Consider the following 56,374-nt stretch of genomic DNA (forward strand, 5'->3'; position numbering starts at 1 on the left):
AGAGATCCGCTCCTTAACATGATAGGTTTATTCTACAAGCCCTTATTTTTCTTGTCCAATCAAGTGTAGCCGATCCATGCTGAGCAAAGTAGATGATATACGAGGAGTTTTAAAAAGCTACCAAGCAACTCTCGATCTATTCAACGACAAGCTATTGCGAATAGGGTTCATAGATTCATTGGAATATAAAGAATACTGGTATAGGCTCGGCGGGAATCAGGGCTATAGAGTAGATGATAGTTTTCCTAAACTAATTAACAGTAATATCCCTACTCAAATTGCAGCAGCAAGCTATAACATTAGTATACCAGCTATTGAGAGTTGGAGAATTCAGTGATGAATTTGGAGGTGCCATATGGATCTGCAGGATTTTAGAAAAGAATTTCTCGAGGATGTTCGTTCAACTGCTGCAGCCTATGGCGAGGGTTCAAGTGCGGCCTTTGTTGGAATTGTTTCAAACTATCTTGTAAGTGCTGAAGTGCTTCCGGATTTTGAAGCCTCCTTCTATTTAGGCTCAGGATTGCGGAACCGTAAGTTGAGAATTGACGGATACGCATTGGATGAGTTTGATTATACTATGAACCTTATTGTGGCAGACTACCTCGGAAATGATGCTGAGAGAAGACTCACTCGGTCAGAAGCAGAGCAAATATTTCAGTGGCCTCTTCGGTTTGTTGAAGAGACTTTCAATAATAAATTGTATGACAAAATTGAGATAAGTAGTTCGGCAGCAGATTTAGTTGATATATTGAGAACCAATAAGGAACGCATTCGGAAGTATCGTGTTCTGCTATTTACTGATGGATTAATGAGTGGCCGAATTGAAAGCTTCCCGGTCAAAGAATTTGAAGGAGTAAGCGTAGAATTTCAGATCTGGGATGTTGAGCGTCTTTATAAAATGTTTTTGGCTGAATCTGGCCGGGAAAGCGTTGAGATTAATTTTATGCAGTACACTGCTAGCGGCATCCCTTGTCTTGATGCGAGCAATTTTGGAGACAATTCCTATCGTTCTTTTTTGTGCGTAATTCCCGGTTCAGTAGTAGCCGATATATATGATCAATTTGGCTCGCAATTACTTGAGGGCAATGTTCGGTCATTTTTGAGCACAAAAGTAGCAGTAAACAAAAAGATACGGGAGACAATCCTGAATTCTCCCAAAATGTTTTTTGCGTTCAACAATGGAATTGCAGCAACCGCAGTGGATGTAGTAGTAGAAGAAAAACCCGAGGGGAGATTCATTACCTACGTTAGTGATTTTCAAATTATTAATGGAGGGCAAACAACAGCCTCGCTATCTAGTGCACGTTATAAAGATAAAGCTAATATTGATGGGATTAGTGTACAAATGAAACTTACTGAAATCAAAGCTGAACCTGATGAAACGCATAATCTAATGCAAAAGATTTCAAAGTCGTCAAACAGCCAAAATAAGATCAGCGATGCTGACTTCTTTTCAACGCATCCCTTTCATATACGTATGGAACAGATCTCACGCAGGCTGTTTGCTCCAGCAACAGGGGGTTCTCAACATGATACTCGTTGGTTTTATGAACGGGCTAGAGGGCAATATCTTCAAACTCAAATGCGTATGACTAAAGCAGAACGCAATCGTTTCCTTACACAAAATCCTAAGTATCAGCTTATTACTAAAACAGATCTGGCAAAAGCTCGTAATACATGGCGAGGGTTGCCTCACGTTGTCAGCAAAGGGGCTCAGTCCAATTTTAGAGAGTTCGCTGAATGGATTGATAATGAATGGCAGCTTTCAGAGGATTCCTTCAATGAAAGGTTTTTTCAAGAATCAATCTCCTTTTATATTCTATTCAAGCATGTCGAAAAGCTGGTTACTCATCAGTCATGGTATGAACTTGGATATCGTGCCAACATTGTAACCTACTCAATTGCTTTACTGGTACATTTGGTAAAAAAACAATATCCGATGTATGTTTTGGATTTGCAGATTATCTGGAATAAACAAGAAGTACCGAATGTTCTTACAAGCCAATTAAACAAACTAGCCAAAGCAGTACTTGATTCTATTACCGATCCTTCACGAGCTGTTGCTAACGTAACACAATGGTGCAAAAGAGAAGCCTGTTGGAATAGAGTAAAAGGTTTGAATATTACTCTTGATACAGAAATAAAATCGGTTCTTATTGCTTCAGGAGATGATAAAACAGAGGTTCGCAGAGCCCGCAAGGATCAGAAAATTGTTAGCGGCATTGAGGCACAGACAAGAGTGGTAAATTACGGAGCAGAATACTGGAGAAAAGTATACTCATTTATTCTTGAAAAGCAAATACCTTATCACATGGAGGCAGAGGCTTTGAAAATAGCTTGCAATATGCCTGCGAAGTTGCCAAACTCAATACATAGCCAAAAGTTGCTTTCTTTGCTTGAAAGGGTTATTATTGAAGGTTGGAAGGACGCTTGAAAAGAGGTGGTAAGTTGTGTATAGACTATTAGACTTGTTTGCAGGTGCGGGCGGCATGAGTTTGGGTTTTATGCAGACAGGAAGATATAATATTGCTGTCGCAGTCGAAAAAAATGACTATGCAAAAGCAACGTATGAACGCAATCATGAGAATACAGAAGTCCTTAGTGATATCTTGGATATAACTGACTACGACTTATTCAAGCGTTTGTATGGAGAATTTGATGTAGTTGTTGGAGGACCCCCTTGCCAAGGATTCTCAAATGCAAATCGTCAACGAAATCATATCATTAGTCAAAACAATAGCCTGGTTAAGAAGTATGTTGAAGTGATTCTCAATCTGAAACCAAAAGCTTTTGTGATGGAGAATGTTCGGATGCTTAAGTCGGATATTCACCGGTTCTATTGTGCACATAATGATGGAGTTGAATTTGAGCAACTAGGAATAACCACTCGCAACGAAACGATTTGTCTGCTAGAAACAGAATGCCCTGTGGCCGATATTAATGATTATTTGTTTGATCCAGCTATTTTAAATGAATTGATTTTGCCTGACAAGGTGTTTTATGCGTTAAGAATGTTGCATAAAAACTCTAGGAAGGAAGAGACAAGGGAGAAGGCTCTAAGCAAAGGAAAGCAATGTATAAATCATATCTCAGCACTGCCTAAGAGAAGCCAAGCTATTTCAAGACAATATATTAATTTTGAGCAAGCTTCACTTAATACATTTATTAGATATGCTGGAGAGGAAATTGTATTTGAAGAAGCGGAACATGAAATGTTGAATTATCTCAGTGTTCAACGCCTAATGATGCATGCAAAAGAACTGTTGGATAACAATATAGCTATACACGACTTAAGAATAGATCAAAGAGGCGTGCATGTAGAGGCTAGTTCATACTCGGTCATTGATTACATTGGCAAAAGGCTGGGGCAGTTGTATCACATAGATGATGGTGTGCTCAATGCTGCATGGTTTGGGGTACCGCAACTTCGTGAAAGATATATTGCTGTTGGGTTAAGAAAAGACTTGCATCTTCAACCAGAATTACCTTCGAGAGTATATAAAGAAGCAGAGTATCATACTGTGTATGATGCAATACAAGATTTAGAGCATATAGCTCCGGTTTTTAATACAGAGGATGATCCAATCCCACTAACTAATGAATTTCAAGCAACAGAGCTTACAAGACAGCTACGCAATGCGTCACTGTTAAGCAATCACGTAGCTACGGAAACACGAGAGACTGCCAAAAAACGTTTTGAAGCTTTGGGGCAAGGACAGAACTTCCATGATCTAGATCGCAGCTTAATTGAGAATACGTACACTCGACCGGAAAGAACACAGAATTCAATATATTTAAGACTTGAATATGGTAAGCCTTCTGGAACAGTTACAAATGTACGCAAATCAATGTGGATTCACCCAACAATTTCACGAGCAATAAGCATTCGCGAAGCAGCCAGACTTCAATCCTTTCCTGATGATTATGTATTTATAGGAAGCAAGGATTCGCAATATCAGCAAGTTGGAAACGCAGTACCACCGATAATGGCAAGGACTATTGCAACTAAACTTGCAGAAATGCTGGATTCGTGCAATGGATTATCTAACGGGCAGGGGGGACTTGCTAATGGTAGATACATTGACAATAGAAGAACGCAGCAAGATGATGTCCAAGATAAGATCGAAGAACACTGCTCCTGAAATGATTGTCAGGAGGTATTTGTACAGCAAAGGTTTCCGCTACAGATTGCATGATAAGAAACTGCCTGGGAAACCCGATGTTATTCTACCAAAGTATAAGACGGTTGTCTTTATACATGGATGTTTCTGGCATGCCCATGAAGGATGCAAATACTACCGTATCCCTAAATCGAATACGAATTACTGGATTAAGAAAATCGAAGGCAATGCCCTGAGAGATCAAAAGAGAAAACAATCGCTTCAGGAAATGGGCTGGAAAGTTATTTTCGTTTGGGAGTGTGAATTGAAGCAGGACTCAGAGTACAGGTGCCTTGAATTAATTGAACAAATTATCACCTAGTTTCTGACTGGTAACTTTTTGTTCAATGAAGGAGATTTCACTTGAGATTTATGGATTTTTTGGAGATGGAATATTATGCCATTAACTGTCTTCTTCTTCCAAGTGTTTGCATTGTTGATAAGGGTGATGCTTTCGATGCCCCAATCTTCATCGACGTAATGCGCCCAGTAGCGACATCCCCGAACTTCCTGCTCCTGTCGCTACGTTGATTTCAGCTTGCCGACATAGCTGATCTTCTGGCTTTTCAACAAGGTGTAGAAGCCTTCGGCGCCAAAGTCTTTGTCAAACCGGGCGCAGGTCATCTTGCGCTCGCCGAGCAGGATGAAGTTTTCTTCAGGACCGTCCGTGGAGGGGTGCGTATTACCGGGACGAAACTGGGCATTCAGGTTCAAGCGGGTTTGTCCTTCAAAAGCCAGCAACGGGTGGTAGCTCTTCCGGCCTGGTTTATTTGAAAGGGTCCCTTTGATCGCGCCGCCCTGACAGCCGTAGACCATCTCAACCATGGAATCCAGATCGAGGATGAGGCTAGTAGGCAAACACTGACGAATGGTCTCCTGATGGGGAGTCGCAACTCCATCGCTAGCTCGGGATATGACCGCTCTCATCTTTCGAGATCTTTATTCGACAACCTATGATTATCCAACAAGCTATGATGTAGGTAGCGTCCACCCGGGAAACGGCTCAGCAACGTTCTGTTCTAGCTTACGAAAATGAAAAATCCGCTTACAGCCGATGATGAGGTAAAATAGAATGCGGTGCAAAGGGAAGAGTACATTGTTCGCCTTTCTCGCCGGAGAAGATGCACATCGCCTCTGACAGTTTGATGTTTTCGAGAAACGTCAGAAAGATTTGATGCTGCCGGAACTTGTTAGGTTCTGTATGGAAAATTCGTTCTTGCTTTTCGGATATATATGGTAGACTTCACCTAAAAGGTGCTCCCTCTCTTAGGGTGATGCTGTTCCGACGAACACCATTCTATCAAAGATTGGAGCCTTTTCGTGCTTTCAGAAAGTTGGGAGTTTAGGTTTAGTATGCTTTTTAATTTATGAAGGGTGATTATATGGAAAATATAACAATAATAAGAAAAATTAGAGATCACGCATTAAACAGAGTAGAAAGGTATATAACCGGATTATCAATAAGAGAACAGCAATTACTTATTAATGAAGTGATTCGCTATTGTGATCAAACTTACGATTCGGTACTTTATAAAAGTCATGGAGACAGTGATGAAGCTCTTAATTTTATTAATTTTTCCCTTTCGATAGCATTTCGTTATCTATATAAAGATTATAACAAAGTTGAAGGTTGCCCATTAATACCTTCAACACCGCAATCTATACAAAACGTTAGGACATTCTTGGATATTTGTTTTAAAGCGGGACTCATGGAAAATTACGAAGAACTGCTTCGGTTCGGAATATTAAAATATGAGCTTATTAGTGAGAAAAATGCACGCCTATCTTATGTGAATACGCACTATTCAATTGAAAGATATGAAAAAACAAAGTCTGTGAAGTACTCTCATGCAATATTGAATTCTTTGGAGAATGAGTATATTAAAGGATTTAGTCAACTTCCAAGGATCATTAAAAAGATGGAGAAATTAGTGTATACATGGAATTATAATTTTATCGGTTATGATGCTGACCCTGAAGTAGATCTTTTCTTCATTCGCAATGCACAGTTGGATTTTGCGCAAGCAACAGAATGGGACGGATTCGCGCTTTCTTCCAAATTTGGAGGTATTGAGTATCATTTTTTTCTAGATGCGCTCATTGCTATTGAATCAATATGTTTAAAACATTCGCAATTTGTTGAGATAGCAACGAAAAAAGATCCTAGTCTGAAAAAAGTTAATATACTACCGCTTGTTGTAGATTATGATGTTTTCTTGGATTCGCTGACATATATTTTAGGCGTTTCTAAAGAAACAAGTGAAGATATATTTGACAAGTTTATATATGATGACAAAAAAAAGGAATACTACAGTTATATAGGTACTCCAGTTCCATTATTCGTGAGAATATCTTCTACACAGTTGTTGCGTTCATTTACCGGATGCATCTATAGGCCAATTGATTTTATGTTGTCTGAGTTAAAAAGACAATATTCAAAAGATTGGGACCGCAATACTATAGAGAGAGAACAATTATTTAGAAGCAAACTTTATAAGTACTTTGATAACAATCGTTTTATTAAATTTGATAGAAGTATTGATATTTTTGACAATGGGAGAATTATTACGGATATCGATGCATGTATTCTTGATAAAGAGACAGGGGATATTGCTTTTATTCAACTAAAATGGCAGGATTCAATATATGAATCAACACGATCATTTATAAGTAAAAGAAAGAACTATATAGAGAAGTCAAAAAAGTGGGTCAACGATATTGAACAGTGGATTAATACAGCTTCAGAAAAACGAATAGCTGATTTTCTGCAATTAAGCCCACAATTTATAAACAAGGATAAAATTAAACTTTTTGTTATTGGTAGACATAATGGGAATTATTCTGGAAATGAAAAGCCAAATAGTAATACAGCTTGGTGTCAATGGTACAACCTGCTTGAATTAATTGGGACGCTTACAAGTGAAAGTATTACCATAACAAGTTTGTTTGACTTAATTCAAAAAGAAAGTCCCTACAATCAAAAAAATGAAATTAAACCATCTGAAATTACATACGGAAATTACTCAGTTGAGTTGGTTGCGCCTCCATATAATCAAGCTTAGAGTGCCGGCTTTGCTAGATATCATTATTTTAAATTTTTTGCTGTGAAACGTAGAGACCGATTGTCAAGCTAAGTCCAACAACTCTTCTCATGAAGGTTTCGTGAGTGGATCTCCAGTCCAGACATTTACGAGGCCGGTTATTGATAAGACGAATGGACTTACAAGTTCTTTATCCGTTACTGAAGTAAAATCATGTCCCTTTGGGAAGAATTCTCGAAGGAGGTCGGTGCCGTTTTCATTAGAACTCCTTTACTATATAGACTAAACATTAGAAATACCTTTCTTAAAATCGGTTACTCCTAAAACGGGTAATAAAGGGAAACAAACCCAATGAGGATGTGATCCCGATGTAAACCACAATAGATGAAAAACATAAGTTAGAGATGGCTTTGCGTGAAAGCTCTGATAAACGGATGTATGAGCGTTACCTCGCCGTCCTTCAACATTTGGAGGGGCGTACCATCCGAGAGATTGCTAAAATCATCAAACGAACAGAAAAGACGGTTGGCGGTTATATTCATAGTTATCGCGAAGGTGGTATTGAGGCTCTCGCACTTGGTCACTCGCCCGGGAAACCCCATCGACTCCGTGATGAACAAGAGAAACAACTTGCCGATACCATCGCCACGAAACGGCCTGTTGACGTCGGAATCGAAGCCAAATACACCTGGACCCTGAAGCTCGCCATTCTCTTTGTCGAGCGCGAGTTTGGAAAAACCTTCACTGAACGAGGGATATCCAAGCTTCTTCACCGTCTGGGCTTCAGCCGCACGAAGGCAACGTATACCTTGGAATTGGCAGATCCTGAAGAACAGGCTGCCTTCAAGCAAGAAACTTTTCCCGCGTCAAAAAAAGCTTTTGAACGGAGAAATCGACCATATCCTCTTCGAAGATGAGTGTATGATTCGAGCCTACCAATCTTTGCAATACAACTGGTTTCCGGTCGGTCATCAACGCAAAATCCCTACGTACGGGCAGCATCAGGGCGCCCAAACTGTTCGGAACATTAAACTATGAAACGGGACAGGTGGACTACCGGGATGGGGTAACGTACGATGCTCCTGCGTTTATCCGATTTCTTGAGTTTATTTTACAGGAATATCCAACCGGCAAGATCGTGATGATTTTGGATAACGGTAGAATCCACCATGCAGCGCAGATTCAGACATTTTTACAGGAGCACTCCCGGTTACAATTTGTCTTTCTTCCCAAGTACTCTCCGGATTTAAATCCGATAGAAGGGCTCTGGAAATGGCTGAAGAGTGATGTGGTTCATAATGTGTTCTACAAAAAGTTCTATTACATCCGAATCAACGTGGCTGCTTTCATGAAACGCGTAAACGCTGAACCCATGAATGTTATTGATCGGCTTTGTATAGTTCAGTCTATATAAATGATCTGCGAAATCGTGGTGTCCAAGACATTCTCATTATTTGTGTGGACAATCTCAGTGGGTTCTCCGAAGCGATTGCGGCCTGCTATCCAAAGACCAAGATCCAAAAGTGTATCATTCATCAAATCCGTAATTCCACCCGCTACGTGTCATACAAGGATCTCAAGAAAGTCACCGCTGCCCTGAAGCCCATTTACAAAGCCGCAACGGAGGAAGGGGGGACCGCTTCGAGGAAGTCTGGGGCGTCAAGTACCCGCTTATTGTCCGCTCTTAGCGGAACAACTGGGAGGAGCTCTCTACCTTTTTCAAGTACCCACCTGAGATTCGCAAGCTCATCTACGCCACAAACATGATTGAGAGTTACCACCGGCAGCTTCGCGTATCTTTCCTACCGATGAAGCCCTGCTGAAAATGTTCTACCTGGCCACAATGGATGTGACGCGAAAATGGACAGGCCGTGTCCAAAACTGGGGACAGATGCTGCTTCAGCTTTCGGTCTTCTTTCCGGATCGGGTCAGCAACTATTACGTTAGAAACGCTAAATCCCCCCTCGGGGGAGATTCCTTGGAATGAGTTTACACAGAAATCTTGACAGACCCATTTAAGATATTCCCGAATTCTCTTTATTGTAAAACCGAGTGACCTCCGGACAGGTATAATTAGGTGTAGCAAGAACATATTCTAAGTTACTAAGTCTCAATTTGTGTCCGAAATACTTCTGGTTCTCATTTTCCTTATAACTGGGCTAACATACCTGCAATAATGCTCTGTTTTCTTTGATCCTTCAAATAGATATCGAAGCGGACTAACTCGTCTATTTTACAAGACCACAATTGCCTGCTCTTCTTGTATAAGTGTTGCTTCAGTTTGGTTTTGCATGATTTGGGTAGTATTTCACATATTTTTTCGAAGATTTTTTCTTCGTGTTCTTTCCACTCATAAATTCCTCTTTCTTCTCTAATAAAATCAGTCATAACTTCTACGGTGCCATTATACAGTATTTCCTTTCGATATTGTTTGTGTGAGGTTTTCGCTTTAGTTTTTATAACTTCTAGGCAGCACAGCACTGCCTCCAATGTATTAATCTTTTTGCTTTCCCTTATCTCTTTTGATAATATCAACCATACATTTGGCTCTAGTAACCAGGTGGAAAAACACTGTGGCCACTTTTTCTCGGCTAAAATATAGTTAAGTAACAGTGAGACTCGTGTTTGGTCTTCAACTTGCGATAAAGCATACTCAACCTTCCTAAGTTCAGCTCCGATCTCAGTGTATAGTTCATTTTGATCTCCATTTTCTCCCTCAGTATTTTGATAGCGATTAGCATCTGACAATCGTTCTATGTATCTTCTAAGTTTTTTCGTCAATAAATAGAAGGCAATATTTTGGAGGAGTTCGTCCTGTGTTTTCATTAAATCTATAGTCCAATCCACAGGAATTTCGATTTCATGTTTATATGCATTTAGATTTAAAAGTAAGAGATGTGAACGGTCTTCTTTTATTAACCTTCTAAATTTATCTTTGTCCTCTTCATAAATTATTTTTGCAGCCATAAAAAATTCTATGTAGTCCCAAAAACCAAACTCCCCTTCAAATCTTCTTAAAAACTGGTATTTATTTCTGAAGGAGTCGTCTGTCCAAGAGATACGAACTGCAAAGTTTGGTTTAGTTCCTTTAAGCAGCATGACTAGCCCCCCATAAAGTGGGGAGATAAGTTCATATCTCTTTAAGTGCTTTCGTATTTGTTCACTTTCGTCCAAGTTTTGTCTAAAAAGTGCTAGAACAAAGATAGTAGTATAGATGGGTTTTTTCTTAATATGCTCATTCGGTAAGGAATCCATAAATGTTTTGAATTCTTTGAACAAATTTGAGATTGATTTTTTTCCTAAAACCCTTTTCAGATGCACGTTAACTTCCCTATATTCTTGAATCCGATTCCAGTGACCAATGATAATATCAGCAAGTTCAGCTATTGTTTTTATATCGATCATTTTGAATTCTCCTATTTTAGATTGTTACTTTTTCCGCTATATGAGGAGTAGTAGCGAATTTTTTTAGTTCTTCAAAAACATGACGAGCAGTTCCCTTGTACAACTTGTACATACAAAAATAGTTGCTGTCTAAAGAGTTCAATGATGTTCCAATAGTTATTCCAGTTATAAAACCTTCTTTATCTATGATGAATAAAAAGCGATCATGGATACGTTGTTTAGTTTGACAAAACTGAATTCCTAATGATCCCGGACCTTTTCTTGCCTTTATAACAGAATCTCCTTTAGCGATAGTAGAAAATTCTAAAGCAGTAATCGGATTATGTTCGTGTTTTGTAGGGTTATTGTAAAAAATTATATTTTTCTCTTCAGCATGACAAAAAGCAAAAATTCTAATCAAGTCTATTGCATAATTAATCCCGTTGCGATCAGAAAAGTAAGAATCGAAAAACCATATTTCTTTGCAAGGTTTTTCTAGTTCTTTTTTTATAAAATCCATAGCTTTTTGGACTTCATTTGGTTTAATAAACAAAAAAGAGTCATCGGCTTCTTGTTCATTCAATTCTCTGCGAATGTTTGATTCTGAACGTTTAATTTTTGCATCTGCATCTTCTGAAATGATAATTGAACTCGCTGAACTTTCGACTGATCTCATTGTTTTAAAATCTTGTCCTAGATTTCTTAAGGGGATGGTATGGCCTGGCCTTTGAATAGTAGTATTTATAACAAACTCTCTTAAATAACGTACATCTTTTTCAAAGTAGATCAATTCGCTGTCAGCATACACTTCGATATCATGATTATTCCAAGGCAAATCTGACAAAATGATAATTTCCTCTCCTTGGGGAAATTCCGTGATATCAATCAGTTTTGTAGATACAATCAAATTATCTTGTTTAAAATGTACGATAATATTATCAAACTTGCTTTTTATGCCAACAACGATACCATTGTTTCCCTTTCGGTGAAGATTTATCTGTGAGTAGCTGTAAACAAAAGTATTTCCAAAACTCAAAGGGATCTTTAAAAAATCAATTCCTATGTAACGTTTAGTAAAAGAACATATTTTCTGAAAGGTAAGAATGTCTACTTTTAATAAATATTCTTTGTCATCAATAAAAAGACAACGTGGTTTATCAATAGAGACAAATTGTTCTACAAAAGCGCATGCTCCTTCGTTATATGGATTTAAAACTGCTTGTTTTCCCAGTAGTCCTTTTAGTTTCCAACCATTGTATGAAATTTTTTCAACTTCGTCGTCCGGAACAACCTTCTCTTCAAAAGTTAGCTTAAAACGTCCCAACTTTTCCGTGGTTTTTAAATGACGATCGTTTACATCTTCATCAAAACCTTTATGGTAAACAGTTAGAATATTTTCTCCGGCATAGGAGACTGTATTTTTAATCATAAAATTCCTCCTAATAGAAAATTACTTAATAATATAGAGCTTTATTAGCTCACCCTGGTTTTAAGGGTTTCTCTCACGCATGCTCTCTCATTCGTAGGCCTTCTACCTCTTGGATGTCGTAACCAGGTATCTATTGACGTGATTTTTGCTGGGGGGGGACACTCCCCTTGTTTTTGGCAATTGAAAAGTGCCGAGTTTTGCAGCGATGAATTTTGTCAATATGCAACAACAAGTAAGGTTTATGCATAGGTTTGACATGGAGCCTCTATGGGCATGATTCACTGCGAAGGGGCGAAGCCACAGGCTTCGCAGAGGCTGTTGGGCCTATCATGCCCACTTCTGCATATCAAACCAGTTACTTTGGCTGCATTAACTATTTCTGGAAAACTGAGCAATATTATTTTGCAGCAAACAAATATGATGAGAGAACTCAAATATGAGATTCCAACATAATAAAATTCGTTAAATGCCCTTCGCTCTATCTTCATATTGAGGTGAGAGCCCAATGAACCGTCAGTTTCTACTGGTGGTTTATTTTAACTGGCTGAATTGAGAGGCATAATATAATATTGCTTTTTTTAATATACTGGAGTTTGTTCGTATAGTGAAAATGGCGGTCAGAGTAGCGCGTGAAATGATGGGGGTGTAGAATCGACGGTATTCACTCGGAATCTTCACCTAACAATTCACCAACGGAAATTTCCAAGGCCTTGGCGATGATCACGATCTCATAGTCTTGAACAAGTCGGTACTGTCCTTCCAAGCGTGATAGGCTGGTTGGACTGATATCCAGACCAAAGGTTTGCAGTCTTGCTAAAAATTCTTTTTGCTTCATTCCCTTTGCTCTTCGTATGGCGATTACGCGGGAACCAATAATGTTTTTGTCGCCGGGTGGTTCTTTGCGATGCTTCATATCAATATGCACCTCTCATTTTACCCAAATTGTACGAGATAGTATTGTTGTTTTAATGCGGATATCGGAGTAAAATAAAATAAACCGATATTCGCATTAAATCTAACGAGGTAAATTTGTGGCGCAATTGCTATAAGCAGCCCAAAGAAGGGAGCAGGAGGCTAATAATGATTCGTTTACTTGAAGAAATCGAGCAAGAAAGACGCAGGATGAATGAACTCGGACAAGCTTTGCTGGAACAGTCTATCCCTTTGTCTGAGCATGAAGAGCTACTGGCATTAAGTCAGAAGGTAGATCAGTTGTTGATGCAGCTGCATCATGCAAAAGTTGAACAAACAGAAAGACAATATGTGCGAGGAGGAACCCATTTTGAAGCTCCCAATATGGTTTGATAGCATTATTCAACATCGGCTGGATGATGTGTCAGCCCGTACCATACGCCATCCAGAGATTAGTAAATTACATAAGGAAGAGTATGCGGCATTTCAGAAGCTGTTTTCTGATATGGATATTGTGAATAAACCTGAGTTCTCGGAATGGGAGGATAAGCATCATTACAAGCAGGCATTGGAGAATGAATATTTGTATAGGCAGGGCATTAAGGACGGAGTGCAGCTTGTATATGCGGTATTAGAGATGATGCTTCATGATGACAAAGAGAAAGAAGAATAGCGTGTATTTTTCCGCAGCTTTATCGGCAAGAGAGCGATCACAGGGCCTGCATCAAATTTTTTTACAGCATGCGGGTTCCTGTGCTACTTGTTCGGTAAGCTGATGTAAAATTCTTTACAGCCTGCAGGTTCGTAGCTATATTGTTATGTAAGCTGGCATTACCCTTCCGGTGCTTCGATTGCATGAACACCAAGAAATGGAGGAAATGTGCAATGAACGTGCTAACGAACCGCATTTCGATCCGCAATCAAATCTTTTTTTCCATTCTTCTGTTTCTGTTGCTCCCTTCCTTATTCCTGTTTTGTTATATGGACAAGCCGCTGGAACGCGAAATTAAGGACAAGATCGGCCATTCCGCACAAGAGGCTCTGACGCTGGCGGGCAACAATATCGAGTACGCCGTGGAAAATATGTTTGCCAGCGCGAATGCGATTGCTGACGATCCGGGGATCGTTGGCTGGCTTCGGCAGCCGGATGTGATATCCGCCTATGACAAAATGCAACTGAAGTATAATGTGCTGAACAAAATCACCCGCTCGAACGGCTCTGCTTATGCACTGGTCGTCGACCGCAGCGGGCAATTCCTCGCTTCCCGATACACAGAACCCGATATGGGACAACGTTTCATGAGCAGCGACTGGCACCGCAGCCTGCTGCGCACGCCTGAGCAGCTTCTTTGGGTCTTTACCACGGACAATTACACATTCGCAGAACGGCAGCCCATCATCTCCCTCACCATGACCATTTTCGATTACCAGACACATGAGAATCTCGGAACTATCCTGTACAGCATGCCTGAAGCGGATATGTACAAATATATGAAAGGCCTGGACGGCCGCGTGTATCTCACTGATGCGACCGGTACCGTAATCTCCGGCTCGGACAAGTCCAGCTTCGGCACCAAGCTGCCTTCGGACTATGCGTCTGCATTGACCGATGGCGCCAACAGGGGACAGGTCGCTGTCGGCAGCGGAGCAGACAAAGCGATTGTCAATTATTATCGGATTAGCCAGAACGGCTGGGTCATTGTGCAGGCGATTCCTTATGATACCGTGTTTAAGGAAATATTCGCCAACCGCCGTCGCAGCATCTTGGCTGTCATCACTATTTTCATCGTATTCACCTTGTTCACCTTCGGCATCTCGAACGGTATTTCGCGTCCGCTGGAGCTGATGGTCCGCAAGATGACAGACATTGAGAACAAACAGTTCAACAGTCCCATCGCCGTCAGAGGGCCCAAGGAAATAGCGGTGCTTCAGCAGGCCTACAACCAGATGCTGGGGCAAATAAAGGAGCTCCTCGTAAGGGTCAGAGAAGAATATGTGAAGAAGGAGGAGATGCGGTTTACAGCGCTGCAGGCGCAGATCAACCCGCATTTTATCCTGAACACGCTGAATAACATCAAGTGGATGGCGTATATGCGCAACGAACGGGAAATCGGACAGATGCTGTCACGGATGGCAAAGCTCATGGAAGCCAGCATCGGCCGTGGCGGCAGCACGCTGATTCGGCTCGGTGAGGAATTGGACTATATAAAGCTGTATACCGAGCTGATGAAGCTCAAATATAATGAGAAGCTTACGGTTCATTATGAGGTGCCGGAATCGCTACGGCAAGCGGAGGCGATTAAGTTCATGCTGCAACCGATCGTGGAAAACGCCATTCAGCATGGAATCGACCAGCATCGGGAGCGCGGCGTAATTACTATTCGGGTGCGGGCTGCGGAAGGGGTTCTCACGGTTGAGGTGCACGACAACGGCGCAGGTATCGGCTTGGACAAGCTGCAGGAGCTCCAGGGCCGGTTGCGGAATTCGGATGGCGGCAGCGCCTCGGGGCGGATCGGCTTGCAGAACGTGCATGAGCGGATCAGGCTCCAATATGGGGAGAGGTACGGATTGACGGTTGCAAGCGAACCGTCCGGCGGCACGACGGTCTCGTACCTGCTGCCATTAATCTTCATCAAGGAGGAGGGAACAGGCCATGATGCTTAAAGTGGCGCTTGCCGATGATGAAATTATCGTCCGTCTTGGCATCCGCTCGGTTGTTGATTGGGAAGCGAACGGCTTCCGTTACGTGGGCGACGCTTCAGACGGCAAAGAGGCGCTGAGCATGATTGAGCGAACGAGACCCGACATTCTGCTGACAGATATTCTGATGCCCAACATGAACGGCATTGAATTGATCGCGACGGTGAAGCGGCGTTATCCGGGTATGAGGATAATCGTGCTAAGCAGCCATAGCGAATTTGAATATGTGCGCCAGGCGATGAAGCTGGGTGTGGACGATTATGTGTTGAAGGCTTCCGTCGAACCGGAGCAGCTGCTCGCCCATCTGGACGAGGCGCGCAGGAAGCTGACGGCCGAGCGCAGGCATGTTCCCTCACCGGATGGCGGAACCGCTAAATCCGATCCAAATGAGCAATGGAGCGATGCAATTCTCCGGTTATTGAACGGCACAGAGCTGGCGGCCGGGGAGCTTCACCGCCTTAACGCCTGGTTTCGCGGCAGTCGTATCCATGTCATGCTGGTGCGTATGCGGGATAAAGATGCCACCGGGACGGCGGTATCGCCTGCAACAGAGTCCATGCGGCATATTCTGGAGCAGCATCTGCGCAAATGGACCGACGGGCTCGGCGTAAGGATCGGCGAGCGGGAGATTCTTCTGCTCGTCAAAGGGGAAGCGGAGCTGTCTGCCCTTCGTCTGCAGGAAATAGGCACTGATCTGATTGCTGCGGCCCGGACACTTGCAGGCCTCTCGGTCGGAGTTGGTGTCAGTCCGGCCATCGTCGACACAGCCTCGGTAAGCGATGCGTTTCAGAAATGCACGGAAGCGCTTGACCGTTCTTTTCTTGAGGGCTGGGAGAAGGTCTATGTTTATGGCAGCAGGCCCTCACCGCCGGAAACAGTTCTGATCGGCAGGGAGGACGAACGCGAGCTTATGCGTTTGATTGAATGCCTGGACGAGACGGGCATCCTTGCATTCTGCACGTCATTGTTTACGCGAATGAAGGAAGCCAGACTGTCCGTCCGAAGGAATATTCAGACGCTGCTGCACCTGTATCATCTTTTCCAGGCTGCACAGAATCGCCTCGGGGAACGTTTCAGGAGGCGGCTCCAACAGGAGGGGGAGCAGGCGGCATACAGCCGGATTGTCTCCTTTGGCAGTATTGACGATGCGCAGCAGTGGTTCGAAAGCTACATTGCGGAGATGACTGCCTTCGGCCAGTCGGCGGCCCGGGAAAGGATGCGGACGGATATCCAGGCGCTTGTCCGTCTTATTGAAGAAAATTATGCGTCACCGTTATCTCTCAAGCAGGCCGCGCAGCGGCTTAACATCAGCGAAGGATACCTTAGCTATTTGTTTAAGAAGGAAACGGGCACCGGCTTCACTGAATATGTGAATCTCGTACGGGTCGACAGAGCCGCCGAGCTTCTCCGTTCAACCGACCTGCCCAGCTACTCGGTTGCGGAGCGGGTCGGGTACGATAATATCAATTACTTTGGCCGCTTGTTCAAGAAGATCAAAGGGATCAGTCCCAAGCAGTACCGCTCCCTGCATTTCACGAACGATGAGGCTTCCTATCCTGCGGAGTAGGAAGTTTTTTGTTTCCCATTTCTAAGGATTGTGAACATTGAACCGGAAATTGTGACGATCATCATAGTATGTTCCGAAAATAGTGAACAAAGCCCGGATTTCCGTTCATTCTGCCACCCTGCCCCGCTCTTTATAATGAAATTGTAATCAACGTAACAAAATCTGATATGAAAGGGCTGGGGGCATTGAACAAATTAAATGTTGCCGTGATCGGACTGGGTGTGATGGGCCAGACTCATACACGGCTGTATGCGGAGATGGCGGATGTTGAACTCGTTGGTGTATTCGACATTAACGCGGCCCATGCGCAAATGACGGCTGCAAAGTACGGCGTTCCCGCTGCAGAAAGCCTGGAGGCATTGTTCGCGAATCCGTCGCTTGACGCTGTCAGCATCTGTACTTCGGACGATCAGCATTACGAGCTTGCGATGCTGGCTTGCAAGCACGGCAAGCATGTATTGATGGAGAAGCCGCTGGCCACGGACCTGGCGGAAGCGGAGGCTATCGTGCGGGAGGCGGAAAAAGCAGGCATCACTCTGCTTGTCGGACACACGCTCCGCTGGGATCCGCGATACTATCATGCCCGCATGGCGGTCGAGGCCGGGCAGATCGGAGCTCCTCTGCATCTGTACGCAAGGCGCAACAATTCCTATCAGAACGGACTGCGGCTTAAAGGGCGAACCTCGGTGCTGATGTTTCTGGGGGTCCATGACATCGATGCGATTGAATGGGTAACCGGCGACCGCATTACCGAGGTGTACACGGTGGAGGTCCGTAAACGGCTCACTGAATTCGATGTCGGGGATGCGGCCGTGACGACGTTCAAATTTGCATCAGGCGCCGTCGGCAGCTACGAGACAAGCTGGGTCATGCCGGACCGTTATCTGGAGCTTGACGCCAAGCTTGATATCATCGGCACTGCCGGAGCGGTCAACGTGGATATCGTCAATCAGAACATCACGGTGCATTCGGATACCCGTTTCATATTCCCCGATACGATGTACGGGGTTGAGATGTACGGCAGACTGACCGGGATCATGAAGGAAGAGCTGACGTCCTTCGTGCTTGCGGCGAGAGGCCTTGAACCGCTTCCGATCACGGCCAGAGAAGCATATCGCGCCGTCTATATCGCCTCCTGCATGGAGAAGTCGCTGCAAACCGGCCTGCCGGTAGCGGTAAAAGGCTAAATCGAAACTTCATCCACCGAAATATAAGGAGGCACTTCGTATGTTCAAACGGAACAAATGGGCTGCGCTGCTTCTCTTGCTGTGCATCGGATTTGTAAGCGCTTGCGGCAGCCAGGGAGCAACCAATACCAATACGGGGAACAACGCAGGCGGCGGGGCAGTCAACGGGGCATCCAATTCGGCCGCGGGCGGCTCTAACCAGCCTTACAGCGGCAAAGAGATCAATGTGCTGCTCGAAGGACACTCGACAAGCAACGCGATTCAGGAGATGCTCCCGGCATTTGAGGAAGAAACGGGCATTAAGGTCAATCTGGAAATCGTGCCGTATAGTGATCTCACGTCCAAGGCGTTAATGAATTTCTCAAGCCGGTCCGGACGCTACGATATTGTCATGGACGACATCGTGCACGGCATCGGATATGCAGATGCCGGCTTCGTAGAACCGCTTGATGCGTTCACGACCAACGCGGCACTGAACCGGAACTATGACAGTTCAGATTTCGTACCGCAGTATTTAAATGCGATGAAGTATGGAGACAAGCTGTACGGTCTGCCGGTATACGGGGAAAGCACGTTCCTCATGTACCGCAAGGACTTGTTTGAGGAATACGGTATTCAAGTGCCGACTACGCTTGATGAGATGATGGCCGCGGCCAAGACTGTGCACGAGAAGAGCGGCGGTGAGATCGCAGGCATTACGCTGCGCGGCGAGCAGGGCATTCAGAACGTCTACGTATGGTCCACTTTTCTGTGGGGCTTTGGCGGCCAATGGCTGAACGAAGAGGGCAAGTCGGATCTGGCGACCCCGGAGGCGGTGAAGGCACTGCAGTACTACTCGGATATTTTAAACAAATACGGACCGACCGGTGTCGCCAACTTCGGCTGGCAAGAGAACCGCTTGCTGTTCCAGCAAGGCAAGGCTGCCATGACAATCGACGCAACGGTTAACGGGGCGTATAACGAAGATCCGAAAGAATCGTCTGTCGTGGGCAAAGTAGGCTACGCGCCCGTTCCGACACAGACCGACAATCCGAAGGGCGGCGCATCCTCGCTTGCCGTGCATGGCATGTATCTCGCCAAGGACAGTCAGAACAAGGAAGCGGCATGGCTCTTCATGAGCTGGGCGACGGCCAAGGAGCAGCAGATTAAATCGATATCGATCGATCCGAACTCCGGTGTCTCGTCGCTGAGTGCGATGAAGGACGAAGCGTTCATCAGCCAGTACGGCGCATTCAGTGAATCCATGCTGGCTGCCATCGAGAACGGCAACACGCAGTATTTGCCGCAGATTCCACAGGCCAACGAGATCATCAACAATACGGGCGTCGCCATCTCCAAGGCGCTTCTCGGCAACACGACGCCGGAGAACGCCCTGAAGGAAGCGAATGATCTGAACAACCGCGTGCTGACTGCAAAATAACAGCTTTATTCGAAACTTAATCTGCAGGTGGGCCAAGCTCCGCGCGATCAAGCACGCCAGGAGCCTTGGCCTTTCTGTTACCGGGATGTGATCTAATGATAAGGCAGCTTCGCAACGGTCCGTTCTACTGGCTCATGCCCGCACTGCTGCTGCTTGGTGTGATGTCACTTATCGTTACGGGCTACTCGGTCTACCTCAGTGTCCGGGATATTAATTTGGTCAAGTCCATCCATACCTTTGTTGGACTCGATAACTTCAAGCTGCTGCTACAGGATGGCAGAGCTTGGCAGTCTCTTGTTAAAACGCTGCTCTTCTCCACGGCGGCCACTGCGGCCGAGCTTGTACTGGGACTGTCGATGGCACTCTATCTGAACCGTCAGTTCCGTGGCCGCAAGCTGGTGCGTACACTGCTGCTGATTCCCATGATCATGACACCTGTCGTCTCAGGCTTGATCTGGCGGGTATTCTATGACCCGAACGCTGGTATCATCAACTATTATGCGGGCGTTCTGGGACTGGGCAATAACCACAACTGGCTCGGCAGCACAGAGCTTGCCATGGTATCCGTCATCATCGCCGACATCTGGCAGTGGACACCGTTCGTCTTCCTGATCCTTGCGGCAGGGCTTGATGCAATGCCGGGCGAGCCGCTTGAAGCTGCTGCGGTGGATGGAGCGAGCCCGTTCCAAAAGTTTGTTCACGTCGTGCTTCCGCTGCTTAAGCCGTCCCTGTTGATCGCTTTCCTCTTACGGATCATCGACAGCGTGAAGACATTTGATATTATTTATGTCATGACCAGGGGTGGTCCTTCGCTGGCAACGGAGACGACCAATATGTATGCGTATATTCAGGGCTTCAACAACTTCAATATTAGCTATGCGACTGTCATCAACCTGACGATTACGGTCATCATTACCTTTATTTTCACGGCGCTCTACAGGAGGATGAACGGCGCCAGGACGGGAGGGCAGGGATAACAATGCAAACTGCAAGAACCGGACTTTTTTATGCCGGCGTTGGAGTCATTCTGCTCTTCTTCATGACTCCGCTCATATGGCTTGTCTCAACTTCGTTCAAGAACAACCGTGATGCGTTCGCTATCCCGCCGAAATGGGTATTCACACCAACTGCCGACAATTACCGCGATGTGTTCTCGCGCTCCGATTTCTTCGCAGCGTTCGCCAATAGCCTTGTCGTTTCGGTGTTATCGACTGTCATCGTCCTCTGTTTGGCGGCATTCGCCGCCTATGCGCTCGCTTATTTTCCGATCAGGAGGAAGCCGGATATCACTACATTCATCCTGAGCTCGCGGGTGGCGCCGCCGATCCTCATGCTCATGCCGGTCTACTTCATCGTCGTCGGGATCGGACAGATTGATTCCTATGCTGTGCTGATCCTGCTCTATGTGCTTATGAATCTGCCGTTTGCCGTTTTGATGCTGCTCACCTATTTTGAGGATATCCCCTCTGAGATCCGTGAAGCGGCTTTTGTCGACGGCTGCACCGAAATGCGTACGTTCTTCACCGTCATTCTGCCGCTCGCCAGAGGCGGGCTGGCCGCCACGTTCATCCTTTCGATGGTGCTTGCGTGGAACGAGTTTCTGATTGCGCTTGTCATGACGGGCAAGGCGACCCAAACGCTGCCGGTGCTCATAACGTCGTTCATGACATTCCAGGGCACGGAATGGGGGCCGCTGTCCGCAGCCGGTACCTTTATCATGCTTCCGATGCTGATTTTCGGTCTGTTCGTACAGAAGCATCTGGTCAAGGGGATGACGATGGGAGCAGTCAAATAGAATGCCAATGAAGAGAGGAGACTTGCCAGTGCGCACAACATCTATTCTGCCTCGAAAAGGCTTGATCGTATCTGCCCAAGCGCTTGAAGGAGCGCCTTTACACGGTGAGGATGCCATGCGGAAAATGGCGGCTGCGGCGGAGTCTGCAGGTGTTATCACGCGCCCCCAGCTGATCGCCGCAAGATTCACCGCAGCGGTTCACGCCCGGCTTCAGACGGAGATGCTCCAGGATGGTTAGGCCCGAGCGGGAAAAGCAAGCGCCCGAGATCGCCATCGGGCTGGATATCGGCGGCACGAAGATCCATGCCGGGGTTATAGACCGTGACGGGACCATTTTTCACATGATTGGCTATCCGACGAAGACAGCAGATATCCCGCTGATTGAGCATATCAAGTGAATTGCTGGAGAAGCGCTGAACTGGCAGCAGCATGCCATGGCGGAAGCAAAGGTCATCGGGATCGGCATCGGAACGGCCGGACAGGTGGAGTGGCCTTCCGGTATTATCCGTTATGCCTCCGAGCTGCTTCCGAATTATACAGGCACACCCTTAAAGGAGATTATCACCAGCGCATTCGGACTGCCGGTAATTGTGGACAATGACGTAAATGTGATGGCCATCGCCGAGGCGCGGTTGGGGGCGGGCCGGAATGTTCAGCATATGATCGGGCTGACGCTTGGTACTGGCGTCGGCGGGGTGATCGTGGCGAACGGTGCCATTCTCCGCGGGAGGTGGGGCGGTGCCGGAGAGATCGGACATATGCCGGTCGACTTCAAGGGCATCCCCTGCATCTGCGGGGGCATTGGCTGCTTGGAGCAGTATGCTTCCGGTACATCCATTGCCGCCCGGTATCACGAACGAATGGCCGCATTCGGAGAAACGGCCGATACGCCGCCGGACACCCGCGAGGTGATTCGGCGCTGGATGGCGGGTGATCCGGCGGCCATGGAGGTGATGGATGATGCGTTCCGCGCACTTGGCGCCGCAATTGCGGGTTTAATGCATCTGTACAATCCCGAATTAATCGTGATCGGCGGCGGTTTGGCAGATATCGGTGAGCCTTTGCTTTCCCGTATTCGAAAGGAGGCTTATGCCAGAGCGATGCCCTCTTTCGCGGAGGGTGTGTCAATCGTGCGGGCGGCCTGCAGCAACGGCAGCGGCATGATCGGCGCGGCGCTGCAATTATGGGAATATCGTTAAGATTTCCACGGCAACTTCACGCAAATGAGAGTTATACCATTTCAAACACGTAACAAAGGAACAGCAGCCATGTCGCTTGGTTGTTTCGTGGATAGTGGAGCTTTACTTTCTATGGGGGAGCATACGAAAAAACACCTGAACCAGGAGGATCAGGTGTGAAAAAGGTGAGCCGGAGAGGTTCACAGTCACAGAGCTGCGGCAGGATGGTCAGGGTGTCAGTGCAGTTTTCCAGAGGCATATGTGGTTGCAGAGATGTTTTATTTTTCTTGACAATTACAAGAAATTTTTAGCTCTGTATGAGATCCCGTAATGGGGTCGACTTTATATTGCTTGATGTACATCATGCGTAATTCAGCTAGTTGTTTTGACAATTCAAGCCCAGACGTAAATAACATTTCTCGTTCCTGTTCTGTGACGTCTTCACAAATGCAATTAGCATAGGATGTAACAGCAACGTGTACAGCTTGAATGCTTTTAAGCAATTGTTCACGGCAGATCATATGAAGTCCTCCTTCACTAATCGATTTTTTTGTCCTGAAGATCCATTGTTTTTGGGGGAGTTTGATGAATCGTCCTGACCAGCAAGTTCATCGTTTTATCAAGCTGAGCCAATCGCTTTTCTAATCCCTCCATTTGTTTGTTGAATTTAACGAGAATGGTCTGCAGAAGAATGAGGGAAATCGCAATTGGAAATCCAACATTTCCAATTAACTGAACAGCAGCTTGTAGATCCATAAGGAGACCTCCTTTCTCAATAATATAATAACATATAACGTTACGTTACGCTATATAAAAAATAACATATATACCAAAGAAAAGCCCTCACGGTTAACCGTTTATCTTCCGGAGAAACCCAGGGCAGAACTATTGAAAATTGCTCAAGATACCGGATTATCTCAATCACAGTTGGTAGTCATGGCCACTTTAAGTTTAATAGCTAACTACAAGGGGAATGGAAACGCGATTTTTTCTGAACTGTTAGGAATTTCTTCGCAATTTAATGACAAAAGTGCTAAATAAGCAAGGGATAAAAATATTGTAGTGCGTAACGAATCGCTATTTAATATCCGTAGTTGAAAAGGAGGGGAAGTATGAAGTATAGTATCAACTTATTTGGGCTTAATGTGGACTGTGACGAGGATTCAAAACATTACATAATTTTAACTTTATAATACTTTTTTTAAACTTTTTGGATTGTTTCTTATGTATAATTAAGGTAAAATAATTATGAAAGCGGGAGGATTATCATTAAGAAACATGTATTGCTATTAGCTTCGTCTGTATTGTTGTTTAGTTTGATCGTAGGCTGCAACAGTCAGCAAAATTCAGAGCCGCCTACGCCGTCTGAAACCGATACTAACTCCAACACCTCATCTTCTAATGAACAAAATACTTCAGGGGAGATTTCTAGCGCATTTCCTAAATCAGCTCTTACAGCTTCGCTGACCATTGATTCTGTGAATGAGGACCAGTCGATTCGGGCGGAACAGCAAACGGATAAAGGAACTTTATTGATGGTCTCAAATGGCAGAGAAGAACGGGGACACTTGGTTGTATCGAGTACGTTAGGGATAGAAGGTGACCAGACTTTCCAGAGCAATTACTCGGTTATCTATAGACAAGGAGAAAAGGATAAGGTTTTGTTGGAACTACCGGCATTTTTATATGTCCAGCCAACCGATAAAAAACTGCCATTTGAGCATGTGAGCTTTAAGGATGCGGATGTTTACATCCTTACCCCTCAATACAAAACAGGGCATGGAGTAGAAGGGTATGTATTTGCAATTGATAAGCAGAGCGGGGATGCATTTCCTTTAGAAATCGTTAAAAACGAAAAAGTTCATAAAACTCTTCTCTATTCTGAAGGTGAACCGCTGCCAACTGTTGAAGAGGATACATTAATAGTTCATCCACCTGTTGGAGCAGGTACACCAGAAGAGGATGCTAAAGACATACATTACAAATTAGATTTGACGAACAAGCAATTAGTTGCCGAGTAAACAAAGAACTCTTCCAGGATATGGAGGAGTTCTTTGTTTTAATTCATGTATTGTCAAGTTGTTAGTAGAGGTTAGACAATCCATATACATTTGGATCTGTCTTTTGAATATAATGCAACGAGTTTAAGCAAGTATTATTTGAGCTTGTAATGGTCGTATCCATCCCAGAGTACCCTGCAGAAGCCCAAATGCGTTTTGTGCTGGAACTGTTAACTGCATACGTAGAGTTGGAGCAATAAGAGGTTGCAGGGCCTTTATAGCCTGTCCAATAACCTCTACTTAAAGCATTTGCTGCAGCAGCTGCTCCATCAGCGTTACCGCCATTTCCCGAATATGCATAACGAACATGAGGGTACCCTTCGATAATCAATCTTGCATAAGATCTGATACCATCAAGCATGTTCGTGAATTTCAGGCGTTTACCCGGCGTAGAGTTATTAGGGTCATATACTCCACTAGTAGCCCCACACGTAGCGTCCTGGTAAGCGAAATTGAAAGAACTCTGCAAACTTGGTACGTCCCATGAATTATGCTCAAATCCCCATTGTGCAATGACTACTGAAACGGGAAGACCATTCAGGCCGCCACTTTTTCTCCAGCTCTGATAAGATACCCATTTGGCCAGTGGAAGAAGATCATAACGGGTTCCGTTATATGTGATTGATCCGTTGACAAAATTATTGATATTAGAAGGACAAGCCATAGTAATTTCTCCTTTATTTTATAATTTGTTGCATTGCGTATCATTACGCATTATAAACAGCCAAACTGATGCAGGGATATGAGGACTATACATCGAATCCCATCGATGTGTAATTCTCTACATCAGAGGACCGTAAACCAATAATATCATATTGCGTAACGTTACGCAATATAAATAAATGATTTTATCTACATTTCCTTTTAAAGAAGCCTCCCGTCCCACAATTAAGTGGATTGGGAGGCTTCTTCACTTTGGATTAGTATTCATATCCCTCTTCAAGTTGAATGTTGCTTATTTTAAGATCTGATCCATACTGCACAACTGCAGTGAAAGCAAATTCAGCTGGTGACACTGCACCCGGTAAGATTGCATTAATTTTATTGTCTTTAACGGTGTAGCGAACAATTTGTGAAAAACTCACTTTACTATTCCATACACCTGCATCTGCTTCATTATATTCTTTTTTTAGGGTCTGATCTTTATATGTTGCCGCAACTATAACTTTTCCGTCTTCTTTAATAATACTCGTTTGAACGTTTTGTTGAACAGCATCTACAGGGTTTTCGATAGGGAGTTCAGATAAATCTTTCCCGTTTAAAACATGAATATTCTGTATGAGTACACCTGTACCCGTTCCCGAGGTAAGTATAACTACGATTTCATTCTTACCATCTTGATCAATATCAGCAAGATGAATTTCAGGATAGAAGGCAGGATTTGCTTCATTGGACCATTTAAATGTCTTTTTCATACTACTTGTAGAAACGGTCAATTGTTTAAAAACACCGTTTTGTTCAGGAGCTGCTGATGAGATGGAAACTCCATTGTTCTTGGCTAAAATACTATTACTATTGGAAGTATTTACTTCAGAAACTGCTTGATCGGTCTTTGATTGGATGGCCACTTCTTTTTTGCTGCTATCCCACTTAACATATGCACCTGTCGCCTCGCTCACAAATCTAAGATTTACATATAAAGTGTTCTTTTCAATAAAAGGAGCCTCCGAAATTGTAACGTTTTTACCATTGAGAATAGCGCTTGTTTTTCCATTCTGCATCTTTATGCTGACGTTCTCTTTTTCTCCGGTCACATTTTTCGATTTATTATCCCAGGAGATTTTTAGACCAAGCGCTTCAAAGATTGGACGGAAAGGCACCATTGTTGTTCCATTTTTTATAATTGGCAGAGCGCTGAGTTCAAGTTTCTTCCCGTCCAATAAGATTGATCCGTTCAGATAAGCCCCTGCAGCACTTCCTTTTTCCAAGTAAACACTACTTGTTAACAGAACCAACAAAGAAAAAATGCAAACTGACGAAAAAAATTTATGCTTCATGTTAAATTCCTCCTATTCTTAGAGCATCAACACTTTATGATAATTTTTCCTTCATGAACACCTCCTATTCTTGGTTTCATTCCTATATATTAGTTTATTCCATTCTACAAAGGGTATCAAATTAACGAAAAAAAAGTTACATTTTAGAATAAAAAATATATTGCGTAACGAAACGCTATATAATATAATAAAGTTGTGGATGAGTTATACAATCGAAAATGTCAGGTGAGGGATACACCCGGCAGTTTTGTTATCCTGTTGTACTTAACTTGATCCCATAAAATTAAAGGAGGAATTTTCAATGGCTGGAGCATGTTTAACGGATAGAAGTGGCTTGTCGGAATTTAACGGTTTGGATAGCGTGGATGTACTTGCACGTCTTATCTATTCTGAAGCGCAAGGAGAAACATTGGAAGGTAAGCGTGGGGTCTATCATGTAGTTGTTAATCGAAAAGCAAAAAACCTTTCGGAATTTGGCGGTAATACGACTTTGGGTATAGCGACCGCATCTGGGCAGTTTGCAGGTATGAATACAAGCAATGCACGTTGCCCTGATACAAGTTCTTCTGCTTGGAGAGATTCTTTGAGCGTAGCTCAGAATGGTGGAGCCAACCGAATTGGTAAATGTCTTTGGTTCAATACCAATTCTCTGTACCGCAATAGAACACGGCCGGCTTCTGGCGGCGGTGAAGAGTACACCTTTGATGGTGGTGCTTCATATAGGAAAGTGGTCGAAAAGGTGCCTATTGGTGGCCACACCTTTTTCCGTGTAAGTGGCTATTAATGCGCAAATTAATATATCGTAACGATACGTAGTAAAACATAATAAAATGCTTGACCTTACGAAGAACCGGCACACTGCCGGTTCTTTTAAATATTCCGGAAAAAGGACATGTATCAAATCCAAAACTCGTAACAGAAGATTTCCGGATACCAGGCTGCAGGGGAAAGCAGAAAAAACGGTCGAGGTGTATGTTCGGCCCGATCAGCAGTTGGTTGGCGGACAAGGCGTGCGGCGCGGTAGGCTCTCACCCGGAGCTGTTTACCCAGATGGGGCCCCGACCAAGGATGAATGTGAAGAAATCCGAGAGATTACCTGTATGATCTGCTGCGGCATGACTTTTGCTATACAGTTCATTTGATTTTCGGAAGTTTTAGGTGGGATTCACAAATTGTGATAGAGGTAATATAAAAGAGAAAGAAAGACTATTATGAAGGTGATCAGTGATAATGCTAATTTTACTGATATTTTGTAGCTGTATTTGCCATTGCATAATCCCTCCAAAATTGTTTTGGGAAAGAATAGAGATAGTTTGTTACAAGATGGATCCCTACTATCTGATAACAAACATTCTTTCTGTTAATATAATATAACGTTACGATACAAAATATAAAATTATTAAAAAAGCCTGAAGTCTTTTTATTGAACTAATTGCAACTTATTATTTTGGAATTTCCACTCTGTCAGTTCGTTATTTGTTTTTTGCACTTGAAATGTGTTGGTTTCAGGGTTGTAAGTAACCATTTGAGCTTTCATGAGTTCATTCAAGTTACTCGCTACTATTTTATTTTCTTGAAGCTTATAAATCGTTGTTGTAGCAGCTGTGCCGACAGTAGCCACAATTTCTTTAATTCCATCTTCATCCACATCGGCTTCAACTGTATGAGCATCGATACACAGAGTGGATGGAGGAGGTGAATCTAGAAGAACATAATAAGTAACTGGACTGTTAGCACCAGTGGCCCCTATTATTTTGATGTAGGTTTTACCTAGGACATGAACCTCCTCAATTGGAAAATCCCTCATATCTCCGTAACCAATTTCGCCTATACCATAGGCAGTCGATCCTTTAATTAGGGAAGCGAAAATTTGATTGTCGATTGTACGGGATTGATATATTGCGATTTCTGCATTATCTATTTTTTTATTCTCGATCACTTTTTCTTTTTCTGGATTTTTAACTTTTTGTAGAGGTATAGAGTTTATAGTCTGGTTATAAGTTACGTCAATGGAATGTGCCTTTGGTACATCTGTGCTTCGACCTTCTTTTGTTGCAGTTACAGGCAGGCTTTCCGTTGGATTTCCACATCCCGTTACGGTATAAAGTAAAGCAAGAGATAAAGCAATTTTTTTCAATTTATACAACTCCTTAGAATTATTTTGTTATTTATTGTCTCATTTAAAAGGTGATAAAAGGTATATAAAGGATTACAACTTATAAACGTTATGTTTACCATTTTGATTGAAAATTATAAAAATGCGACTAGGGATGATACCATTAGAGGCTCACGCTCGTTGGAACGAAAGTAAGTAGTTGATTATCCAGAAAATTCACCACTAGTGCTTCGGGATGCTTTCAGATCGGTGTAGATATGAACGAGTTAACAAAAAGATTCAGGCGAAGTCGATGTCGTGGAAAAGCTTTTGTTTTAAGTACGATAAGAATCACTGTAAAGAAGGGCATATTTATAAAGGTTATGTATTATGTTCGATTTGAAGATACATTAAAATTAAAATCAAAACAATATAGTATTGCGTGACAATACGAAACAAAGTATATTATAAGTAACGAAATTGAAACCTTATTAAGGGAGCGAAATCAGTGAAGTATAACATTAACTTGTTTGGAAATCACTTTGATTGTGAACTGAAAGTTGATAATGATAAGTTAAGAATCGAACTAAATGAAGAAAATCAAAAAGCTTTAAAATCTTACTTATCCCGAGTGCTCCTTAAGTACACTGAAGTAAGTAAAGAAGACAGAGAGTCACTAGAGATCATGGTTGGCAAAGCGATTCAAGTGGAGAAAAACATAGCGGGAAGAATGTCTGAACCCAAGTTAAAACTCCCATATGAGTTTGCACCGGAAGTTAAGGAAAAACTGATAGAGTGCGCAGATATTCAAGAGACATCTGCGACTCAATTGCTTATACGCCTCATTGATCAAAAATATCAGCAGGTTATGGAAGGTAAATAAAGGGAGGAATTACTATATGGCTTACGGAAATAAAGTGAAATTCCATTATGACGTTCCAGCATATATTAAGAAAGAACTGGCTGAGGCTGCAAAAAAATTAGGGATGACAGCAACAGAGTTATTGACCAGAATAATTGAAGAAGAATACGAACGTGTTAAAGGGAAAAATAAGGACTCTAAGTAAGTCCTTATTTTTTGTTTGTGATCAAAAGTGAGAAAAAGCTATGTAAGTGTAAAGCTTCTAAGTTGGAAAAAGAATAAAATCGATACGTGTCATGTCTTTGTTCAATCTGATCCATAAAGAAAACATACATGTTCCAATAGTTCTCTCTTGAGTTAGTAGTTACAAGAAATATACTAAACAAACAATCATCATTATTAATCTTAAAGGTTATTTGAGATTCTTTTTCTTCAGTTGCTAAAATTTCCTGAATGTGAGATTTGAGCTTGCACTCAGGAATTTGACTAAGAACAGAAAAACTATCAGTAATGGATGTTTGGTTCATGCTTCGCACAACCCCCTTGTTTTTCCGTACCACATTTCAATGCGGTTAAAATTAGTTTCAACCACACCATTGAATCCGTAATATATTATATGTCATTTGTGGTTTAACTATATATCTTAACGTAAAATATAATAGAAAGGTTTCGTATAATTGGAATACTTTACAAGACGACGGGACAGATAATACATTTCGTAAGATTCCCATTTATTTAAAGTCATCACCCCTTATGAAAGAATAAATGAAAATCAAAATACAAAAAAGGAATATATATCCTAAGTCAATTTTATTACAATACGTCCCCTAACGCAATATAATTTTTGTGTTATGATAGAATATCTAAAAAAGTACAATACTAGATTTATTACCTCCAAAGTTTTTAATAGAGCTGATGGTGATCGAGATAAATCCTACTCCCCCCAACGATCGTGATTTGATCAGCTCACTATATGAAGAGATTTGAGCCCCTAGTTTTACAACCACTTTCGAAAATTATTTCAATGCACTTGCTGGTCTCGTCCTTTTGCTATTACAGACCAATATGAATAGTCCCAGGGAACTAAGATTTTTTTCGTGTTCTGTTACTTGATGCTTTTGCTAATATTGGAGACCTTTACTACAATTAATTACAGTTAATCTGTCTAATCGTTGAGGTGAATACCATGGGCAAAATATTGGTTCCCCCGGAAAGACTGGTGGAGATCTCCCAGCAGTTCGCTCAAGCCAGGGAGACAGGGGCGCAAATTTGCAGCCATCTTACCCAGCAGATTCAATTTCTTGAAAGCGGGTGGGCGGGTACAACACAGCAAAGGTTCTATCACAACTTTCAGCAGGCCCGTCAGCAAATGGATCACTTTACAGCTGCAATGGGCTCAGTAAGCACCCAGCTATATACGATTGCCCAACGCTTCACGGAAGCGGATGCCAGCAACGAAATGGATATGAATTCCGTTAAGCTTGCTTCCTCCGCAAGCAGCCTGTCTTCCGGGAGCTCGGACAATCCGTTGGATCAAGCGCAAAATTGGTTAAATGACTCGCTGGGAGTAAGAGATAATTTGGAAAAATGGGGCACGCTCCTCTACAGCTCTGTAGGCGCTTCTTTGGTGTTGTCCAAAACGGTCCGGTTCAGAGTGGATCCCAGAGACCCGACTCGAACCAAAATTCATAATGCGCCATGGGTTAAAGGGAAGGGCAACAATGCGTTCTTGAATAATCTGGCAAAAGGCATCAATCGCCAGATGGCTAAGCCGGGCATCATCATGAAAGGGCTGAAGGGTTTTGATGCGGTAGCCAGCAAATTTGGTCTCAATTACGGTCTGGGACTCAGCCAAGCCAAGAACTTTCCGCAATGGACAAGACAGGTGATTGCCGGTGTGGAAAAGGGCAGGTACGGGATCACTACCAGCAAAATTCCCGGTATGATCGCCAAGAAGATTTTCCCGCTTAATGCAACTTTTAATGTGATCGGTGAAGGTTCCTCGCTTGTTAGCAAATATTGTGAAGGCAAGCTTAACGGGGAAGAAGTGGCCGTGGCGGCATCCAATGTTGTTGTGAAAACAGCGGTGACCTATGGCGGGGCTGTTGCCGGAGGAGCTGTAGGTGCGATGATCGGCGGTCCGGTTGGTGCTGCTGTGGGCTCCTATGTAGGCGGAACGGTAGGGGCTTTTGTAGGTGACGGCGCAGCCAAGGTTGTTGAGAAGGGAGTTCGCTGGATCAGCGGGCTGTTTAAATAAATTTGGGAAGGCGCTTAAAGATGAACACGATATCTTATCGAAAGTCCGTGGCCTGGGGCAAAGCCCTTGGCAGCTTATTGTTTGTTCTGGCTTGTCTTTTTCTGCTGTATGCAGCTTTTTTCATGGATACGACCTGGCTTCGTAAATTTTTTTGCATTACAGCCGCAATTATAGGGATTCCGTTTTTTGGAGGATATTTGGTTGTCTGCTTGTCAAGAGCACTTCAATCGAATACACAGCTGCTTGCCTATGATCAAAATTCCATCTCAGATGGCACGCGCACAGTGGAGTGGTCGGAGATTTCGAAAATAAGCTACAATGGTGCTTCCATTCGGAAGTGGCTGCTTCCTCAGTTTCCTGAGCTGATTTTTCACTTGAAGAACAGGGAGACCTGGACAGTGAATACGTATTATTTGCTGACGGATACCGAAATCCAGTCAGTCATGAAGCTTTTGCGCGGACTGATCAGCCGTGGCGGGAAAGAATCGAAATAGATCTACGTTGGAGGATTTGCTTACATGAGCAATCATACCTATATATTTTCATTGGAAGAACTGGGGTACGCCTTGGCCGTTCATCAAGGGGAAGAAATGGCGGCTGGACTGATGAAGGCTTTTTATGGGGATTTGCCTGAAGAAAGCTGGCAGCTGCTTTTCCAGGCGGCCACTCACAGCTTGATATCCAAAGGTTTTATTGAGTCCATTCGCGAGGCGGACGGAGAAGTCACATTTATTCCCGCGATTGCGGAAATCATCCGGCATTTGTTAAGCAGCAGTTACATGCTGAGAGGGGTAACGGATCGGGGTTCAGCTAAAATTTTGTCCATCCACGTCCAGCAGCAGCGATACTTATATCACCTGTCTGATCGCAATACGGTTCACTTCTTCACCTGGACTGAACCGGAGGATTGGGAAGAGGAGCTTGTTCGTTTTTATGGAGTTGAGAACTCAGGGGCTGCGCCTGTAGCTTCACCCGAAGCCAGGGTCGTGATTACTGAAGAATTATGGAACCAATTGACGGAGCCGGATCATGTCTCTGTGTCTGTACCCTCTCTTTGTGCTGATCTTTCACCAGACGAGCAAAATTTGATAGCTAAATGGCAGCAGGCTTTTCAAGCAAATGCCGGCAGCATGGATAATCTGAGCACGATAAGAATAGCCCATGGGGATCAGACAATGATAGAGAATATTTTGTTTCTTCTTCCTTCCGATGAAGGTGTCTGGGTTATTCGCAACCAGGAAAAGGACAGGAATACTGAGCCGCAGATTTGTATCGAGCTGCAATCTTTCTCAGTGTGCAGAAAGACGCTAGGAGCCTTTGCTGCAAGCCTGGTTGGATGAATCGGTAAAAGCAATACAGGGGGCGATTCTCATTCGCCCCTAATTCACCGTCGTGGCTGCTCCGCAAAGCTGACCAAACCGAGGGCAAACCAAACGAGGGAACGCAGAAGTGTATTGAATACATAGCACTAAATAGGTATTATAAGAACAAAATAGAGCGATGCAAGGAGTGGGCAGGATGCTAATTAAGCCGTCGGCCTGTATTCGGCAAAACTATAATGAAATCGCTGATTTATGTAAAACTTCCGGGGAGCCGGTTTATTTGACCAAAAACGGTAAAGGAGACCTCGTAGTAATGGACATCGAAGCATTCTCCCGCCGCGAGAAGATGCTGAAGCTGCGTGAAGAGTTGCTGGCCGTTCAAGAGGATCGCTTGGCGGGGCGCACTGGTATAACGCTGGACGAACTGGATACGTATTTGAATAGCATTATTGATGAGGTCCAACATGGGAAAGACACCTCATTATAAGGTAATCGTTGCCGACTGAGCCTACTAAATGTTTGCGAGTCATATACATTTTCTTGCCGAGAAGAGTCCTGAAGCCGCGCGCACCACGAAGAATGAATTACTTCAGGCGATAGGTTCATTGGCACGATTGCTGGAACGTTACCCTTTTTTAGATGCGGAGTATATACTTCCAGCCAAGTATCACAAGATGTTTGTGGAGAAGTGGTATCTGGTGTGGTATCAGATTCAAGATGAGCTGGTGTACGTGGATCACTTTGTAGATTGCAGACAAGATGATCGCTGACTGGTACGATAACAATTCCATAGATCGGAAGAAGGCGCTGAATGAATCGGCGTCTATTTTGCTATTCCATCATCAATATATTCTATTTGCATGTCAACGGCTCCTATAAAGCGGGGGCTTTCTCAGCTCGATAGCGATTTTTTCTTGTCCTGTATGGTAAACAACATTGTTGTCTTTGCATTTCAAGAGCTCTTTAGTAGCTTCAGCAGGGTCCTGAATTGCTCGGATAAGAGCAACCTCGTCAACATGTTGAATGTTATTTTCAATATGGGAGTCAAGGATTTCGAGCAGGACGTATTGATCGGGATAAATCGAACGAACCTCTTGCTATGTACAAACTGCCCTAAAGACTGAACAACCAGCTACAGAAAACGAGCAGGAAGCCCCGAAGCTTGAAGAAGGCATTTTCATCAAATGGGAGGACATAAATAATCCCTTGTTTAACGAAGAAATTAAAAATGAGCTGCAACAAGCATTACAGGCATTGCTAGACAAGGATAAAGAATCGTTTAAACAAGCGTTTATAGACGAACAAAGCGCACAAGCAAATTTGGATCGGATAGGGCCGAATTACAGGTTTGAAAAAGTTGATGATTTCGAGAAAGACAAGGGGTCTGGGAGAATATCTATGATTGTTCAGGGAAAATGGTTACATAATGGGCAGGTTGGTAAGGTTCATAATATTTACTATTTCCTGCAGAACAAGCAAGGGGAATGGAAGCTGGGAACAATTGATTAGTGGAATTAAGTGCTTACCGGATAGTTAATTGAATTGTAAAACGAAACGACCCGTTACCGATTGGCAACGGGCTTTTAATTCATTTGCTCTCATTCATCCCGCTAACAGACTCGATCCCGCTTATTACCTTAGTCAGGTTATTAAGTGATTCATCCAGCTTATCCAGCTTCTCGCCAATGGTATCCAGAACGTAGCGAAGCAGAATGAAACATAATGCGACCGGAAACCCTACATTTGCCACCAATGAAACCACCTCTTCAATTTCCATTTCTCTCCCTCCTCTCTTCATGGTTTATATAAGTAATGGAAAATAATCAGTTCATAAAACAACCGAAAAATATAAAAATATGATATAATATAAGAACAAATGTTCGAAATATTTTTGGGTAAGGTTGTAAAATCTATTCCGCCATTTCCTTATATAATGAGGAGGGATATTATGGAGGAATTACCCTTAGTAGAACAATATCGAAAAGAACTGTATCGCATTGGTTGGAGGATTCAGTACAGGGCAAGAGTGATTTCGAATCGGGAAATTGTAAAAGAAGAGAGGGAATTTTATACAACTTCATTTACGGACGGGGTAGACAACGAACTGTACATTGAAGACTTAATTAATTCGTTGCCATCAACGACAGGCAAGACGATCATCTACGAACTCTACATAAATGATAAAACTGAAGCTCAGGTTGCCAGAGAATTGAACATGACACAACAGGCGGTGAGTAAATGGAAAAAGAAAATGCTCAAACATTTATCTCAGACACAGAGTTTAACGAGCTCCTCCATCTAGCCAAAGAAGGAAATAAAGAAGCCATGTTCAACATACTCTCAATATTTGAGAAAGATATTCTCCATGTTAGCAAGTACATTCGGATGTCGCGTGAAGATGCGATTCAATGCATTCTTACAGATTTTATTGAATTATTAAAAAATAAGGGCATTTAAAAAATCTCCTGCTTTAAGGAGATTTTTTTGTTTTTGATATATTCCCCCGATAAATTACACTCCCTCAATAGTTAAAGCATGAAAAAGAAAATTAAAAAAAGTGGGTATTCGGTTGTTAAGTTCATTTAAAAAACACCTACATAGATGAGAGGCGGTTAGCGCTAACATAAAGCTTTCTCAAAAAAATAAAATGGGAGTGGATATTTATATGAGGCATGGTGCTATTGTTACAGAGACGACTTCTGCAAGTTATACGGGTGTTTCTACAAAACTAAAGTTGCCAAGTCAGGTTAACTATGTTAATGGTTATGTTGACTGGTACCTAGGAATTGGCAAAACGAATATTGAAGGAGGAATATCTTACTCGTCTGATGGATTTAAGGTCTTTATCAATGGGGTTGAAGGGGCAGAAAAAGGGCAGAGATCGTTCCCGGTATCATCCCTGGCCAAAGGGCAAACGGTAGATTTAAAACTTATTTATGATCACTCCACTAAAAGAGCAACTTTATATTTAAACGGTTCTCCACTTTCTTGGACGAACAATGTACCCGTCAAGCTTCTTTCCGGTTTAAACACATACAATACAGTTAAAATGGTTCATGGTGTCCAAGATGAAGGCGGTTCTTCTTTCAGTCAGGCCAGCTTTTCCGAAACTCAATTACGGATGAACACAAGTGGGTCTACTTATAAGACCTGGACAAGTTCGCTTTCAAAAACGGCACCTAGGGTCGTAAGTCCAGGAACTTCGGATAGCGCAGATCAATTTACTGTTTACTCCAATGCTCCTCTTAGTACGAAATTAGATCCTAAATAAATACTACAAGATAAGAGCCCTTTAATTTGATATACTCCCCATACGGTATACAGGTAGATTAATAGACTTGTAACTGTATGGGGAGCCTTTTTATTTATAAGAAGAATACGGTTTGAACCAAAAAACCATAATTGAGTAACTTTCCAAAAATTTGTGCGTCTATATTGATATATAGAATTTTATGGAGGTAGCAAAAGATGAAAATTTTGAAGGTATCTTGCTTATCAGTTCTAGGTTTTGCTTTAGGTCTTGGATCTGTGCAGGCGGACGCATCTTCCATTAAAGTTGTTGTCAACAATACTACAACTTTGTCTGATGAGGCTTATATTTCAAATGGTGCTACCATGGTTCCTTTAAAAACAGTTCAAACCTTGCCTGGCATTACTATTACTTGGGATAACAAAACAAAGACGGTGAAGATGATTAGAGACGGTCAAAAGATCACTCTAAAGGTTGGACAAAAGGATGCTACGATAGGTTCGAAAAAAGTAACACTACCCGTGGCTTCGACCTTAAAAAATGGGCGGGTCATGGTACCCTTGAGGTTTATCTCTGATTCATCTGGTGCATATGTTTCTTGGAATTCCAAGTCACAAACTGCCTATGTTGCTAAAGCAAGTGAAGAATTACAGAAAAAGTATTCGTCTAACAATATTGCTGCATCACGTGGAGCGGCAATTGACCTTCCCCAAATCAGCAATCTAAAAGAGTTTATTCCTGAAGGGGTTGAAAACTTGAATACGAATTTCTATTTCCCTGAAGGCAAATTTGATTCTTTTTTTATTACAGAGATGGATGTTATTTCTTACTACAAAATAAATAATGACCGTAGAGAATTGGTATGGACCGCTCGTTTTAATCCAAATGTAGAGGATCATAGCGGATTATTCTTTTTGCCTTACAAAATTATAGAGCAAGATGGTAAAATGCCTTCAATTCAAGGTCGTGTTGCCCATTTTGACTTTATGGCTGCCATTGCCGAGTTTAGATACGAAATGATCGAATCTAATGGGCAGAGTACTGAATTAGGCCAAAAACCTGTTGATCCAAGAAACTACTTTATTGAGATACCTGAAGAAAGAATCTAAACAGCAAATTTTTGGATTTGTTTCCGTCTATTCTAATGTAAGTATCTTTTAAATAAGGGGAGTTGGAAATGTTCAGAAGAGGGAGCGCTTTGTTGGCTAACTGTCTCATTGTTACCGCTGTTCTCTTGGCAAGCTGCGGTGAAAGTGAAAAAGGAACTGATTCCGCCCAGTCGCCGAACCCAAAAGTTGATCTAACTGAAAATTCTAATGAGCAAGTCAATGAAGAGCAACAAATTTATATTGATGAGTCTAAATATGAAGGCGATGAGTTGGAGCTTGTTAAACTAATTAACTCATCTACCAAGTACAGAAATGAAGGGAATGAAGAAGAATACTTGAAATTGTTTGATTCAGCAACTATTACATCCCTACCTTCAGAAAAAATTTCTAGTATTCAAGTTGATAACATTAACTTTATATCCGAAGACGTTGGTAGTGTCCGAACTACAATTCAATACGAAACTTCCGCCGAACCAAGTATATTTACCTACACGTTAAATAAAAAAGATAGGAAATGGTTTATCACTGACATAGATTAATAAAGAGAGAAGCGCCCTCCAAGGGACGCTTCTTTTACCACATATTATACCCAATCTGTTGCTTCTACAGCGACCATAGTGTATACAATCCGATTCGAACCACTAGGGTCATAGAGGGTAGGAACGGGATTACCGTTCCGGATTACTGCATATTTCATTTGAGAGGAACCACCACCGTCAAGCATGATAGCCAAGTTACAACCACGATTGATCATGAATTGACGTACTTGATAGGCGTTTTCCGACTGAAATACTGCTAACCAGACTTTGGACCCGTCCCAACCGATAGCTGTACGAGGACGATTTACCTTCGGTTCGAATCGATAGGCGTTTTGTGTGTTGGCTTTTGCAGGAGTACATGAAGAAGCATCACCGTTTCCGTTAATTGCATCGTAAAAAGCACTCTCACTGTATGTTACATTCGGAAATAAACTATATCCACCAATGGCCCATTTGATATTGCTTAGACTGGCATCAGTATAGCTAGTAACTACACCTGTAGTGATACCGGTACCGCCATTGTAGCAATACATAGTTCCTCGTTTTGTAGCAACACTACAAGGGCCCGAGTTGGTGTGACCATTAGTACGCAAAGCTGATCCATTCTGCATCGCAATCCCAGTCAATTGACCATTTGCCGTATTGAAAAATGTCCCGTTAACCCCAAACCTCGCTTGATCAACTACAGATGAAGAGCCGATATTACGAAGAACAATAGCTCCCAGGTCTGCTTTGATTGTATGAACTACTTTTCCATTATGCGAATACTGAATATGTTGAGCAACTGTCATATTAAATCCCTCCAATTATTAGTTTGTGAAGCTCGAATTTGGCGGCCGCTGTATCGTTCTTCATTTGTGTAGGCAATTTCTCGGTTAATTTAACAACCTTTTCTCCAACATTTTTTTAGGCCTTATTTCTATTAGTCCGAGGATAATAGTAGCTTTCTGGATTCGTTTGTAATTCGCATCAGCAACAAGAAAAAAGGAAGGGGACAGCTTTTATACCCCTTCCTTTTCAAAATTAAATACGTGAATATAAAAGAGAACGCCGTTTCAACCCAGCGTTCTCTTTTATACATTCTCTACATAAATGATAAAACTGAAGCTCAGGTTGCCAGAGAATTGAACATGACACAACAGGCGGTGAGTATATGGAAAAAGAAAATGCTCAAACATTTATCTCAGACACAGAGTTTAACGAGCTCCTCCATCTAGCCAAAGAAGGAAGCAAAGAAGCCATGTTCAACATACTCTCAATATTTGAGCAAGATATTCTCCGCGTTAGCAAGTACATTCGGATGTCGCGTGAAGATGTGATTCAATGCATTCTTACAGATTTTATTGAATTATTAAAAAATGAGGACATTTAAGCTATCCCTTTCACAGTTTTATGAAGTACTGCAGGGATGTTTTTTGAATACATTTGGCTTCAATCTATCCGGCTGTTCATCAAACGACATGGAAATGCTATACTTAAAGAGGTAAAGGAATGGAGTGATGTTCCGATGCATGAGTTGCTTGATCCTCGTGTAGATATAATCTTCAAGCGTATCTTCGGCAGTGAGCATAACAAGGACGTGCTGCTGGCATTTCTGAACAGTACGTTCCGAGAGGCCGGGGAATCGCCATTGACGGAGATTGTGTTGCTTAATCCGTATACGGAGGCTGATAGCCCCGAACTGGTTGCTATTTTTGAAGGGTGTGGACAAATCCAGTTGGGAGGTGCTGACGATGAAGGAGCCGATGCTGAAAAAGGCGATGGATACATTGGAGTTTTTGAGCCAGGATGCGGCAGCACGCATGGCCTATGATGCCCGGATGAAGGCGCTTAGTGATGAAAAGTCGCGTATAGAAGGTGCAAAAGCAGAAGCAACTGCAGAAATTGCTGCCAGGCTTTTAAACATGGGCGTAGACCTGAAAACCATTGCGGACGCAACAGGGATGTCTGTAGAAGAAATCAAGGCGCTGCAAACCATCAACTAAGAAGATGTACTGTTATCCATTGAAAAATAGTAAACCCTCGACAGCCGAAAGGCTGTTTTTTTGTTTTCAAATGGAGGGATCTCCATAAGATTCAAGAAAAGAGAGCGGCTTGCTCCCCAAGGGACAAGCCGCTTCTTCATGTTTCGTAGCCTTTGTTACAGGCTCATACTCTTCCAAAGCGCCTGAAACGCGCCGGACTCAACCTCGAAAAATACCGGATCATTGCCATAGCGCACAAGCCCTTTGCCGAACAGCGTCAGCTCTACCTGGGTATTATCTTCAAGCTTCAGGTAGAGGACCTTGCGGTTCTCGTCATCGTAGATGCCTTGATCGATCAGAGGCTCTGCCGCCAGTGGTTTGGCATCCTGAAGGGCGGTCAGGAAGCCGGCGAGCGACTCGTCGTTGGCCAGAGGCGTGTACTGCTGCAGGCCGTTGTTCCAGCTCTCGAAGCTTTGCCACTCGGCCGAGGTGATCCGGCCCTCCAGGTTCAGCTTGCCGAGCAGATCGGCCCCACTGCTCACGGTAATGCCGTTGGTGTGCTCGAACAGCTCGGCATAGACTTGGCCATCGATCTCGTTGTAGGACATGATGCGGAAATCCGAATCGTATCCCTTCACGGCATAAATGTCTGTTTCGCCGATATTGGATGCCAGCTCGCTGTACTTGTCTTTTCCGCTCAGTTCATCAATGCCGCCTGTTGTCCGTCCGAGCTTGTCACCGCGCAGCGCGGCCGCATCGGCGGCATCAATGCGGGTTGCCGCCTGAGTGTAGACATTGCCCTGATAGACGACCAGAGGGATCATACTAGCTTTGACGCCGGAGTTCTGATCCGGCAGCTCCAGCTTGGGAATGACGACACTGTCAGATGAGTTTGAGGCAGGTGTGTTCGGGGTTAGCTGGGCTACCTCGTTACTGGGTACTGCCGGTCCGCTCCCTTGCTTCCAGAAGCCGGACGCAGTCACGCCGATACCAGCAGCGAGTACGATACTGGCTGCGATATAGATCGTCTTACGCGGGCGCTTCCTTTCTTGCTGCAGCTCCTCTAGCTTGTTTTCCATTCTTTTTTTCATCGCTTCATTCGTTGTCATCGTATCCACCGCTTTCTTATATTTTGTCCGGAACTGTTCCTCATTCATTGCGGTTCTGCTCCTTCCAGATTCAGTTTTAACAGCTGTCGTCCCCGTTGGAGTCTCATCTTCACCGCAGACTCGCTGATCCGCAAGATCCTGCTGATCTCCTGGATTCGGTAGTCCTCGTAATAATACAGATGAATAACGGTCTTATACTTTACAGGCAGTGCCATCACAAGCTGGAGCAGTTCCCAATCCTCAGAAGTCTCAGCCGTAACCGGCTCAACCCCTTCCAGCTTGATCTCCCGCTTGCGCCAGCCTCTGCCAAGCATGGTTTTGCAATGATTGGTGATCACTCGGATCAACCAGGCTTTTTGATGCTCGGCATCCTTGAATTCAGGTGCTTTTTCCATTAATTTGATGAAGGTATCTTGAGTGGCTTCTTCCGCATCCTCGCGGTTGCCCAGATGAATCATGGCAATCCGGAACAGCATGCTGGCGTATGCTTCATAGCTCTTCATCACATGATTTCCCGGCCGGGTCATGGATCGCTGCATGGTTGTTCTGTCCTCCTTTAGCAATAACACAGTTACGGACGGGAATCGGTCACATTTTGTTTTCGGACGTGTAATAAAAGCCTTGGTAATTTCTCGTGAAGTGGTTATTATAGTTATTACGGTTAAGCAGCACATACCCTTATGTAGAGGAAGTGGAAGCCCGTTGGCCTTGATTAGCTCCATATTAGTAGCGATTGTTGCGATTGAACACATTTACATATTAATCTTGGAAATGTTCATGTGGGACAAGCCGAGAGGAATGAGAGTGTTTGGAACAACCCGGCAGTTTGCGGAAGAAACGAAAGCATTGGCTGCGAACCAAGGGCTGTATAATGGTTTTTTAGCGTCAGGTCTGATATGGGGGCTTGTACATCCTAATGGTGTGTTCGGCATCCAAATTCAAATTTTCTTTCTTGTTTGTGTTCTCGTCGCTGCCATCTACGGCAGTGTGACGGCGAAGAGATCCATCCTGATTACTCAAGGTCTCCCGGCGTGTATAGCGTTTCTATTTGTGCTTATCAACTTATTGTAACGACAGCATTTCCTGAGAAATAAACGGGACAAGTCCATCCTTTGAGCTGGATTTGTCCTTTTTTCCGTGGTGGTGGTAAAGTGAGAAGCAGTTGCTTTTCACTACTGGGAGGATAAAATAGTAATCACTAAACGCCTCAAGTAACGAGCAAAGGAGTCTTTGCATGACAAAGGTACTTGTAGTTGATGATGAAGCGAGCATTTCCGGTGCGGTGGCCTATGCGCTGCGGAGAGAGGGATATATTGTAGAGACGGCGGCGGACGGTCAGGAAGCGCTGGACCGTGTCGACACATTCAAGCCGGAGGTTATGGTGCTTGATGTGATGATGCCGCGCATGAGCGGTTACGATGTGTGCCGCAGACTGGAAGGGCGGCTGCAGAGGCCCGCGATTCTGCTGCTGACGGTGAAAAACGATATCGTCGACAAGGTGCTGGGCCTGGAGCTGGGAGCGGACGATTACATGACGAAGCCGTTTGATATTCGGGAAATCATCGCCAGGGTCAAAGCCTTGTCCCGCCGCAGACCGCAAACGTCCGTGGAGGTGCAGGAGCTGGTTCAGCTTGCCGGGCTGTCGATTAATCTGCCAAACCGCACGGTCCATGCGGGGGGAGCAATGATCGAACTGACACCCAAGGAATTTGATTTGCTGGCGCTGCTCGCGCGGAGCCCGGAACGGGTCTTCTCCCGAGAGTCGCTGCTGGAGCAGGTGTGGGATATGGATTTCGCGGGCGGGACGAGAACGGTAGATATCCATGTCCAGCGGCTGCGCAAAAAGCTGGGCAAATGGCATGACGTGATCCAAACCGTGTACGGCATCGGGTATAAAAGCACGGAGTCGCTGCCATGAGGCAGCGAGCCTGGCGGTTGGGCCTCAAGTGGAAGGCCGCCCTGCTGCTGGCCCTGCTGCTGGCTGCCGTGATCGCGGTGCTCAGCTTCCTTGTGCTTGTCGGCATTCGGGACGACCAGCGCGACCGACTGGAGCAAACGCTGGCCGGGGAGACGGAGGCCGCCAATTTGCGGGTTCGCCAGGAGGCGATGACAAGCGGTGCGCTTTTCGCAGACGATTTCATGGAGCGAAGCGGGCAGCGGCTTGCCGTTGATCTTGGTGCGCAAAGCGGTCTGCCCGTCACGCTGTATAAGCCGGACGGCACGCTGGCCGGTACTTCGCTGCCGTTTCAGCCGAAGGCGGACGTGAAGGACGCGCTTGCCCATACGGCACAAGGGCAAGCGGCCTATATTACGGAAGGGGACCGGCTGCTGTATTTGGCTCCGCTGTACAATGCCGATGACAAGCTGGTGGGCACGATTCAGTTTCACGTGTCCCTTGCTGAGCAGCATGCTTTTTACGAAGGGATAGAGCGTTTGTTTTGGATTACCGGCGTGTTGGTGCTGGCGGCGGGATTCCTGCTCGGCTTCCTTTATGTGTGGCGGCAGGCCCATGTCATTAGCAGACTGAACGAGGCTGCCCAGGGCATCGGGGAAGGGAAGTATCTGTCCGCTCCCACGGTACGCCGTGCCGATGAGCTTGGTGAGCTGGCGCAGGGCATTTATGAGATGAGCGGGCGAATCTCCTCCTCTCTCACCCAGCTGACGGAGGAAAAAAGCAAGCTGCTGGAGGCCGTTGCCCGTCTGCAGGAGCTGGAGCAGCAGCAGAAGCAGTTTATCGGCAATATCAGCCACGAGCTGAAAACGCCGCTAACGTCCATTCTCGCCTATGCCGATCTGCTGGACATGTACCGGGATGACCCGGGGCTCCTGGATGAGGCGGGCAAACAAATCGGCAAGGAGGCGGAGCGGCTGTATGGGCTCGTGGAGAAGGCGCTGAAACTCTCTTCCATGGACGTATACGAGTTCGAGACGCATGCGAAATCCGTCAGTTTGCTGCCTTTGCTCCAGGAGGCGGCGGACCGCCTGCAGGCGAAGGCGGAGAGGTATGGGATTGAGATGGCCTCGTCGCTGGAGGAAGGCTCCGTGTGGGCTGATCCGGAAAATCTCATGCACATGGTGTTGAATCTGCTGGATAATGCGATTAAATATAATAAGCCGGGCGGAAAGGTCCTGTTATCCAACGAGGCGGTGCGGGATCGGGATGGACAAGGCTGGATGAACATCACGGTCCGTGATACCGGCATCGGTATTCCGGAGGAGGCGAGGGGGAAAATCTTCGATCCTTTTTATACCGTCAGCGGCGACCGCTCCAGAGCCCATGGTGGCACGGGACTTGGTTTGTCACTCGTGAAGGGTCTGGCGGAGAAGCAGAGCGGAACGGTCGAGCTTGCGGCTTCAGGGCCGGAGGGCTCGGTGTTTGTCATTACGCTGCCTCTGCAGCGGCCGGAGCACCCGGAGACTATTTCAGCCGGTAATAGTCCAGACTTGGAATAAGGTCTGAATATGTTTACAAGTTTTCCGGGGGGCCGGTAAGGCAATCTGAACGGACTCCGGAGCAAGGCCCCACGTTGTGTGGGGTTCTTTGCATTGGAGGCGCGGATGTTACAAGAACGTTACAAGTCGGATATGTTTTCGGGATATTCCTTTTTTATACTAAGGTCAACAGGGGATGTTGAAGCGGACCAAGCCAATGAAGCTGGTCGCTTGAGACTTCACTCCTGTGGCAGTGCTGGAGGTGCCTATATGATGAAACAAAATGCTGGAAGGTACGGCATCAAGCTCTTTGTGGCCGTGGTATTGTCATTAGCCGTGACGGCCTGCCAATCGTCCGGGGACCGGCTTACAGTGGTCGACCCTGATGCCAGCCGAACCGGGACGCAGACAGATCAGAGCCCGGAGCCTGCTCCGGGCGGTGAACGGAAGCTGACTGTCGTCAAGCAGCCGGCGCAGCAGGCTGACCGGGAACTCACGGTTGCACGGACGCACCGGATTGAGGCTGCGAGCATTCAGTCCTGGCTGTCGGAGGACGAGGTCAGCATCGAGACGACCAAGCTGGTGAAAGCGGGAACCGCGACGGAGGAGCCCAAATATGAGTACACGTCTTCCATCATGAATATCAACACCGGCCAGAGCAGGCAAAATACCGGGGAGGGAGGACAGCAGGTGAACGGATATATGCTCGTCAAAGAAACTATTTCACCGGACGGCAAATACAGCTTCATTCAGAAATGGAAGGACAAATATATCGCGGACAATTTCGTGAAAAATCTCCATACAGGCCAGACGATTCAGATCAAGGGCGATAACTACCTGGAGCGGGGCGGCTGGTTGAACGTGGATACGTATATTTTGGCCGCAGGCTCCATGAGCGGGCGCGGAGAAATTCGCCAAATCTCAGCTGCGGATGGGAAAGTGACAGCTGTAACGCTGGATGATTCTGATGCGGAGATGTTCGGACAGTTTGGCGCCAGTCACGGCCGGATTTATTATACCGATGATCACCATGTGCTGAAGGTGTTTGAACCGGGGCAATCGAAGCCGGTCAGCCTGATTCAGGATGTCTGGAGCTTCGAAATTTCGCCTGACAGCCAATATATCGCGGTATCCACGGTCACACAGTCCGGCGATTTTAAAGGCAGCGAGCTGCTGATCTACGATGCCGCCGGGAGTTTGCAAGGCTCACTGATCGGTAAGGGTGACCTGATTTCCTACATCTCATGGTCCCCGGATTCCGCGAAGCTGGCGTTTGACATTTATACCGAGGATAAGACGGGTATGAACGGGGTATATATTTTTGACACCCGCTCGGGCCGGGTAATACCGCTTGCACAGTATTATACCGCCAGCGAGCCGATGCCTCATCCCGTATATCCGTTCAGCTGGAGCCCATCTGGTAGTAGGCTGGGGTTCACACTGGATGATCCAAAATCGCTGCTCGTCACGAACGTTATTGATTTTAAATAAATGCATCCACAACTATTGAACAGAGGGGAACGAATGACATGAACAATATGAAAAAATCGATCATTACCATCGCCGTAGCCGGCATGACTTTAACAGGCGCAGCCGGAGTGTACGCAGGCACGCAATTGCAGAAAATCACCGCTTATCTCAATCATTCGATCGGTATTCAGGTAAATGGGGAAGCTTACTCCCTGGTTGACAGTCAAGGCAACAAGTTAACGCCAATCACCTATAACGGTACGACATATTTACCGGTGCGTGCGCTTGGGGATGTGCTGGATGTGCCAGTCAGCTATGACGCCAATAAGCAGCAGGTGCTGGTTGGCGGCGGGAAAGGCGGGAATAACAACGACGCCAACGTGGGCTTGACCACGGTGAATTTCACCCAAGCTCAGTTGAAGGAGATCACCAAGGCGTATGCAAAATTCGAATCCTTCGAAACGCCTTATGCTCCGGCACAAATGGTCAAAGGGGATGCCTTTAATAAGGTTGGCTCCTCGGAGGATGGAGTAAATCTGCTCTTTAAGCACATGACGGTGACCGTAGCGCCGCGAGACTATGCCTATCTGTACGATGGCAAGAAGGTAAAGCTGTCGAACGGAGTTCAAGCTAAATGGTACACGCCGGATAAGACACCGATGTTAAGCTTCGCGCTGAACGACCGCTTTGTCACATTGAGTTCGCCGGACCATACGCTGAGCCAGAAGCAGCTTGAACAAGTGGCCGTAACCGTGGCCAAGCTGAAATAACACACAGACCAAGAATAGGAACGCGTCTAAGTGTAATCCTGAAGCCTGCCGGAGCATGTACTTGCTCTAGCGGGCTTTTCAGTTATATGACGAGGTATGTTATTGTGATACTAGTAAGAAAGGAGTTGTGAGTTATATGCTGTCGGAAAATAATGAATATGAGAAACTAAGGGCGTCGCTAAAACTGATGTCTCAGCTGACTGAGGGCGAGCAAGCCGGCAAAGAAAAGGGCTGGATGAGCATAGAAGAAGTTGAGCAAGCGCTTGGAATCGATCATGAAGGAAGAAGACTTTAGTTGAAAATTGTGATTGGCATTGTTACACTGGCACTATCTGAAATGAACGGAGGGTTATGTGTGATTGATTCTTCCCGATAAGCAAACGTTAATGTATATTGCATTAATTTGAGCTTTCTTTTCACTCTGCCTGTTAGCAGAGTAATCGGGATGAGTCTGTCCATATATGCTGTCTTGTTCATGTATAAGTGTAAGCATAATGAGTTATCTCCGTTTGTTTTTTTGGAGATGCTTCTTTATCGTTACTGCTAACATGGACTCATATGGATATTCCTATTCGATTACGATTTGCACAGGCAGAGAATGGCCTGTGTTTTTTATTTTTCAATAGGAGGAATTTCAATGACCATACAGAAGTCCGATAAGCTGTTAGATAGAAATATTGAAAAACGTCGTGTCTGGTTTATTACGGGGGCGAGTAAGGGGCTTGGTTTTGCATTTACCAGTGCTGCTTTAGAAGCAGGAGATCGAGTTGTGGCTGTCGCAAGAACTATTGGTAAATTAGAAAAGCTTCAGGAGCAATATCAAGACTCGTTACTATTTTTTGAAGCTCGATATAAGGGATCGAGATGCTGTCTTCGCAACGGTTAAAGTGGCAGTAGAATATTTTGGACATCTTGATATCGTGGTGAATAACGCGGGTGTTATGACTTTAGGCATGGTCGAAGAATTGAGCGAAACCGATGCAAGAGACCTGATGGAAACCAATTTTTTCGGTGCTCTTTGGGTCTGTCAGGCGGTATTTCCTTACCTGCGCGAACAGAGGACAGGGCATTTGATTCAGATTTCCAGTATCGGAGGATTGATTTCAGGCCCAATGTCAGGCTTATACAGTGCAAGTGAGTTTGCGCTAGAGGGGTTGAGTGAAGCTTTGGCACAAGAAGCAGCCCACTTTGGGGTGAAGCTCACGATGGTAGAGCCTGGCGGCTACTGGACAGATATGTATACAGCAATGCGTTACAGCAATCCATTGGACGCCTACGATTCTCTTAGGGAGGAACTGGCGAAACAAAATGCGGAAGGCTCGGTAGATAGCGATCCCGTCTTAGCCGCTGAGGCTCTCATGAAGCTGGTGGAAAGTGAAAATCCTCCCCTAAGACTGATCTTGGGAAGTATGATCTTTGATCTCGTTAGGAACACCTACAAAGAGCGCCTAAAAACATGGGAAGATTGGGAATCTGTAAGCAGATCAGCTGAAAAGGGGATTCCCGCGCCGGAAGTATATGGCGACACACAAAAGTAGCGTCGTATTTACCGTATAGAATTAAACGATAACACTGATTGACTCGAAAATGAGATTTGACAATACTGTACAGCCGTCCTTTAATAGGGCGGCTATTTTGCTTAACACAAATTTTACATACCCATTATATCCGCCATATAAATGAGCATTAAACTCACAAGTTAATACTATATTAGGCGGAGGCGTAGATGAAAAAAAATTTAGCGCTCATATTACTGGTTTCTGTGTTCATTGGCGGATTTTCACCCTCCCTGTCGGCGCAAGAAGCAGACAGCGGGAGCACGAACAGGATTCATCCTTTTGACTATCCTCAGACGGATAATTATCCGGAAGAAATTAATGCAGTCATTGAAATTCCGCAGGGAAGTCTGATCAAATATGAGATTGATGCCGACACCGGGTATGTTATTGCTGACAGGTATCAGTCCATGTCTGTTCAATATCCAGGCAACTACGGCTCTATTCCGCAAACGATCGGCGGAGACGGCGATCCGCTGGATGTGCTCGTTCTGACCAGAGAGCCGCTTGTTCCGGGAACAATAATTAAAGTGCGTCCTATTGGCACCCTGAATATGGTCGACGGCGGGGAAGCGGATGAAAAGGTCATTGCTGTGCCTGCTTCCAAAATCGATCCATATTATGATGATGTAAAAGATCTGTCAGACCTGCCCCAAATTGAGATAGAGCGTATTGAAAAGTTTTTTGCAGTGTACAAGCAGCTTCCTGAAGGCAGGAAAAGTGTGGAGCTTAACGGCTTCAAGAAAGCGGATGAAACCAAACAAGCGGTGAAGCAAGCCATCGACACCTACAAGTCGGAGCATACAACACAAAAATATATTCCATATGTGAATCCGTTCCACTACCCGCAAGACAGCAATTTTCCGGAAGAAATGATGGCTTTGATCGAAATTCCGGCCGGAAGCTTTACGAAATATGAAATTGATGCCGACAATGGGCATCTGCTTGCAGACCGTTTTCAATCAATGCCGGTAAAATATCCGGCTAACTATGGGTCCATTCCGCAGACGCTCGGAGGGGATGGGGACCCGCTGGATGTGCTTGTTCTAACCCGAGAACCGCTGGTTCCGGGCTCGTTGATCAAGGTAAGGCCCATCGGTACTCTGCAAATGATCGACGGTGGCGAGAACGATGAAAAGATCATTGCCGTTCCGGTGTCCAAAGTGGACCCTACCTACGATAACATTAAGGATATTAGCGACTTGCCCGAAATTGAAGCTGAGAGAATCGAGAAGTTTTTTTCAGTGTATAAGCAGCTTCCGGAAGGGCGTAAGGCTGTTGAATTAAACGGTTATACGGATGCGAATAAGACGAAGACGGCATTAAAAACGGCAATTGAGCAATACAAGGGAAGCAGCCATCAGTCGGCTTATCCATGGGTTCATCCTTTCGATTATCCGCAGCAGGGGAATGGCACAGAGTTCAATGCGGTGATTGAAATTCCGGCCGGAAGCTTTACAAAGTACGAGATTGACGGAACTACAGGGCATCTCGTTGCCGACCGTTTTCAATCGATGGCTGTTCAATATCCGGCCAACTATGGCTCAATCCCACAAACGGAGGGGGGAGATGGCGACCCGCTGGATGTTCTTGTACTTACAAGACAACCGCTTGTGCCTGGTACAGTTGTGAAGGTGCGTGCGATTGGCATGATGAAAATGATCGACGATGGCGAACAGGATGACAAGGTTATTGCAGTTCCGGTCAGCGACGTTGATCCATCTTATGATAACGTACAGGATATTTCCGATTTGCCAAAAATCCAAGCCGAGCAAATCGAGATGTTTTTCAAGGTATACAAACTGCTTCCATCCAACCGCAAAGTTGTGGAAACGAACGGGGTCGCTGATAAGGCTGCGGCCGAAGCAGAAATAAATCAAGCACTGCAGCGTTATAAGGATTAACGGTTGCAGCAACGCCTCCTGCTCCTGACTCAGGCTGCCGGAGGCGTATTTTGTCTGATCTATTTGGATTAAAGGTGAAATAAAGGAGGGCATAAAATGAGGATCATTCTGGCAACCTGGAACGAATCGAAAAAACGGTGGTTAAGTGAAGGTTTGTCTTCTTTAAACATTCCGGTTATAACACTTGAGGAGTATGAGAACGGCAATATTCAGGATGTAGAAGAAACCGGTGAAGCCTGTGAAGCCAATGCTTTATTGAAAGCTCAAGCGATATCTGGCGATGGCAGGTCCATTATTGTAGGGGAAGATTCGGGACTATTTATTGAGGCCTTGGATGGATTCCCGGGTGTGAAAACGGCAAGATGGATGGAAGGTACAGATGATAACCGGGCTGACGAAATTTTGAGGAAAATGAGCAGCTGTCATAACCGGAGTGCCTATTTTCAAAGTGCTCTTGCTGCTGTTCTGCCTGATGGTGAGCATATGATTGTGGAAGCCAAGCTGCACGGGAAAATCGCAAATGAGAAAAGAGGAAGCAATGCTTCAGGATATTCCCGAATTTTTGGGCTCCCTCATGGGCAAACGATTGCTGAAATGAAGCCAGAGGAGTTTGAGCAAAAAGATCATAGGAGAACAGCGATTGGGAAATTAAAAATGAAGCTCACAGATAAGGTGAATTTTTTCTAAGTTTCTTCCCGTGAAAAGAAGTATTGAAACATGCGTCTGAAAAGATGAGGGTTGGAAATGTGAAAACCAGAGTATTGGGAAGCGTACATGCCGCGTTTTATGCGGACGGAATATAAGCATTCTCCACTTCGACCTTTCGTTCATTCCCAATCATTTTGTATCTGACATCGATGACAGCACCATTTTGGTATTTGGGAATGTTCACGACGGAAATATAGGTTTCCACTGTGGTCCGAAAGGTTTGGCCGTCCTCTTGGGTGACCGTTAAATCAAGCTGGATACCCGGCCGTCCACCCATGGTGGATGAGGTTTGTTGAACGGAATGAATGAGCGCCTTTGCCCGGGTTCCGTCGGCCAAGATCTCCTTACGGCTCTGCTGGGCTTTCAGATTGGTACGAAGTGATTTCAAGGCGACAATCAGCGTAATTAAACCGGTAGTCAGCCCGAAAATGATGAGCAGGGTAATGATCGTTGCGCTGTTCATGTCAACCTCCCGAACTAAATAGGTATGAAAACAGTCTTTCTTCCATTTTCTCGGATGGCTCTAAATAAAACAAGGTACTAAACGCTCAAACTGCGCCTAAGATCCGATTCCCTATCCTTTTGTATATTCCACAATGGTCATATCTATTTTGCAGCAGAGCCTGTAAAATATTTTTATTAGCTACGAGATGGGGGATTCAAATGAATGTTCAAGTCTATACATTAAACGCCTTTGCGAAAGGGCAGCAGGGTGGGAATCCGGCCGGGGTTGTCCTGGATGCTGATTTGATGTCAGCCGAAGAAATGCAGCAGGTGGCACGGAGCGTTGGTTTTTCGGAGACGGCTTTTGTGGAAAAGTCGCAGCATGCTGATTTTAAAGTCCGCTATTTTACTCCTACCGATGAGGTTGATTTGTGTGGACATGCAACGATTGCAACCTTTTATCTGATGATGTCCCGAAAATTGATCTGCAGCGGAACGTACACTCTGGAAACGAAAGCCGGAGTATTAGAGGTGGCTGTAAAAGAGGACGGCAGCGTGTTTCTTGCACAGGCTCTGCCGCAATTTTATGAAGAAATCGACCGACAAGCCATTGCCGATTCCTTACAGATTAGTCCGGATGAATTGCTTTCTGATTTGCCTATCCAAATTGTTTCTACAGGCTTGCGGGATATTTTGATTCCTGTCCGGAACATGAATGTTTTGGAACAAATTGACCCTGATTTTGAGCAAATTAAAAACATCAGCAAAGAATATAATGTCATCGGTTATCATCTATTCACTTTGGATACGTCAACTGACGCCATTGCCCGCTGCAGAAACTTTGCTCCTTTATATGACATTCCCGAAGAGAGTGCCACGGGGACTTCCAATGGGGCACTAACTTGTTATTTATATAAACATGGAAAAATTACATCCGCGCAAGCCGGGCAGCTCATTTTTGAACAGGGCTATACGATGAATTCCCCATCAGAAATTCGGGTAAGGCTGGCTGTGAACGAAACAGGGGACGTGATTAAGATAGAAGTCGGAGGCACGGCTGCCAATATTCAAATACAGGAAATCAAGATATAGGGGGGGCCGTTCTGGCCGTCCTTTTTTCTTGGGATTAAAGAGGTGTGATTCCATCGGCTTATATGTAGAAATTGAATGGTAGGCCTTTTATACTTTGAATATAGAAAACATAGTATAAAAGTATCGTTTTCTGTGGTAAAGTAAGTTATCGGCCGTGATTTCCACATACAGGAATGGACTGCCGATCATAGACTTATCAATGAAAACGGAGTGAAGATGGTATGAAGTACAGGAAACTGATAATTTTGTTTATTCTTTCTATTTTCTTGGTGGGCAATTTGGAGCTTTATACAGGAATTGCAAAAGCTGAAGAAGCTACATTAGTCACAAAAGATGTGAAGATTCCCACCTCGCATGAATATGTGAAAGGTGACCTCATGGTCTATATGCTTCCGGATGGGAACGGACAAGAGCGTGTTTTTAAATACGAGACGAACAATAGAATTACACCCGACAGTCATCTTCAATTGTATATCAACGCTGTCAAAGCTGATCCCTCAGAGTACTATGTTGACTATGACAATCACACTATAACGCTGAGTGAAGCCCCCTACTCCGGAGCAGAGCTTAATTTTACATACTGGCTTCTCCCAACCTTTGAATGGAAAACATACTTTTCGGGCATAGAACATATTGGTATTTTTCTTGCTAGGTGGGAAGGTTCAACACGGAGCTACAAATTAACATCAAATTATGTTCTGAACTCGAGTAAAAAAGTAATTTTGTACATAGACAACAAGGAAGTTCCTACATCCAAATTCACTTTTAATCATGAGACTAATACCATAACGATATCGGAAAAATATGATGCCCCGAGTCCTGGCTCGTACATTTACTTTTACTTTCCTGTTGCTTCTATTGTCGGTGTGCCAACGTCTTCCGGTGAAACGGGGAATACTGGTACCCCTGACGGTGAAGCAGGAGATCATCAAGCATCCACCGATCAAACAGGTGGGACTAATGTATCTGCTGGTAAAACCGAAGATCCTCAAGAGTCTACGGATGAAACTCAGGATACTCAAGGATCTGCCAATGATGAAGAGGAGACTGAGGCTTCTGACGATAAGACCGGAGATACTGGGGCATCTACTGGTGATCAAGGAGATACTCAGACGTCTCCCGGGGAAACAACAGAGAATACTCCGTCCACTGAAACAGGGTCTTCAGATAATGAAGTATTAGAGTTTAACGTACCTACCGGGGAGAAATATCCTGGCCGTATTACGATCAAGTCGAATTTTACGTTTACGGTCAGTATAAAAGCTTCGGCGTTCCAGCCAACCTACACTTCCTATCTGATCATCAAGAACGCAAAAGGGAATGTCGTTAAACGAATCCGAATGAACACAAGCACGTCTACAACCTATTCTATGAATCAGCTTGGACTGCCTTCGGGCGGATATTACTTTTATTTGAAAACGATCAATCAATCAGGCGGCCTGGCAGCATCCATCCCGCAATTTGTGCCCATCAACAACGAAACTTCACTGATTCAAGTGCTTATTGAAGGGCAAAGACAAGCTTATGTGCAGCCACCTGTCAAAGTCAAGGGAAGTGTGCTCGTTCCGTTCCGGGCTCTGTTTGAAGCCCTTGGTGCAACGGTCAAATGGGACGGCACCACCAAAACGATCACGGCAACCAAAGGCGGAACCACCCTTAAACTAACGATTGGCTCCAAGGTCGCTTACGTGAACGGTAAGGCTATTAAATTAAGTGCGGCCCCACAATTAATCAACGGAACGACGATGGTTCCAATCCGCTTTATTGGCGAGGCGTTTGGCGGAATTGTGGAATGGAGCAGCGCTTATAGCTCGGTTATCATTTTCCAAAACGAGCCCGTGATCCCTACAACCGCTGAAAGCGAAAAAACTGAGGAAGATACGGGAAGTGAATCGTCCGGCTCTTCGCCTATTTTAGAAAAAATATCGCAAGGCATTAACGGTTCCGCCGATATTGTCTTTGTCATGGATGTAACTGGCAGTATGGGGGAGACCATAGATTACGTCAAGGACACGGTGAAAAGCTTTGTGGATTCCGTACCATCCGGCTCTAATTTTGCAATCGTGGCTTACCGGGATATGAATTATGTAGATATTTCGAATAAAAATCTGGAGTTTTTTGAATTTACGAACAATAAAAATGCGCTTAAGGCCAATTTAAATAAATTGACGGCTGCCGGTGGAGGGGATGAAGCGGAATCCGGATTGGATGCGATTCATACGGCGGTTACCAAGCTGTCTGGCAGCAAGAACTCCAAAAGAATCATTTTTATCACGGATGCCCCGGTTCACGACAAGGGCACAGCTCAAGGGAAAGCAGACTATTCTATTCAGCAAATTATCGACGAGCTGAAAAAGAATAATGTAACTCTTGATGCCATCGCACCAACAAGCGGAACGGCCCAAAAGCAAATTACGCAGCTTGTTGATGCCAACAAGGGTAAGCTGTACGATATTAATGATGCTTCCGTGCTGAAGATCAATAAGTAAGTTGTGTGATTAATACCAAAAAAGGAGCCTTGAATGGGCTCCTTTTACTCATTATGCACTCATTGTATATTCCGTGCCCTCTTTACGCTGCTCGGCGTATTCGGCAGTTGCCGTAAACAGGACGTCGGAGGAGGAATTCAGCGCGGTTTCACAAGAGTCCTGCAGGACACCGATGATGAATCCCACACCAACCACCTGGATTGCAATTTCGTTCGGGATCCCAAACAGGCTGCATGCCAGCGGAATGAGCAGAAGTGAGCCGCCGGCCACACCTGAAGCGCCAGCCGCAGATATAGCGGACACTACGGAAAGAATCAGCGCTGTACCAAAATCCACTTCAATACCAAGCGTATGAACCGCTGCGAGAGTCAGGACGGAAATTGTTACCGCCGCACCCGCCATATTAATCGTAGCACCGGGTTCACAACAAGCGCTATAAACAGCATACATCCAATAAGTACGAGCAGTAATTTACCGTAATCGAGCAGGGAAGACAGCCCGTTGGTTGTAATGGAATCAAAGACAAGTCCCATGATGCCAAGGGGAGCAAAATTGATCACCCACTTGACGATTTGGGATACAGCGTCTGAAAAGTTAACAAGCAGGGTTTTCGTACTGTATTAACATAAGCTAATAATTGTCGATGCTTACATTGAAAAATTTAGAAAGCGGGGAAATCCTTGAGAACATTGACATGGGAAAACTTTTTTGAGGCGGCGTTCTGGGGCCAGGCTTTCGCTTTATGTTTACGCCCAGAACAGGGTATGGAGCTTCTTTTGTCTTCTTTCACCTTCTCCGCTTGACAAAATAACGAACTTTAAGGAAACTAGGGATAATAACTTTTGTTTGGACACCAAACTTTTTTTGAGATAAATGCGGAAAGTGTGTGTGAAATGGAAAATATCAAAGATGAAATGAACGTGCTGCAGCCTTTGGTCCGCTGCATTGCTGCACAATTCGGCAATAAATGCGAGGTTGTACTTCATGATCTGACTCAGGGCTATGAAAGCACGATTGTAGCGATTGAAAACGGGCATATCACCGGCAGAAAGGTTGGAGACTGCGGAAGCAATCTGGGCCTCGAGGTGCTCCGGGGAACGGTTGCCGACGGTGATCGGTACAACTATATTACCCAGACGAAGGACGGGAAGATTCTCCGTTCCTCGTCCACC

The 56,374-nt window shown here is 44.6% G+C and carries 57 protein-coding genes and 7 pseudogenes (1 of these 64 cut by a window edge); 47 read left to right on the forward strand and 17 right to left on the reverse strand.

The annotated features are described in order from the left end of the window. Positions 1 to 76: 76 nt before the first annotated feature. Genes ACI1P2_RS14575 through ACI1P2_RS14590 form a run of 4 tightly spaced genes read left to right on the forward strand, consistent with a single transcriptional unit; the run spans position 77 to position 4,482 of the window. The gene (locus ACI1P2_RS14575) at positions 77 to 337 is read left to right on the forward strand and encodes a PD-(D/E)XK motif protein (RefSeq protein WP_355320581.1); all 261 of its coding nucleotides are present in this window, start codon (positions 77 to 79) and stop codon (positions 335 to 337) included. A gap of 18 nt (positions 338 to 355) precedes the next feature. Then, positions 356 to 2,434, forward strand: a complete 2,079-nt coding sequence (locus ACI1P2_RS14580; RefSeq protein ID WP_355320582.1) for an AIPR family protein — start codon at positions 356 to 358, stop codon at positions 2,432 to 2,434. Positions 2,435 to 2,450: 16 nt separating this feature from the next. Next, complete coding sequence (locus ACI1P2_RS14585) at positions 2,451 to 4,142, forward strand: DNA cytosine methyltransferase (protein ID WP_355320583.1); 1,692 nt, start codon at positions 2,451 to 2,453, stop codon at positions 4,140 to 4,142. After that, positions 4,108 to 4,482, forward strand: coding sequence for a very short patch repair endonuclease (locus tag ACI1P2_RS14590; protein WP_355320584.1), 375 nt, complete (start codon positions 4,108 to 4,110; stop codon positions 4,480 to 4,482). Before ACI1P2_RS14585 ends, ACI1P2_RS14590 begins: the two co-directional genes overlap by 35 nt. A gap of 95 nt (positions 4,483 to 4,577) precedes the next feature. On the opposite strand, the pseudogene ACI1P2_RS31460 reads toward ACI1P2_RS14590, so the two are convergent. After that, positions 4,578 to 5,393, reverse strand: a pseudogene (locus tag ACI1P2_RS31460) (transposase); the annotation flags it as partial. A 149-nt stretch (positions 5,394 to 5,542) separates the two neighbouring features. Here ACI1P2_RS31460 and ACI1P2_RS14600 point away from each other — a divergent pair. After that, positions 5,543 to 7,222 carry a hypothetical protein gene (locus tag ACI1P2_RS14600; protein ID WP_408976227.1) on the forward strand — a complete coding sequence of 560 codons (1,680 nt, stop codon included), beginning with the start codon at positions 5,543 to 5,545 and terminating at the stop codon, positions 7,220 to 7,222. A 28-nt stretch (positions 7,223 to 7,250) separates the two neighbouring features. Here ACI1P2_RS14600 and ACI1P2_RS31465 read toward each other — a convergent pair. Beyond that, positions 7,251 to 7,471 (reverse strand): annotated as a pseudogene (locus ACI1P2_RS31465) (hypothetical protein); the annotation flags it as partial. A gap of 134 nt (positions 7,472 to 7,605) precedes the next feature. On the opposite strand from ACI1P2_RS31465, the pseudogene ACI1P2_RS14605 reads away from it, so the two are divergent. Together ACI1P2_RS14605 and ACI1P2_RS14610 are read left to right on the forward strand one after the other, a co-directional pair. Beyond that, a pseudogene (locus tag ACI1P2_RS14605) lies at positions 7,606 to 8,615 on the forward strand (IS630 family transposase). Continuing rightward, a pseudogene (locus tag ACI1P2_RS14610) lies at positions 8,612 to 9,188 on the forward strand (IS256 family transposase); the annotation flags it as partial. The pseudogenes ACI1P2_RS14605 and ACI1P2_RS14610, both read left to right, overlap by 4 nt. 161 nt (positions 9,189 to 9,349) lie before the next feature. Here the strand turns inward: ACI1P2_RS14610 and ACI1P2_RS14615 are convergent. From ACI1P2_RS14615 to ACI1P2_RS14625, 3 genes are all read right to left on the reverse strand, one after another. Next, positions 9,350 to 10,606 (reverse strand): hypothetical protein, encoded by a 1,257-nt coding sequence (locus ACI1P2_RS14615; RefSeq protein WP_355320587.1) that lies wholly within the window; start codon positions 10,604 to 10,606, stop codon positions 9,350 to 9,352. Positions 10,607 to 10,622: 16 nt separating this feature from the next. Next, positions 10,623 to 12,014 (reverse strand): hypothetical protein, encoded by a 1,392-nt coding sequence (locus tag ACI1P2_RS14620; RefSeq protein ID WP_355320588.1) that lies wholly within the window; start codon positions 12,012 to 12,014, stop codon positions 10,623 to 10,625. A gap of 661 nt (positions 12,015 to 12,675) precedes the next feature. Further along, the gene (locus ACI1P2_RS14625; RefSeq protein WP_355320589.1) at positions 12,676 to 12,927 is read right to left on the reverse strand and encodes a helix-turn-helix domain-containing protein; all 252 of its coding nucleotides are present in this window, start codon (positions 12,925 to 12,927) and stop codon (positions 12,676 to 12,678) included. A gap of 167 nt (positions 12,928 to 13,094) precedes the next feature. On the opposite strand from ACI1P2_RS14625, the gene ACI1P2_RS14630 reads away from it, so the two are divergent. The 11 genes from ACI1P2_RS14630 to ACI1P2_RS14680 all read left to right on the forward strand — a co-directional run bounded on the left by ACI1P2_RS14630 (position 13,095) and on the right by ACI1P2_RS14680 (position 22,794). Beyond that, positions 13,095 to 13,319: an aspartyl-phosphate phosphatase Spo0E family protein gene (locus tag ACI1P2_RS14630; protein WP_355320590.1), complete on the forward strand. Its 225-nt coding sequence runs from the start codon at positions 13,095 to 13,097 to the stop codon at positions 13,317 to 13,319. After that, complete coding sequence (locus ACI1P2_RS14635) at positions 13,297 to 13,599, forward strand: hypothetical protein (protein ID WP_355320591.1); 303 nt, start codon at positions 13,297 to 13,299, stop codon at positions 13,597 to 13,599. The genes ACI1P2_RS14630 and ACI1P2_RS14635 overlap by 23 nt, the downstream gene beginning before the upstream one ends. Before the next feature lie 212 nt (positions 13,600 to 13,811). Then, positions 13,812 to 15,590: a sensor histidine kinase gene (locus tag ACI1P2_RS14640; protein WP_355320592.1), complete on the forward strand. Its 1,779-nt coding sequence runs from the start codon at positions 13,812 to 13,814 to the stop codon at positions 15,588 to 15,590. Further along, positions 15,580 to 17,193, forward strand: a complete 1,614-nt coding sequence (locus ACI1P2_RS14645; RefSeq protein ID WP_355320593.1) for a response regulator — start codon at positions 15,580 to 15,582, stop codon at positions 17,191 to 17,193. Before ACI1P2_RS14640 ends, ACI1P2_RS14645 begins: the two co-directional genes overlap by 11 nt. A 185-nt stretch (positions 17,194 to 17,378) precedes the next feature. Continuing rightward, entirely contained in the window at positions 17,379 to 18,380 is a 1,002-nt protein-coding gene (locus ACI1P2_RS14650; protein WP_355320594.1) for a Gfo/Idh/MocA family protein, read from the forward strand. A 40-nt stretch (positions 18,381 to 18,420) separates the two neighbouring features. Next, the gene (locus ACI1P2_RS14655) at positions 18,421 to 19,800 is read left to right on the forward strand and encodes an ABC transporter substrate-binding protein (RefSeq protein ID WP_355320595.1); all 1,380 of its coding nucleotides are present in this window, start codon (positions 18,421 to 18,423) and stop codon (positions 19,798 to 19,800) included. 95 nt (positions 19,801 to 19,895) lie between these two features. Then, a complete protein-coding gene (locus tag ACI1P2_RS14660) occupies positions 19,896 to 20,777 on the forward strand; it encodes a carbohydrate ABC transporter permease (protein WP_355320596.1) in 882 nt (293 codons plus the stop codon). A gap of 2 nt (positions 20,778 to 20,779) precedes the next feature. Next, a complete protein-coding gene (locus tag ACI1P2_RS14665) occupies positions 20,780 to 21,595 on the forward strand; it encodes a carbohydrate ABC transporter permease (RefSeq protein WP_355320597.1) in 816 nt (271 codons plus the stop codon). Positions 21,596 to 21,623: 28 nt separating this feature from the next. Continuing rightward, positions 21,624 to 21,833 (forward strand): hypothetical protein, encoded by a 210-nt coding sequence (locus ACI1P2_RS14670; RefSeq protein WP_355320598.1) that lies wholly within the window; start codon positions 21,624 to 21,626, stop codon positions 21,831 to 21,833. Then, entirely contained in the window at positions 21,826 to 21,993 is a 168-nt protein-coding gene (locus ACI1P2_RS14675) for a hypothetical protein (RefSeq protein WP_355320599.1), read from the forward strand. Before ACI1P2_RS14670 ends, ACI1P2_RS14675 begins: the two co-directional genes overlap by 8 nt. Before the next feature lie 36 nt (positions 21,994 to 22,029). Continuing rightward, a complete protein-coding gene (locus tag ACI1P2_RS14680; protein WP_355320600.1) occupies positions 22,030 to 22,794 on the forward strand; it encodes an ROK family protein in 765 nt (254 codons plus the stop codon). Positions 22,795 to 23,051: 257 nt separating this feature from the next. Here the strand turns inward: ACI1P2_RS14680 and ACI1P2_RS14685 are convergent, their stop codons facing one another. Beyond that, the gene (locus ACI1P2_RS14685) at positions 23,052 to 23,294 is read right to left on the reverse strand and encodes a hypothetical protein (RefSeq protein ID WP_355320601.1); all 243 of its coding nucleotides are present in this window, start codon (positions 23,292 to 23,294) and stop codon (positions 23,052 to 23,054) included. A gap of 16 nt (positions 23,295 to 23,310) precedes the next feature. After that, positions 23,311 to 23,529 carry a YvrJ family protein gene (locus tag ACI1P2_RS14690; RefSeq protein ID WP_355320602.1) on the reverse strand — a complete coding sequence of 73 codons (219 nt, stop codon included), beginning with the start codon at positions 23,527 to 23,529 and terminating at the stop codon, positions 23,311 to 23,313. 527 nt (positions 23,530 to 24,056) lie between these two features. Between ACI1P2_RS14690 and ACI1P2_RS14695 the strand changes: the two genes are divergently transcribed. Next, positions 24,057 to 24,794, forward strand: a complete 738-nt coding sequence (locus tag ACI1P2_RS14695; RefSeq protein WP_355320603.1) for a hypothetical protein — start codon at positions 24,057 to 24,059, stop codon at positions 24,792 to 24,794. A 61-nt stretch (positions 24,795 to 24,855) separates the two neighbouring features. Here ACI1P2_RS14695 and ACI1P2_RS14700 read toward each other — a convergent pair whose 3' ends face one another. Together ACI1P2_RS14700 and ACI1P2_RS14705 are read right to left on the reverse strand one after the other, a co-directional pair. Beyond that, on the reverse strand, positions 24,856 to 25,497 hold the full coding sequence (locus ACI1P2_RS14700; RefSeq protein WP_355320604.1) for a hypothetical protein: 642 nt from the start codon (positions 25,495 to 25,497) through the stop codon (positions 24,856 to 24,858). A gap of 256 nt (positions 25,498 to 25,753) precedes the next feature. Beyond that, positions 25,754 to 26,830 carry a copper amine oxidase N-terminal domain-containing protein gene (locus ACI1P2_RS14705; RefSeq protein WP_355320605.1) on the reverse strand — a complete coding sequence of 359 codons (1,077 nt, stop codon included), beginning with the start codon at positions 26,828 to 26,830 and terminating at the stop codon, positions 25,754 to 25,756. Positions 26,831 to 27,131: 301 nt separating this feature from the next. On the opposite strand from ACI1P2_RS14705, the gene ACI1P2_RS14710 reads away from it, so the two are divergent. Continuing rightward, the gene (locus ACI1P2_RS14710) at positions 27,132 to 27,614 is read left to right on the forward strand and encodes a cell wall hydrolase (protein ID WP_355320606.1); all 483 of its coding nucleotides are present in this window, start codon (positions 27,132 to 27,134) and stop codon (positions 27,612 to 27,614) included. A gap of 636 nt (positions 27,615 to 28,250) precedes the next feature. Here ACI1P2_RS14710 and ACI1P2_RS14715 read toward each other — a convergent pair. Beyond that, entirely contained in the window at positions 28,251 to 28,967 is a 717-nt protein-coding gene (locus ACI1P2_RS14715) for a hypothetical protein (protein ID WP_355320607.1), read from the reverse strand. Positions 28,968 to 29,433: 466 nt separating this feature from the next. Here ACI1P2_RS14715 and ACI1P2_RS14720 point away from each other — a divergent pair, with 466 nt between their 5' ends. Together ACI1P2_RS14720 and ACI1P2_RS14725 are read left to right on the forward strand one after the other, a co-directional pair. Further along, a complete protein-coding gene (locus ACI1P2_RS14720) occupies positions 29,434 to 29,808 on the forward strand; it encodes a hypothetical protein (RefSeq protein WP_355320608.1) in 375 nt (124 codons plus the stop codon). A gap of 16 nt (positions 29,809 to 29,824) precedes the next feature. Further along, positions 29,825 to 29,992, forward strand: a complete 168-nt coding sequence (locus tag ACI1P2_RS14725; RefSeq protein WP_355320609.1) for a hypothetical protein — start codon at positions 29,825 to 29,827, stop codon at positions 29,990 to 29,992. Positions 29,993 to 29,996: 4 nt separating this feature from the next. On the opposite strand, the gene ACI1P2_RS14730 is transcribed toward ACI1P2_RS14725, so the two are convergent. Continuing rightward, a complete protein-coding gene (locus tag ACI1P2_RS14730; protein WP_355320610.1) occupies positions 29,997 to 30,314 on the reverse strand; it encodes a hypothetical protein in 318 nt (105 codons plus the stop codon). Between the two features lie 659 nt (positions 30,315 to 30,973). Here ACI1P2_RS14730 and ACI1P2_RS14735 point away from each other — a divergent pair. From ACI1P2_RS14735 to ACI1P2_RS14760, 6 genes are all read left to right on the forward strand, one after another. Beyond that, entirely contained in the window at positions 30,974 to 32,044 is a 1,071-nt protein-coding gene (locus tag ACI1P2_RS14735) for a WXG100 family type VII secretion target (RefSeq protein ID WP_355320611.1), read from the forward strand. A 20-nt stretch (positions 32,045 to 32,064) separates the two neighbouring features. Continuing rightward, complete coding sequence (locus ACI1P2_RS14740) at positions 32,065 to 32,538, forward strand: DUF5381 family protein (protein WP_355320612.1); 474 nt, start codon at positions 32,065 to 32,067, stop codon at positions 32,536 to 32,538. A 24-nt stretch (positions 32,539 to 32,562) separates the two neighbouring features. Continuing rightward, the gene (locus tag ACI1P2_RS14745) at positions 32,563 to 33,384 is read left to right on the forward strand and encodes a hypothetical protein (RefSeq protein ID WP_355320613.1); all 822 of its coding nucleotides are present in this window, start codon (positions 32,563 to 32,565) and stop codon (positions 33,382 to 33,384) included. Positions 33,385 to 33,562: 178 nt separating this feature from the next. Beyond that, complete coding sequence (locus ACI1P2_RS14750; RefSeq protein WP_355320614.1) at positions 33,563 to 33,853, forward strand: type II toxin-antitoxin system Phd/YefM family antitoxin; 291 nt, start codon at positions 33,563 to 33,565, stop codon at positions 33,851 to 33,853. 28 nt (positions 33,854 to 33,881) lie between these two features. After that, on the forward strand, positions 33,882 to 34,136 hold the full coding sequence (locus tag ACI1P2_RS14755; protein WP_355320615.1) for a type II toxin-antitoxin system RelE/ParE family toxin: 255 nt from the start codon (positions 33,882 to 33,884) through the stop codon (positions 34,134 to 34,136). A gap of 436 nt (positions 34,137 to 34,572) precedes the next feature. Continuing rightward, on the forward strand, positions 34,573 to 34,875 hold the full coding sequence (locus ACI1P2_RS14760; RefSeq protein WP_355320616.1) for a hypothetical protein: 303 nt from the start codon (positions 34,573 to 34,575) through the stop codon (positions 34,873 to 34,875). Between the two features lie 79 nt (positions 34,876 to 34,954). Here the strand turns inward: ACI1P2_RS14760 and ACI1P2_RS14765 are convergent, their stop codons facing one another. Further along, complete coding sequence (locus ACI1P2_RS14765; RefSeq protein WP_355320617.1) at positions 34,955 to 35,143, reverse strand: hypothetical protein; 189 nt, start codon at positions 35,141 to 35,143, stop codon at positions 34,955 to 34,957. Between the two features lie 171 nt (positions 35,144 to 35,314). Between ACI1P2_RS14765 and ACI1P2_RS14770 the strand changes: the two genes are divergently transcribed. From ACI1P2_RS14770 to ACI1P2_RS14790, 5 genes are all read left to right on the forward strand, one after another. Next, positions 35,315 to 35,668 (forward strand): sigma-70 family RNA polymerase sigma factor, encoded by a 354-nt coding sequence (locus ACI1P2_RS14770; protein ID WP_355320618.1) that lies wholly within the window; start codon positions 35,315 to 35,317, stop codon positions 35,666 to 35,668. Between the two features lie 23 nt (positions 35,669 to 35,691). Continuing rightward, positions 35,692 to 35,823: a hypothetical protein gene (locus ACI1P2_RS14775; RefSeq protein WP_355320722.1), complete on the forward strand. Its 132-nt coding sequence runs from the start codon at positions 35,692 to 35,694 to the stop codon at positions 35,821 to 35,823. A 190-nt stretch (positions 35,824 to 36,013) separates the two neighbouring features. Further along, on the forward strand, positions 36,014 to 36,637 hold the full coding sequence (locus ACI1P2_RS14780) for a hypothetical protein (protein WP_355320619.1): 624 nt from the start codon (positions 36,014 to 36,016) through the stop codon (positions 36,635 to 36,637). Between the two features lie 197 nt (positions 36,638 to 36,834). Next, complete coding sequence (locus tag ACI1P2_RS14785; protein ID WP_355320620.1) at positions 36,835 to 37,725, forward strand: copper amine oxidase N-terminal domain-containing protein; 891 nt, start codon at positions 36,835 to 36,837, stop codon at positions 37,723 to 37,725. Positions 37,726 to 37,793: 68 nt separating this feature from the next. Continuing rightward, positions 37,794 to 38,264, forward strand: coding sequence for a hypothetical protein (locus ACI1P2_RS14790; RefSeq protein ID WP_355320621.1), 471 nt, complete (start codon positions 37,794 to 37,796; stop codon positions 38,262 to 38,264). Positions 38,265 to 38,308: 44 nt separating this feature from the next. On the opposite strand, the gene ACI1P2_RS14795 is transcribed toward ACI1P2_RS14790, so the two are convergent. Beyond that, a complete protein-coding gene (locus ACI1P2_RS14795; RefSeq protein ID WP_355320622.1) occupies positions 38,309 to 39,055 on the reverse strand; it encodes a phosphodiester glycosidase family protein in 747 nt (248 codons plus the stop codon). A gap of 362 nt (positions 39,056 to 39,417) precedes the next feature. Here ACI1P2_RS14795 and ACI1P2_RS14800 point away from each other — a divergent pair, with 362 nt between their 5' ends. Both ACI1P2_RS14800 and ACI1P2_RS14805 read left to right on the forward strand, forming a co-directional pair. Further along, entirely contained in the window at positions 39,418 to 39,636 is a 219-nt protein-coding gene (locus ACI1P2_RS14800) for a helix-turn-helix domain-containing protein (RefSeq protein WP_355320623.1), read from the forward strand. Positions 39,637 to 39,771: 135 nt separating this feature from the next. Further along, positions 39,772 to 40,249 (forward strand): annotated as a pseudogene (locus ACI1P2_RS14805) (PD-(D/E)XK nuclease family transposase). Between the two features lie 155 nt (positions 40,250 to 40,404). Here ACI1P2_RS14805 and ACI1P2_RS14810 read toward each other — a convergent pair. After that, positions 40,405 to 41,385 carry a hypothetical protein gene (locus tag ACI1P2_RS14810; RefSeq protein WP_355320624.1) on the reverse strand — a complete coding sequence of 327 codons (981 nt, stop codon included), beginning with the start codon at positions 41,383 to 41,385 and terminating at the stop codon, positions 40,405 to 40,407. After that, a complete protein-coding gene (locus ACI1P2_RS14815; protein ID WP_355320625.1) occupies positions 41,382 to 41,876 on the reverse strand; it encodes an RNA polymerase sigma factor in 495 nt (164 codons plus the stop codon). Before ACI1P2_RS14815 ends, ACI1P2_RS14810 begins: the two co-directional genes overlap by 4 nt. Before the next feature lie 163 nt (positions 41,877 to 42,039). On the opposite strand from ACI1P2_RS14815, the gene ACI1P2_RS14820 reads away from it, so the two are divergent. The 9 genes and pseudogenes from ACI1P2_RS14820 to ACI1P2_RS14860 all read left to right on the forward strand — a co-directional run bounded on the left by ACI1P2_RS14820 (position 42,040) and on the right by ACI1P2_RS14860 (position 51,156). Continuing rightward, positions 42,040 to 42,408 carry a DUF1304 domain-containing protein gene (locus tag ACI1P2_RS14820; protein ID WP_355320626.1) on the forward strand — a complete coding sequence of 123 codons (369 nt, stop codon included), beginning with the start codon at positions 42,040 to 42,042 and terminating at the stop codon, positions 42,406 to 42,408. 163 nt (positions 42,409 to 42,571) lie between these two features. After that, entirely contained in the window at positions 42,572 to 43,255 is a 684-nt protein-coding gene (locus tag ACI1P2_RS14825) for a response regulator transcription factor (RefSeq protein ID WP_355320627.1), read from the forward strand. Continuing rightward, complete coding sequence (locus tag ACI1P2_RS14830) at positions 43,252 to 44,790, forward strand: sensor histidine kinase (RefSeq protein ID WP_355320628.1); 1,539 nt, start codon at positions 43,252 to 43,254, stop codon at positions 44,788 to 44,790. Before ACI1P2_RS14825 ends, ACI1P2_RS14830 begins: the two co-directional genes overlap by 4 nt. A gap of 249 nt (positions 44,791 to 45,039) precedes the next feature. After that, a complete protein-coding gene (locus ACI1P2_RS14835; RefSeq protein ID WP_355320629.1) occupies positions 45,040 to 46,260 on the forward strand; it encodes a WD40 repeat domain-containing protein in 1,221 nt (406 codons plus the stop codon). Positions 46,261 to 46,298: 38 nt separating this feature from the next. Beyond that, positions 46,299 to 47,009, forward strand: coding sequence for a hypothetical protein (locus ACI1P2_RS14840; RefSeq protein WP_355320630.1), 711 nt, complete (start codon positions 46,299 to 46,301; stop codon positions 47,007 to 47,009). A gap of 136 nt (positions 47,010 to 47,145) precedes the next feature. Continuing rightward, positions 47,146 to 47,304 carry a hypothetical protein gene (locus tag ACI1P2_RS14845; RefSeq protein WP_355320631.1) on the forward strand — a complete coding sequence of 53 codons (159 nt, stop codon included), beginning with the start codon at positions 47,146 to 47,148 and terminating at the stop codon, positions 47,302 to 47,304. Positions 47,305 to 47,646: 342 nt separating this feature from the next. Next, positions 47,647 to 48,547, forward strand: a pseudogene (locus ACI1P2_RS14850) (SDR family oxidoreductase). A gap of 188 nt (positions 48,548 to 48,735) precedes the next feature. Then, the gene (locus tag ACI1P2_RS14855; protein ID WP_355320632.1) at positions 48,736 to 50,469 is read left to right on the forward strand and encodes an inorganic diphosphatase; all 1,734 of its coding nucleotides are present in this window, start codon (positions 48,736 to 48,738) and stop codon (positions 50,467 to 50,469) included. Positions 50,470 to 50,565: 96 nt separating this feature from the next. After that, positions 50,566 to 51,156, forward strand: coding sequence for a non-canonical purine NTP pyrophosphatase (locus ACI1P2_RS14860; RefSeq protein ID WP_355320633.1), 591 nt, complete (start codon positions 50,566 to 50,568; stop codon positions 51,154 to 51,156). Between the two features lie 97 nt (positions 51,157 to 51,253). On the opposite strand, the gene ACI1P2_RS14865 is transcribed toward ACI1P2_RS14860, so the two are convergent. Then, on the reverse strand, positions 51,254 to 51,640 hold the full coding sequence (locus tag ACI1P2_RS14865; RefSeq protein WP_355320634.1) for a hypothetical protein: 387 nt from the start codon (positions 51,638 to 51,640) through the stop codon (positions 51,254 to 51,256). Between the two features lie 200 nt (positions 51,641 to 51,840). On the opposite strand from ACI1P2_RS14865, the gene ACI1P2_RS14870 reads away from it, so the two are divergent. Further along, the gene (locus tag ACI1P2_RS14870) at positions 51,841 to 52,713 is read left to right on the forward strand and encodes a PhzF family phenazine biosynthesis protein (protein ID WP_355320635.1); all 873 of its coding nucleotides are present in this window, start codon (positions 51,841 to 51,843) and stop codon (positions 52,711 to 52,713) included. An 866-nt stretch (positions 52,714 to 53,579) separates the two neighbouring features. Then, the gene (locus ACI1P2_RS14875; protein WP_408976228.1) at positions 53,580 to 55,202 is read left to right on the forward strand and encodes a stalk domain-containing protein; all 1,623 of its coding nucleotides are present in this window, start codon (positions 53,580 to 53,582) and stop codon (positions 55,200 to 55,202) included. A 51-nt stretch (positions 55,203 to 55,253) separates the two neighbouring features. On the opposite strand, the pseudogene ACI1P2_RS14880 reads toward ACI1P2_RS14875, so the two are convergent. Further along, positions 55,254 to 55,819, reverse strand: a pseudogene (locus ACI1P2_RS14880) (cation:dicarboxylate symporter family transporter); the annotation flags it as partial. Between the two features lie 276 nt (positions 55,820 to 56,095). On the opposite strand from ACI1P2_RS14880, the gene ACI1P2_RS14885 reads away from it, so the two are divergent. Then, positions 56,096 to 56,374: the start of a helix-turn-helix transcriptional regulator gene (locus ACI1P2_RS14885; RefSeq protein ID WP_355320637.1), read on the forward strand. The gene runs 390 nt beyond the window's last position; the window shows 279 of its 669 coding nt (coding positions 1–279); the start codon lies at positions 56,096 to 56,098; its stop codon lies off the right edge, out of view.

It is taken from the genome of Paenibacillus jiangxiensis (assembly GCF_046098255.1).
GTDB lineage: Bacteria > Bacillota > Bacilli > Paenibacillales > Paenibacillaceae > Paenibacillus > Paenibacillus jiagnxiensis.

What these genes read in the sequence shown, in the direction of transcription:
- ACI1P2_RS14780 (WP_355320619.1), top strand. Translation starts at nt 36,014, where the DNA reads ATGGGAGTGGATATTTATATGAGGCATGGTGCTATTGTTACAGAGACG.
- ACI1P2_RS14690 (WP_355320602.1), bottom strand. Translation starts at nt 23,529, where the DNA reads ATGGATCTACAAGCTGCTGTTCAGTTAATTGGAAATGTTGGATTTCCA.
- ACI1P2_RS14675 (WP_355320599.1), top strand. Translation starts at nt 21,826, where the DNA reads ATGGTTAGGCCCGAGCGGGAAAAGCAAGCGCCCGAGATCGCCATCGGG.
- ACI1P2_RS14730 (WP_355320610.1), bottom strand. Translation starts at nt 30,314, where the DNA reads ATGAACCAAACATCCATTACTGATAGTTTTTCTGTTCTTAGTCAAATT.
- ACI1P2_RS14640 (WP_355320592.1), top strand. Translation starts at nt 13,812, where the DNA reads ATGAACGTGCTAACGAACCGCATTTCGATCCGCAATCAAATCTTTTTT.
- ACI1P2_RS14620 (WP_355320588.1), bottom strand. Translation starts at nt 12,014, where the DNA reads ATGATTAAAAATACAGTCTCCTATGCCGGAGAAAATATTCTAACTGTT.
- ACI1P2_RS14710 (WP_355320606.1), top strand. Translation starts at nt 27,132, where the DNA reads ATGGCTGGAGCATGTTTAACGGATAGAAGTGGCTTGTCGGAATTTAAC.
- ACI1P2_RS14660 (WP_355320596.1), top strand. Translation starts at nt 19,896, where the DNA reads ATGATAAGGCAGCTTCGCAACGGTCCGTTCTACTGGCTCATGCCCGCA.
- ACI1P2_RS14680 (WP_355320600.1), top strand. Translation starts at nt 22,030, where the DNA reads ATGGCGGAAGCAAAGGTCATCGGGATCGGCATCGGAACGGCCGGACAG.
- ACI1P2_RS14755 (WP_355320615.1), top strand. Translation starts at nt 33,882, where the DNA reads ATGTTTGCGAGTCATATACATTTTCTTGCCGAGAAGAGTCCTGAAGCC.
- ACI1P2_RS14625 (WP_355320589.1), bottom strand. Translation starts at nt 12,927, where the DNA reads ATGAAGCATCGCAAAGAACCACCCGGCGACAAAAACATTATTGGTTCC.
- ACI1P2_RS14645 (WP_355320593.1), top strand. Translation starts at nt 15,580, where the DNA reads ATGATGCTTAAAGTGGCGCTTGCCGATGATGAAATTATCGTCCGTCTT.
- ACI1P2_RS14725 (WP_355320609.1), top strand. Translation starts at nt 29,825, where the DNA reads ATGGCTTACGGAAATAAAGTGAAATTCCATTATGACGTTCCAGCATAT.
- ACI1P2_RS14630 (WP_355320590.1), top strand. Translation starts at nt 13,095, where the DNA reads ATGATTCGTTTACTTGAAGAAATCGAGCAAGAAAGACGCAGGATGAAT.
- ACI1P2_RS14830 (WP_355320628.1), top strand. Translation starts at nt 43,252, where the DNA reads ATGAGGCAGCGAGCCTGGCGGTTGGGCCTCAAGTGGAAGGCCGCCCTG.
- ACI1P2_RS14750 (WP_355320614.1), top strand. Translation starts at nt 33,563, where the DNA reads ATGCTAATTAAGCCGTCGGCCTGTATTCGGCAAAACTATAATGAAATC.
- ACI1P2_RS14860 (WP_355320633.1), top strand. Translation starts at nt 50,566, where the DNA reads ATGAGGATCATTCTGGCAACCTGGAACGAATCGAAAAAACGGTGGTTA.
- ACI1P2_RS14845 (WP_355320631.1), top strand. Translation starts at nt 47,146, where the DNA reads ATGCTGTCGGAAAATAATGAATATGAGAAACTAAGGGCGTCGCTAAAA.
- ACI1P2_RS14865 (WP_355320634.1), bottom strand. Translation starts at nt 51,640, where the DNA reads ATGAACAGCGCAACGATCATTACCCTGCTCATCATTTTCGGGCTGACT.
- ACI1P2_RS14600 (WP_408976227.1), top strand. Translation starts at nt 5,543, where the DNA reads ATGGAAAATATAACAATAATAAGAAAAATTAGAGATCACGCATTAAAC.
- ACI1P2_RS14840 (WP_355320630.1), top strand. Translation starts at nt 46,299, where the DNA reads ATGAACAATATGAAAAAATCGATCATTACCATCGCCGTAGCCGGCATG.
- ACI1P2_RS14870 (WP_355320635.1), top strand. Translation starts at nt 51,841, where the DNA reads ATGAATGTTCAAGTCTATACATTAAACGCCTTTGCGAAAGGGCAGCAG.
- ACI1P2_RS14705 (WP_355320605.1), bottom strand. Translation starts at nt 26,830, where the DNA reads ATGAAGCATAAATTTTTTTCGTCAGTTTGCATTTTTTCTTTGTTGGTT.
- ACI1P2_RS14815 (WP_355320625.1), bottom strand. Translation starts at nt 41,876, where the DNA reads ATGCAGCGATCCATGACCCGGCCGGGAAATCATGTGATGAAGAGCTAT.
- ACI1P2_RS14855 (WP_355320632.1), top strand. Translation starts at nt 48,736, where the DNA reads ATGAAAAAAAATTTAGCGCTCATATTACTGGTTTCTGTGTTCATTGGC.
- ACI1P2_RS14735 (WP_355320611.1), top strand. Translation starts at nt 30,974, where the DNA reads ATGGGCAAAATATTGGTTCCCCCGGAAAGACTGGTGGAGATCTCCCAG.
- ACI1P2_RS14590 (WP_355320584.1), top strand. Translation starts at nt 4,108, where the DNA reads ATGTCCAAGATAAGATCGAAGAACACTGCTCCTGAAATGATTGTCAGG.
- ACI1P2_RS14655 (WP_355320595.1), top strand. Translation starts at nt 18,421, where the DNA reads ATGTTCAAACGGAACAAATGGGCTGCGCTGCTTCTCTTGCTGTGCATC.
- ACI1P2_RS14765 (WP_355320617.1), bottom strand. Translation starts at nt 35,143, where the DNA reads ATGGAAATTGAAGAGGTGGTTTCATTGGTGGCAAATGTAGGGTTTCCG.
- ACI1P2_RS14795 (WP_355320622.1), bottom strand. Translation starts at nt 39,055, where the DNA reads ATGACAGTTGCTCAACATATTCAGTATTCGCATAATGGAAAAGTAGTT.
- ACI1P2_RS14810 (WP_355320624.1), bottom strand. Translation starts at nt 41,385, where the DNA reads ATGAATGAGGAACAGTTCCGGACAAAATATAAGAAAGCGGTGGATACG.
- ACI1P2_RS14580 (WP_355320582.1), top strand. Translation starts at nt 356, where the DNA reads ATGGATCTGCAGGATTTTAGAAAAGAATTTCTCGAGGATGTTCGTTCA.
- ACI1P2_RS14800 (WP_355320623.1), top strand. Translation starts at nt 39,418, where the DNA reads ATGGAAAAAGAAAATGCTCAAACATTTATCTCAGACACAGAGTTTAAC.
- ACI1P2_RS14665 (WP_355320597.1), top strand. Translation starts at nt 20,780, where the DNA reads ATGCAAACTGCAAGAACCGGACTTTTTTATGCCGGCGTTGGAGTCATT.
- ACI1P2_RS14825 (WP_355320627.1), top strand. Translation starts at nt 42,572, where the DNA reads ATGACAAAGGTACTTGTAGTTGATGATGAAGCGAGCATTTCCGGTGCG.
- ACI1P2_RS14770 (WP_355320618.1), top strand. Translation starts at nt 35,315, where the DNA reads ATGGAGGAATTACCCTTAGTAGAACAATATCGAAAAGAACTGTATCGC.
- ACI1P2_RS14575 (WP_355320581.1), top strand. Translation starts at nt 77, where the DNA reads ATGCTGAGCAAAGTAGATGATATACGAGGAGTTTTAAAAAGCTACCAA.
- ACI1P2_RS14615 (WP_355320587.1), bottom strand. Translation starts at nt 10,606, where the DNA reads ATGATCGATATAAAAACAATAGCTGAACTTGCTGATATTATCATTGGT.
- ACI1P2_RS14745 (WP_355320613.1), top strand. Translation starts at nt 32,563, where the DNA reads ATGAGCAATCATACCTATATATTTTCATTGGAAGAACTGGGGTACGCC.
- ACI1P2_RS14700 (WP_355320604.1), bottom strand. Translation starts at nt 25,497, where the DNA reads ATGGCTTGTCCTTCTAATATCAATAATTTTGTCAACGGATCAATCACA.
- ACI1P2_RS14685 (WP_355320601.1), bottom strand. Translation starts at nt 23,294, where the DNA reads ATGATCTGCCGTGAACAATTGCTTAAAAGCATTCAAGCTGTACACGTT.
- ACI1P2_RS14790 (WP_355320621.1), top strand. Translation starts at nt 37,794, where the DNA reads ATGTTCAGAAGAGGGAGCGCTTTGTTGGCTAACTGTCTCATTGTTACC.
- ACI1P2_RS14740 (WP_355320612.1), top strand. Translation starts at nt 32,065, where the DNA reads ATGAACACGATATCTTATCGAAAGTCCGTGGCCTGGGGCAAAGCCCTT.
- ACI1P2_RS14835 (WP_355320629.1), top strand. Translation starts at nt 45,040, where the DNA reads ATGATGAAACAAAATGCTGGAAGGTACGGCATCAAGCTCTTTGTGGCC.
- ACI1P2_RS14775 (WP_355320722.1), top strand. Translation starts at nt 35,692, where the DNA reads ATGTTCAACATACTCTCAATATTTGAGAAAGATATTCTCCATGTTAGC.
- ACI1P2_RS14785 (WP_355320620.1), top strand. Translation starts at nt 36,835, where the DNA reads ATGAAAATTTTGAAGGTATCTTGCTTATCAGTTCTAGGTTTTGCTTTA.